Raw genomic sequence first — 57,671 nt, forward strand, 5'->3', positions numbered from 1 at the left:
TGGGGCCTTCCCGGGGGAGCACTCCACGCTGGTGAGGCCGCCGTCGACGGCGCATTGCGGGAAGCGTGGGAAGAAGCTGGCGTGCCGCGCGAAAACATGGAGCTGCTGTTCACCTCGGTCTACGACGTGGGCTACTGGAGTTACACCACAGTGGTGGTGTCCGCCGTCGAACCCTTTGAAGCTGTCATCAGCGACCCCGAAAGCCTGGCACTGGAGTGGGTGCCGCTGGATGAGGTCGCTGAGCTGCCACTGCACCCGGGCTTCAAGGCGGCGTGGCCGGAGCTGCGCGGGCGGCTCGAAGGTAGTAACTAACGGCAACCGCGCGTGGCGGCGTGCCAAACTGGCCACGGCCCATGAAATTTCATGCGCCCTCGCAAGTTTGGCACGCCGTCGGCGAGAAGCCGGCAGGCTCGGTCGCTAGAGCCCCAGCAGCTCCACAGTGGTTGCCCGCATGTCCATCTTGCGCACCTTGCCGGTGACAGTCATGGGGAAGTCGTCCACAACGAGCACGTAGCGCGGGATCTTGTGCCGGGACAGGTGGCCCTCGCAATAGGCTGCCACGGCAGCCTGATCCAGCGGCTCGACACCCGGCTTCATCATGATCCAGGCACACAACTCCTCACCGTAGCGCTCGTCAGGAACGCCGATGACCTGCACGTCGGCAATATCCGGGTGCTGGTACAGGAACTCCTCGATCTCGCGCGGGTACAGGTTCTCCCCGCCCCGAATTACCATGTCCTTGATGCGGCCCACGATGTTCACGTAACCGTCGCTAAACATGACAGCCAGGTCCCCGGTATGCATCCAGCGCTCGGCATCAATGGCGTCGGCAGTCTTCTCCGGATCATTCCAGTACCCCAACATGACCGAGTAGCCGCGTGTGCATAACTCGCCCGGCTCCCCGCGCGGCACGGTGTCACCCGTAGCGGGATCCACAATCTTGACCTCTAGGTGGGGGTGAACCCGGCCCACGGTTTCGGTCCGGTGTGCCACGTCGTCATCCATCTGGGTCTGCATCGACACCGGCGAGGTCTCCGTCATGCCGTAAGCAATCGAAACGCCCTGCATGTGCATTTGGGTCATGCAGCGCTTCATGACCTCAACGGGGCAGGGTGAGCCCGCCATGATCCCGGTGCGCAGGCTGGACAAATCGTAGTCGCCAAAGTCGGGCAGATTCTGCTCGGCAATGAACATGGTGGGAACGCCGTACAGCGCCGTGCAACGTTCCTCCTGGACGGCGCGCAACGTGGCGGCGGCATCGAAGGAAGGCGCGGGGATGACGAGGGCGGCACCATGAGTTGTGGCGCCCAAATTTCCCATGACCATGCCGAAGCAATGATAGAACGGGACCGGTACGCACAATCTGTCCTGTTCCGTGAAGCCGATCGTCTCCGTGACAAAGTAGCCGTTGTTCAGGATGTTGCGGTGGCTGAGCGTGGCACCCTTGGGGTAGCCGGTGGTGCCCGAGGTGTACTGGATGTTGATGGGATCATTGGGATCCAGCGCGGCCATGGCCAGTTCGACGGCGTTGGCTGGCAATGCTTCGCCGCCCGCCACGAGCTCGTCCCAGGATGACGTGCCGATGTAGCTGGCCGCCGTCAGGGCCGGGCATTCGGGCCGGATTTGCTTGATCATCCCTCGGTAGTCCGAGCCCTTGAATTCTTCAAGCGCCACCAGCAATGACATGCCAGATTGCTGCGCCGCATACCTGAGCTCGTGCACCCGGTAGGACGGGTTGACGTTGACAAGGATGGCGCCAATCTTGGCCGTCGCGTACTGCAGCAGCACCCACTCCGGCACGTTGGGCGCCCAAATGCCCACCCGATCTCCCTTGGCAATCCCGGCGGCGAGAAGCCCGCGGGCCAGGGCATCGACGTCGTGGTTTAGCTGAGTGTAGGTCCAGCGACGGCCGGACGGCATGTCGACAAGGGCATCCGAGTCCGGGAACCGGGCAACTGTCATCTGGAAATTGGCGCCAATGGTGGAGTCCAAAAGCTGTGTTGTGGATGTGCCGGACGCGTAGGAAGCATGAACATCGGTGGTCATGTGCCGATGCTAGTACGCAAATCAGTTAATAGGAGCTAACTCACACCAAAAAGTTTGGGAGTGTCTTTCGGGCGTTTTTGTCCGGCGGTCATCCCGGGGAAATTAGGGTTACCTCGCTTCCTTCGATACGATAAGAACTGGCAAATAGACTATGAAACTCTTGCCATATTATTGTCTTTCCTCTGGGGGTAGCCCGCACATCATGGACGCCATTGTCTCGCTACCCTTCGTCTGGGCCTTCCTGATCTTGTTCGTGATCGTCATGCTGCGCTCCAACGCCACCTACTGGGCCGGGCGCGGACTGTCCGCCGGTGGACGAAAGACCAAGCTGCAGAAGCACCTGGACTCTCCGGCCTTCCAGCGTGCAGAGAAGATTATTGCCCGCTGGGGCGCGCCGGCCGTCAGTGTGAGCTTCTTGACCATTGGTGTGCAAACCGCCGTCAATATGGCGGCAGGCCTGGGCCGGATGCCACTTCGACGCTACATTCCGGCGACCGTTGTGGGTTCCATTGCGTGGGCCTGCATTTATGCCACCATTGGGCTGGCCGCTTTCGACGCCGCCCTTGCCGCCGCAGCGGGATCGCCCTGGGCGTTGATTGCGCTGGTCCTGGTGATCATCGCGGTCATCGTGGGAGTCCGCCGATTGCGCGCCTCACGCAATCGCAAACTCGATCAGCAGGCGATGGCGGGTAGCTCCGCGCCCGGCCAGGATCCTGTCGTGAAGGCCACCCCAGCGCGTTGAAGCGTGTTTGTGGCGGTGAACTGCGTTTGCTGCTCGGGGCATCGCTGACGGTAAAGTCGTAGCCATGCCGGAGACCACAACACGCGCAGCCGCCAATGACGTCGCTGCCGAAATCCCAAGTTCGTACTACCTTCATCTCGGTGAGAACCGCTACGAATCGACCATTCATTCCCAGGGTGCCTGGAATGATCACGAACAGCACATGGCTCCCGTAACGGGCATTATGATCCATGCCCTGGAACAGTATCAGCCACGCGCCGACATGCGCCTCGCCCGGTTCAGCTTCGATATTCTGGGGCTCATTCCCGCCGGCGAATTCACGATTGAAACCATGATGCTCCGTCCCGGACGCACCATCGAACTATTGCAAGCCGAACTCATCGCCGATGGGCGCGTGGCCGTCCGAGCCACCGCCTGGCGCCTGCAAAAAGGCGACACCGCCGCCGTCGAGGCTTACGAGGACGAACCCATGGGGAGCCTTGCTGCTGCGGTTCCTTGGGATGGGATGTCCATGTGGCCTGGAGGCTTCATCAGAAGCATCGAGGCTCGCATCAACCCTGGGCACCGCCCCGGACGCGGCCGGGCATGGCTGCGCAGCCCCTACACAATGCTCGACGGCGGGGCGCCCACCTCCGCTTTGGTGAGACTGCTGGGGCTTGCAGATAGTGCGAATGGTATTTCAGCCCGCGTGGAACCCATGCCAGGTGGCTGGATGTTCCCCAACGTTGACCTCTCGATCCATATTTACCGGGAGCCTGACGGGGAATGGCTGGGACTGGATACCCATGTGACCATGTCCGGGGATGGCGTGGGCCTGACCTCAACCGTGTTGAACGATCACAAGGGGCCCTTCGCACGGTCGGAACAGATCTTGACGATCCGTCCGATTCCGGCTGCCCGATGAGCGTGGAAATCGCGCCACTGATCCGGGTCCACAAGCAGCTGGTGAATCAAGGTGCCGAAGCCGATCTGAACCATGCCCTGGAGCTCCTGAACCAGGTCAAAACCGGGAACCAGGACGCTTTACTGCGCTTCTACCGTCCCGAACCCACCGTGGCGTTTGGCCAGCGTGACACCCGGTTGGCCGGGTTCGCGGCCGCCGAACAAGCCTCACGCGACAACGGTTATGTGCCGGCCGTTCGGCGGGCTGGTGGCAGGGCTGCCGCCTATCATCGAGGCACCCTGGTGGTTGATCACATCCAGCCTGCCGAAGATGCCATAGCAGGAGCCAAGGAGCGGTTTGGCTTCTTCGGCGAGCTGTTCGCTGACGCGCTCAGCTCGCTGGGTATGGACGCCGGTGTAGGGGAGATCCCGGGAGAATACTGCCCGGGCGAATTCAGTGTCTTTGGCCGCGGGGGCCATGCGAGTTCAAGCGTTCCGGACGGAGCCCGCATCAAGCTCATCGGCACGGCCCAACGTGTGGTTTCTGGGGCGTGGCTGTTCAGCTCGGTGATCGTCGTGGAAAATTCCGCGCCGATCCGTAGGGTTCTCACGGACACGTATGCGGCCCTGGGCCTGGAGTGGGATCCGCGCACGGCCGGTGCCGCCGAGGACCTGGTCCCCGGCGTCACAGTCGATGCAGTTGAGGCCGCCGTGCTTGCCGCTTATGCCCGGCACACCGAGCTGGTGCACTCTTAGCTGCTCCTACTCTCATCGACCCGTCAGATAACGCCGCTATGAAGATTCAAAGGGGCCTTATCTGACGGGTCGATGAGAAGGAGGCGGTGCTTTATTGCTGCGCGGCGGCAATCCCGGGAGCCTCGGCCCCGATGGTGGTTGCATCCCCGTGGCCGGTGTTCACCACGGTTTCGGCCGGCAGGGTCAGCAACCGCGCCGTGATGGAGGCGAGGATCGTGGGGAAGTCGCTGTATGAGCGGCCCGTGGCCCCGGGGCCGCCGTTGAACAGGGTGTCGCCGGTGAACACCGTGCCCAGGTCCGGGGCATGGAAGCACGTTGATCCGGGGGAGTGGCCGGGCGTGTGCATGGCCGTCAGGGTAGTGCCTGCAACCTTAAAGACGTCACCGTCAGCGATGGCAGCGTCCGGTGTGGTGCCGGGAAAAATGTCTTCCCACAGCATTTGGTCCGCCGAGTTCATCAGAACAGGTGCGTTGACTAGACCGGCAAAGTCCCGGGCGTAGCGGATGTGGTCGTCATGTCCGTGCGTCAGCAGGACCGCCTTCACAGCCCGTTCCCCCACAGCCTCCTTGATGGCGGCCGAGTTGTGGGCCGGGTCGATCACATAAACCTCGGAGTCATCGCCCACGATCCACACGTTGTTGTCCACATCCCAGGTGCCTCCGTCGAGCGAAAACGTGCCCGAGGTGATGAGCCGTTCAATGCGTGCGCTCATGCGAACTCCACCACCGACCGCAGCACGGAACCCTCGCCCATCTTGGCGAAGGCGGCCTCGATGTCGTTGATCGTGATGCGTTCGCTGACAAACGCGTCCAGATCCAGCTTGCCCTGCTTGTACAGCTCCACCAGCATGGGGAAGTCGCGGGACGGCAGGCAGTCGCCGTACCAGGACGACTTCAGTGAGCCGCCACGACCAAACACGTCCAACAGCGGCAGCTCCAACATCATCTCGGGAGTTGGTACGCCCACCAGAACCACGGTGCCGGCCAAGTCGCGGGCGTAGAAGGCCTGCTTGTATGTTTCGGGACGTCCGACGGCGTCAATCACCACATCTGCCCCGAAGCCTCCCGTGAGATCTTGGATAGCGACGACGGCATCAGCGGAGGAGGAGTCCACCGTGTGGGTGGCTCCGAGCGCCAGTGCAGCCACGAGCTTCTTGGGGTCGCGGTCCACGGCGATGATGGTGGTGGCGCCAGCCAAGGCTGCACCGGCGATGGCGGCCGAGCCTACGCCGCCGCAGCCGATGACGGCCACGGAATCGCCACGCTTCACGCCACCGGTGTTGATGGCGGCCCCGATGCCAGCCATGACGCCGCAGCCCAACAAGCCCACGGCCGCCGGATCTACGTCCGGATCAACCTTGGTGCACTGGCCTGCGGCCACCAAGGTCTTTTCAATGAACGCGCCAATGCCCAGGGCGGGGGAGAGCTCCGTGCCGTCCTCGAGGGTCATCTTCTGCGTGGCGTTGGCGGTGTTAAAGCAGTACTGGGCCTGGCCCTTGTTACAAGCACGGCAGTTGCCGCAAACGGCACGCCAGTTCAGGATGACCCGGTCGCCGGGGGCAACATTGGTGACACCGGCACCCACGGCGCTGACCACACCGGTGGCCTCGTGGCCCAACAAGAACGGGAAATCATCGCTAATCCCACCCTGCTTGTAGTGCAGGTCCGTGTGGCACACGCCGCTGGACAGGATGTCCACCAGAGCCTCACCCGGACCCGGATCCGGGACCAGAATCGTCTCGAGTGTGACGGGGGCGTCCTTGCTGAGCACAACTGCGCCCTTGACCTTGTGAACCATGAAGAATGCTCCTTAGCAGCCGTGTTCCATGACGGAACAACAAATGGGGTTGCTGACAGGGTACACGGCCTGCATGGCTTAACTGGCAGGCCCGTCCAGGCTGCGGCGGTAGTTAGACGCCGAGCTTGAGCTGCACGTCCTTGAGCGACGGATTGGTTGCTGCCGAACCGTCCGGGAAGAGCACCGTGGGGACGGTCTGGTTGCCGCCGTTGAGGCTTTCAACCAGTTCAGCCGTTCCGGCAACGTCCTCGATGTTGATCTCGGTGTAGCCAATTCCTGAGGCATCCAGCTGCTTCTTCAGGCGCTTGCAGTAGCCACACCAAGTGGTGGAGAACATGGTGATGGTGCCGGCGTCAGGGGTGAAGTTCACGAAAAGTGCTCCTTGGGAGAAAAGAATTTGTTCTTGCTACAAGAGACAACGCTACCGGGCCGGATACATATTCCTCATTTTGTGCCACGATGGACTGCATGTGTGGACGCTACGTCATGGCCAGGGCAGTTGGAGATTTAGTCGCGGAGCTGGAAGCCGAGGCTGAGGCCTCCTTGGAATTGCGCGCCTCCTACAACGTTGCCCCCACCACGGATGTGCCCATTGTTCTGGAACGGATCATCGACGGTGAGCTGCACCGCCAGATACACGTCGCCAAATGGGGGCTGGTGCCGGGCTGGGCCAAGGATGCGGCGGTGGGTGTGCGTGCCTTCAATGCGCGCAGTGAAACGGTGGCGGCAAAGCCCACCTTCCGTGCAGCCATCAAGGCCAGACGTTGTGGTGTGCCCGTGCAGGGTTATTACGAATGGAAAAAATCGCCGGACGGAAAGACCAAGCAGCCGTACTTTGTGCATTCCGCCGATGGCGCGTTGATCACCTTCGCCGGGCTCTACGAATGGTGGAAGGATCCGGCCAAGGAGGACGGGGCTCCGGACCAGTGGCTCTTGTCCTGCACCATCTTGACCATGGCCTCGCCGCCGGAGGGTGAGCTGGCAACCCTGCATGACCGCCTTCCCGTTCCCTTGAGCCATGATGGGCTAGCCGAGTGGCTGGACCCGGAGAACAAGGAGGCCGAGCCGCTCTTGGAAGCCGCATTGGCGCAGGGGTGGGACTTGGCAGGTGCCTGGGAGCTGGAGGCAGTGTCCGCCGCCGTGGGAAATGTGCGCAATGACACACCCGAATTGATCGTTCCCGTCACACTGTGACGTGGCCGGCTTCGTCAACTAGCCAGCTCGGGTTGTAGGCGACCTCCCAGCGGAAGCCATCCGGATCGGCAAAATAGCCGCTGTACCCGCCCCAAGACTGCGTCCGGGGAGGATGGGCGACGGCGGCTCCGGCCTTTTGCGCGTCCCTCACCACGGCGTCGACCTCTTGGGGGCTGCCAACATTGTGACTGAGGGTAATGGGCGGAACGCCGCCGGGGGATTGGAAGCTTTCGGACTCTACCCCAAGCTCCTTGGCCATGGCGCTGCGGTTCCAGAGGGAGAGGATCAGGCCGTGGTTCACCTGAATGAAGATGACCTCCCCGGGAACCTCGAAATGTGCCTTCCAGCCGAGGCCGGAGATGTAAAAGTCACGGGAGCGCAAAACGTCGCGGACCCCCAGTGAAATAAAGTTCAGCTGTTGATCCACGAGGGGTCCTTTGCGGCTAGGTGTTCTTAGTCGTCGGCTTCTTCTGGTGACCAGCGGTGGAAGTCAAGGGAGAGGTAGAGCGCCAGGGCGGCCGAGTTGGTCGATTCCACGCGCAGGGCCACATCGGTCTTGCCTTCGTTGAAAAGCGTGTCCATGGTGGCAAGCACCAGGTCTTCGGCCAGGCCGCGTCGGCGGTGCTGGCGGTCGGTGATCAATTCGATGATGAAGGGTGCATCGGGGGTGTCATCACCCACGGCATGTTCCACAACGAGCACAGCGGCGACGATCTTGCCGGCGTCGTCCAAGGCAACGTGTGAGGCTTGGGGGAGAAGCGCGCCGTACTTGCCGGCCAATGATTCCTTCATGTCGGCCAGGGCCACGTCCAGGGAATCGCCCACAACGCTGGCGTCGTACGCGGTGAAGTAGAGCTCGCCGAGGCGTGCGGCATCGGATTCTTGCACGGTTCGGGAAGCAATGGTGAGTTCCCGTTCCAGCGGAGTGGTCTTAGCGATGAGGGTGACCATGTCAGTCATGGAACGCTCCTTAAAAAATCGTTGTGGCGCCATTAGTACGGCTGAATCGAAGGCCATAAGGCCATGGTAGACGTCAGTTGCTTTGTCAGCTATCTACATAACGTCTTCTGTGCAGAACTAATGCCCGCACATGCTTTTTCACCATGGGCGGTTACCTGCCGTGTGGCTTTGAGCGTACACTTAAATTTATTAGAATATATGTACTAATACAAAAGATGCGCCCGGAACGTAGTGAATTGTTTGTTCAGCCGGGCTGGGATGGAGGGCGCATGTGGGCATCTTCAGTGAAGCCGTAGAGATGGAGCGTTCGCCTTCGGGTGAACTGCTGCGATTGACATGGCGCGGCGTCAGCTACTCCATAGGCCCACATCCTTTGTGCTGGTATGAACGGCGCCCTTGGTGGGAGAGCGAAACCCGCATACCGCCAGGGGAAGGAGTGGGCATTGTTGACACTCAGATGTGGCGGCTTCAGCTTCATCGGGAAGGGCAAGCGGAAGCCCTGACTCTTGACGTGGTGCGGTACCGCCCAGCCGAGCGTTGGCGCGTCATAAAGATTCATGAAGCCGTTGACGATGTTTTCAAGGAGGAGCTGGGAGGTGCGTAACTTTGTCCATTTGCATAGTTCTTCGGCCTTCAGCGCGCACTTTGGTGTTTCCTGGCCGGAGGATCTGGCCACAGCTGGATCGGTGGATGGTGACGCACTCGCCATCACAGATAGGGACGGCCTGTACGGAGCCGTCAAGCACGTCAAAGCGTGCCTGGCGGCCAAGATCGATCCGATTATTGGAGTTGACTTGGCTGTCCTTGAAGACGGGCCGGACGGCTTGGAAACGGCGGGCCGGGTTGTTGTGCTGGCCCACGGCGGAACCTTCTTAACTCCGGGTACGGGCTATGCGGCGCTTTGCCGCCTCATCTCCGCAGCCCATGCGCAGAGCAAAAAGGTGGGGGTGACCATGGAGCAATTGGCCACTGCTGTGTTGGATCCTTTGACCGGAAAACCTGCACTGACAGTGTTGCTCGGTCCGCTGTCACCTGTAGGGAGGGCCATGGGTGGGCGTAGGTATTTGCTGCCCCGCACAAAGTTTTTGGCATGGCGCAACGCCATGCCTGCCGGTTCCCTGGTGGTGGAGATTGTCAGCCACCTGAGCGCCCCGGGTGCGGCGATGAGTACGGCCCACGCCGTACGAATGCTCAAGCTCGCACAGGAATTCGATGTTCCTGCGGTGCTGAGCAACGCCGCACGCTATGGCAGGGAGGAGGATGCGCCCACAGCCGATGTCCTTGACGCGGCGCGGAACATCGCCCCTTTGGATCAGCTCAACGATCTGCAGCCCACGGCGCAGGCCTGGCTAAAAAGCGCCGCCGGGATGTATGCCGTTGCACAAGAAATTGTGTACCAGGCCGGCTACGGCAGCGCGGAGCTGGGCCAGCTGTGGGCCAACACTGCCCAGCTGGCAGACAAATGCAGGCTTGATCCGGCCGATGATCTGGGGTGGAAAAAACCGACCACCCCTGAATCGGAGGTGTTGGGGCTGGCCCAACCGGCAGGACTGGAACTGCGACAGCGCAGCGAAGCCGGGTTGAACCAGCGTTTTGGCGGACTCTCACACGGAAAACTTCGTGACGTACGTGTCCGGCTGGAAACAGAGCTGGAGACCATTGGCGAGTTGGGTTTTGAATCATACTTCCTAACGGTGGCGGAAGTGTCTGAAATGATCCGGACCATGGGGGTGCGCCGGGCCGCACGAGGTTCCGGGGCGTCGTCGTTGGTCAATTACTTATTGGGCATCAGCGCCGTGGATCCCATTGCCAATGATCTTCTCTTTGAGCGCTTCCTCTCCCATGACAGGGCCACGCTGCCAGATATTGACATCGATGTAGAGAGCGCCGAACGCCACAATGTCTATAGGCGCATCTTTGACCGTTTTGGTTCACAGCGGGTCACCTTGATGAGCATGCAAAACAGTTATCGTGCCCGTGGCGCCGTCAGGGATGCCGGGCTGGCGTTGGGCATCAACAAAGGAGAGATCGATCAGATCGCCAAGCAGTTGTGGCGATTTTCGGCCGGTTCCTTCAGGGAAGCGTTGGAGGAAAAGCCGGAGTTGCGGGATTTTGCCGCCCAGGTTCGGCAGTCTCGCGAAGAGTATGAAGGCCACGAAGAGTATGGAGAGCAGCCACAGCGCGGCGGTGCCCAGTTGGATCTGCTGGTGGACTTGACCGAGCGGCTGGACAGCTTGCCCCGGCATATTTCCATGCACCCGTGTGGTGTGATTCTGGGGGATTCGTCCTTGCTGAACCGCACCCCGGTCCAACCCAGCGGCATGGGGCTGCCCATGAGCCAATTCGACAAACACGACATGGACGCCATGGGCATGCTCAAACTCGACGTCCTGGGTGTGCGCATGCAAAGCGCCATGGCCTATGCGGTGCGGGAAATTATCCGCCTGCACCCCTCCAAGGAGGCTGTGGTTGCCGAAGGAGGCCATGTCACAGATGCGCCGTTTATTAGCGACGACGGCGGGATCGACCTTGACGCGCTCCCGCTCGACGACGAACCCACCTTTGAACTGATCCGCAGCACCCACACACTGGGCTGTTTTCAAATTGAATCACCAGGACAGCGCGAACTTGTGGGGAAGATGGCACCCACGGAGTTCAGCGACCTTGTTATTGACATCTCTTTGTTCCGTCCGGGGCCCATGAAATCCAATATGGTCAAACCGTATTTGGAGAGTCGTGCGGGTTTTGCGAAGCCGCATTACGCCCACCCCGATCTCATCCCGGTTCTGCAAGAGACCCATGGCGTGACGGTCTTTCACGAGCAGGTGTTGCGTACTTTCAGCAAAATGACCGGGTGCACCTTGTCTCGTGCTGACGAGTTCAGGCGCGGACTGGGCAACCCGAAGGTGGAGCCCGCGGTCGAGAAATATTATCGGGACCATGCAGCGGAGAACGATTACACACAAGCCGTGATTGATGAGGTGTGGGAGACGCTGAAGGCTTTTGGCAGCTTCGGGTTTTGCAAGGCGCACGGGGCGGCCTTTGCCGTCCCCACCTACCAATCGGCGTGGTTGAAGGCTCACCATCCGGCCGAGTTTTTGACCGGCCTGTGGGAGCACGATCCTGGCATGTATCCGCGCCGACTACTGGTGGCCGAGGCGAGGAGGTTGGGAATTCCCATCCTGCCATTGGACATCAACGCCAGCGGTGGGCAGTACCGGGCCGAGCGGATTGCGCGGGGGTCCGGAGCCGGCGTGTTGACGGAAGGCGCTCAGGAATATGGTCCCGTGACGGGGATTCGTTTGAGCCTGGCCGGGGTGTACGGGCTTTCCGGAACAGAGCTTAAACGGATTCTGGCCGGTCAGCCCTATGATTCCCTGGCCGATCTGCGCGACAGGGCCAAACTCAGCAGGCCAACCCTCAAGCGGTTGGCACAATTGGGGGCGCTGGATTCACTGCACCGACAAGCGCAACGCGCCACCGGGAACACGGCCAACCGTGCCGATCTGGTGGCTCACGTGAACAGCCTCCCGGCGCGCAAGTCCAGCAGACGCAACGAACCCATCGAGGGGCAGCTCGCCTTTCCCATGGAAGATGTGGAATTGGGCACATTGGCCGCGGAACATCCTGCCGCCAGTCCAGCCGAAACCGTGCGCACCGAGCTGGATCTGTTGTCTCTAGATGTTAGTGACCACCTCATGGGAAGCTACGCGCCACTGTTGGGCGCACTCGGTGTGCGGAAGGCGGAGGAACTTCTGGGATTGCGAAACAACACCGAGGTTCTGGTGGCTGGGGTCCGGGTGGCCACCCAAACTCCGCCAATGCGAGGGGGAAAGCGGGTGGTATTCATCAGTATCGACGACGGCACGGGCTGTGTTGACACCGTCTTCTTTAGCGAGGCGCAGGAAAAGTCGGGGCCGCTGCTTTTTGGCACCCGCATGCTGCTGATTCGAGGGTTGACCCGGCGCACGGGTCCGCGGGGAATCTCAGTGCAGGCGTTGCAGGCCTGGGACCTGCACGACACCGCGAAGCTGCCGGCGCCTGACGTGTTGGAAGGCGTCCCACCAAACCGATACCATCAAAGAGGCTCACAGCAACCACCGTATGTTGCTTAAACATGGAGCCATACATGACAAAACAAGGAGTTACCAGTGCCAGTGGATACACAGATCACCCTCACAGTCGATGGCGAGACGACGACGGTGGCCACAGGCACCACCGGAGCGGAACTGTTCTTTGAACGCCGCGAGGTAGTCGTCATGCGCGTAGAGGGAGTGTTGAAGGACCTTTCAGCCGAGCTCGAGGCAGACGCTTCCGTGGAAGCCGTCACGATTGATTCCCCCGACGGCCTGGACGTGCTGCGCCACTCCACCGCCCACGTCATGGCCCAGGCCGTGCAGCAGCTGCGCCCCGACGCCAAGCTTGGCATTGGCCCGTACATCACCGACGGTTTCTACTTCGACTTTGATGTGGCTGAGCCCTTCACACCCGAAGACCTGAAGACGCTTGAGAAGATGATGCTCAAGATCGTCAACCAGAACCAGAAGTTCGCCCGCCGCGTTGTCTCCGAGGACGAGGCCCGCGTTGCCATGGCCAACGAGCCGTACAAGCTGGAACTGTTGGGCAAGAAGAACGATGCCGCCGCCGACTCCGCCGAAGGCGTCAATGTTGAGGTTGGTGCCGGTGACATCACCATCTACTCCAACATCGACCGCAAGAGCGGTGAAGAAGTATGGTGCGATCTGTGCCGCGGCCCGCACCTGCCCAACACGAAGCTGATCTCCAACGCCTTCGCCCTGACCCGCACCTCCGCCGCCTACTGGCTGGGCAACCAGAACAACCAGCAGCTGCAGCGCATCTACGGCACGGCCTGGCCCACCAAGGAAGCTCTCAAGGCCTACCAGGAGCGCATCGCCGAGGCGGAACGTCGCGACCACCGCAAGCTCGGTGTGGAACTTGACCTCTTCTCCTTCCCCGACGAGCTGGGATCCGGCCTGCCCGTGTTCCACCCCAAGGGCGGAATCATCCGCAAGGAAATGGAAGACTACTCGCGCAAGCGCCACGTCGAGGCCGGCTACGACTTCGTCTACACACCGCACATCACCAAGGGCCACCTCTACGAGGTCTCCGGCCACCTTGACTGGTACCGCGATGGCATGTTCCCGCCCATGCACGTTGATGCTGAGCTGAATGAGGACGGCACGGTGCGCAAGCCCGGCCAGGACTACTTCCTCAAGCCCATGAACTGCCCCATGCACAACCTGATCTTCCGCTCCCGCGGCCGCTCCTACCGTGAACTGCCGCTGCGCCTGTTCGAATTCGGCTCGGTCTACCGATACGAGAAGTCCGGCGTGGTGCACGGCCTGACGCGCGTGCGCGGCATGACACAGGACGACGCCCACATCTACTGCACCAAGGAGCAGATGAAGGATGAGCTCACCGAAACGCTGAATTTTGTCCTCTCCCTGCTCAAGGATTACGGCCTGGAGGACTTCTACCTGGAGCTCTCAACGAAGAACGAGGAGAAGTTCGTCGGCGACGACGACGTCTGGGAAGAGGCCACGCGCACGCTGGCCGAGGTTGCCGAGGCCTCCGGCCTGGAACTCGTCGCCGACCCCGGTGGAGCCGCGTTCTACGGACCCAAGATCTCCGTGCAGGCCAAGGACGCCTTGGGCCGCACCTGGCAGATGTCCACCATCCAGCTGGACTTCAACCTGCCTGAGCGCTTTGAGCTTGAGTACCAGGCAGCCGATGGCACACGCCAGCGCCCCGTCATGATCCACCGGGCCCTGTTCGGTTCCGTGGAGCGCTTCATGGGCGTGCTGACCGAGCACTACGCCGGCGCCTTCCCGGCCTGGCTTTCACCGGTCCAGGTTGTGGCCATCCCCGTGGCCGAGGCGTTCAACGACTACATGTTCGACGTCGTTGCGCAGCTGAAGAAGGCCGGCATCCGTGCCGAGGTGGACATCTCCAGCGACCGCTTCCCGAAGAAGATCCGCACCGCCAGCAAGGACAAGATCCCGTTCGTGCTGATCGCCGGCGGGGACGACGCTGACGCCAACGCCGTGTCCTTCCGCTTCCGCGATGGCAGCCAAGACAACGGTGTGGCCGTAGATGAGGCAGTGCGGCGCATTGTCGAAGCTGTCCGCAACCGGACCGCATAAGCCCCTCCCTCGCGAAAAAAGGACGTATAAAGCGTGAACGAGCAAGGTGCGGTGGCCAACGCCGTTGAGGACGATTTTGAGCTCCCTGGAGTTCCTGATGCCTTTCAGCGGCTCTGGACACCGCACCGGCTCGCCTACGTCAAAAAGGGTGAGCAGGTTTCCGGCGTCCATGACTGCCCGTTCTGTGCAGCCCCTGGACGCAGCGATGAGGAATCCCTGATTGTCCATCGCGGCGAGCTGGCTTATGTGGTCCTGAACTTGTTCCCTTACAACCCCGGACACCTACTGGTGTGCCCCTACCGCCATGTTCCGGACTACACGGACCTGACGGTGGAGGAAACAGCAGAATTCGCCGCGTTGACCCAGCACGCCATGCGGGTGCTGCGGACGGTCTCCAAGCCATCCGGATTCAATTTGGGCATGAACCAAGGCGTTACCGGTGGGGCAGGCATTGCCGCTCACCTGCATCAACACATCGTGCCCAGGTGGGGTGGCGACGGAAATTTCCTGCCCATCATCGCCGGGACCAAAGCCATCACCCAGACGTTGGCAGACGTGCGCGAGCAGGTTGCCAATGGCTGGAACACACTCGAATAGGTTCTTGATGCTGAACAAGTATGCCCGAGCGCTCTTTGCCGCCATCTTCACGCCTATGGCTGCGCTGCTGGTGCGGTTGAAGGTTTCCCCCGATGCCGTCACAATCGTGGGAACCCTCGGCGTGGCCGCAGGCGCACTCATCGGCTACCCGCTCGGGGAACTCTTTTGGGGCACGGTGGTCATCACGGTCTTCGTCTTCTCTGACATTCTCGATGGGCTCATGGCCCGCATGATTGGCCGAAAGGGCAACTGGGGCGCCTTTCTTGACTCCACCCTTGACCGGGTGGGCGACGGTGCCGTGTTTGCCGGCATTGTGATCTGGTTCTACACCGGCGGCGACAACCACTTCATCGCAGCCCTGGCCTTGACCTGCCTGGTGCTCGGTTCAATCGTCTCGTACGCCAAGGCACGGGCCGAAGGCTTAGGCATGACGGCCAACGTTGGCATCGCCGAACGCTCCGACCGCCTGGTCGTGGTGCTCGTGGCAACCGGGCTGGTAGGCCTGGGAGTCCCGGAAGCCGTCCTCGCCGTCGTACTTGTTTTGCTCGCCATTGCCAGCCTTGTCACCGTCTTCCAAAGGATCGGCACCGTGCGTCGCCAAGCCATGGCCGCTGCCGCAGAATTGGGACAGTAACACTCATTTTTAGCCGCGTATCTGGCAGGAATAGACTTTCGGTACCCGTGCGATGAATCACGTCGACGGGGTTAATCTAATCGTTCCTTTCCAGAGGGGTTTTTGTGTCTACACCCGATGTAACACCGGTGACCGGCAGCAGCCGAGTCAAGCGCGGCATGGCGGATATGCTCAAGGGCGGCGTCATCATGGACGTTGTCAACGTTGAGCAGGCAAAGATTGCCGAAGATGCCGGCGCCGTGGCCGTCATGGCCTTGGAGCGCGTGCCCGCAGACATCCGTGCGCAGGGCGGCGTGTCCCGCGCTAGCGACCCGGACATGATCGACGCCATCATTGCTGCCGTCTCCATCCCCGTGATGGCAAAGGCCCGCATTGGTCACTTCGTCGAGGCCCAGGTTCTGGAATCCCTCGGTGTTGACTACGTTGACGAGTCCGAGGTCCTGACCCCTGCCGATTACGAGCACCACATCGACAAGTGGAACTTCAAGGTTCCCTTCGTCTGCGGCGCCACCAACCTCGGTGAGGCGCTGCGCCGCATCAACGAAGGTGCTGCCATGATCCGCTCCAAGGGCGAGGCCGGCACCGGCGACGTCTCCAACGCCACAGGCCACATGCGCAAGATTCGCACGCAGATCGCCCAGCTGGCAGCCCTGCCCAAGGACGAGCTCTACGTGGCCGCCAAGGAACTTCAGGCACCGTATGAACTCGTCAAGGAAGTTGCCGAAGCAGGCAAACTCCCCGTTGTGCTCTTCACCGCTGGCGGCATCGCCACCCCGGCCGACGCCGCCATGATGATGCAGCTCGGCGCCGACGGCGTATTTGTTGGCTCGGGCATCTTCAAGTCCGGAAACCCGGCACAGCGCGCCGCTGCCGTCGTCAAGGCCACCACGTTCTTCGACGACGCCAAGGTCATCGCCGATGTTTCGCGCGGACTGGGCGAGGCCATGGTTGGCATCAACGTCGCCGACATCCCCGAGCCGCACCGCCTGGCCGAGCGCGGCTGGTAACACTCCGAGTGCCGGTGCTGCAGGGAGGAAAATCTCTGCAGCACCGCCTCATCCCGACGCTCGCTCACTTGTGGGGCATTTTTCCCCAACGCTCCTGCAGCCATGGGGCATTTTTCCCCAACGCTCCTGCAGCCATGGGGCTTTTTTGCTGACGCTCCTGCAGCCAGTGCTTGGAACTCCCGACGTTCCCAAAGGATTTCACACCATGACGCACCCGTTCACCGGCCTCGTGGCCTATCCCATCACGCCCTTGATGGACGACGGCGAGCTGGACTTGGGTGCCTTGTCTCACCTTGTGCGCAACGCTGTTGCGGCGGGGGTGTCCGGCGTGACTGTCCTTGCCACCTCGGGTGCCGGGGCTACCTTCGACCGGGCCGAGCGGCATGCGGTGGTTGAGTCAGCCATAGAGGCTGCACAGGAGCGGGTAGTGCCCGGGGCGCCTTACGTTCCTGTCTATGCTGCCATCAGCGCGCCCTCCACACGGGAAGTGGTCCGCTTGGCGCAAGATGCCGAGCGCGCAGGAGCCGCCGGAGTGCTGCTGGCACCGTTCTCCTACCTGCCGCTCTCTGACACGGAAGTTCGAGCACTGTTCATGGATGTCGCCGAAGCAACTGCCCTGCCGATCTGCTTTTACAACAAACCCGTGCAGACCCAATTTGATGTCAGCCCCACAACCTTGGCCTACTTGGCAGCAAATGCCCACGTGGCAGCTGTCAAGGACACCATGCGGCGTGACGATGTTGCGGGCCGCATCAACGCGCTCAGGGACGCCGTCGGGCCGGAATTTTCAATCGGGCTAAGTGCCGACGTCCAGTTACTGGCGGAACGCCCCGATGTTGATGCCTGGCACAGTGGACTTGCCGGGCTGCTGCCGGGCGAGTACATCAATGTGTGGCGCCTGGCCCGGGCAGGTGGGCAGCAGGGTGCTAGCCTGGCGCGGTTGCAGACCATCGCGCAATCGCTGGCCGGCGTGCCTCACGCCATTGGCGCCCTGCACTCCCTGTCCAATCTCATTGGCGTTCCGACGGCTGGACCCCGGGGACCCTATGCCGCTGCCAGCCAGGAGGAAACCTGGCAGCTGGGCAGCGCAATCGACAGTTAAGCCAGGCTGCACGAGCGTTTGGGAGAAACGCCCCATATCTGAGCGAGCGTCAGGGAAAAGTGCCCCGTATCTGAGCGAGGATCGTTGTGGGCGGGAGGGATTAGGCCGGCTCGGGCGGGTGGAACCACCACGTTTGACCCTTGCCGATGAGCTCAAAACCGCGTTGGCGGTACAGCCGCTGTCCATCGGGTGTGGCATTCAGAAGCAGGTGCTCGGCCCCGGCATTGAAGGCGGCCTCGGACAAGGCGTTGAGCAGGGCCGTGCCCAGTCCTGTGCGGCGGTGTTCAGGTGCCACCACCATGTCAAAAATTCCGGCCAGATGCTTCTTGCCCTGATCCGGCGGCAGATACGCGTAGGACCGTCCGGCCCATTCATCCTCACTGCGCCCCGTGGCCAGCCACACCTGATGCGGAACCAGGGACGTCAACGTCACCCGGTCGTCCGGCTCATCGCTGTCAGCCACAACCGACTCAATGTCCAAGGGACGCGTCATCCACCACGGCTGCCATCCGCGCTCAAAACGGTACGCCGGCAAGATGCCCTCCCGCACGGCCGCGTTCATCCACACACCCACTGCGGTGGCGCCGCGGCGCTCGGCCTCGGCCAAGGCAGGCTGGAGGCCTGCTTCGGTAATTTCGGTGGGAAACATGCACAGCATTTGTCGGGTCTCTGGAAGCCACACCCAGTCCATGCGGTGCGTTGAAAAGGCCCGCCCGCCCGTGGCCTCGGCCAGGGCGCGGAACCATGCGTGTTGGGTTCGTTGGCAGTCTGAGAGTGTCACCACGAGACTAGACCAGCCCCCGCCGTGCCAGCAGCGGCGCCGTGTCGGCATCACGGCCGGCAAAGTCATGGAATGCACGCAGCGGGTCCAGGGCGAACCCGCGGCGCAGCAGCGTCTCACGGAAGTGGTCGCCATTGCTGCGGGTCAAGCCGCCGTGGGCTTTGAACCAGGCCACGGTGTCGGCATCGAGCACCTCGCTCCAAATGTAGGAGTAGTAGCCTGCCGCGTAGCCCCCGGCAAAGATGTGGTTGAAGTAGCCCGTGCGGTAGCGCGGCGGTACGGCGGGGAGATCAATTCCTGCGGCGGCAAGTGCCGCAGCTTCGAAAGCCAGTGGATCTTCCACAGGTGCGCCCGGAGCAAGCTCGTGCCAGGCCAGATCCAGCAGTGTTGCACCGAGGTATTCCGTGGTGGCGAATCCTTGGCCCCACAGTGAAGCGGCCGTGAGCTTTTCCGCGGTACCAACGGGGAGCGGTTCACCCGTTCGGTAGTGCTTTGCATAGTTGGCCAGCACTTCCGGCCACAGGATCCACATCTCGTTCACCTGCGAGGGGTACTCAACAAAGTCTCGGGGGACGTTGGTGCCGGAAAACTTTGGGTAGGTGACAGAGGAGAACAAGCCGTGCAGGGCATGGCCGAACTCGTGGAAGCAGGTCACCACCTCGTCGAAGGTCAGCAGTGTTGGCTCGCCGGCCGGTGGCTTGGGGATATTCAGATTGTTCACCACAACGGCGTCAGCACCCAGAAGATGGGACTGCTCGACGAAGGAGTTCATCCACGCGCCGCCCCGCTTGGTTTCGCGAGTGTAGAAATCGCCCACGAACAAGCCAAGGGTGGAACCGTCGGCATTGGAGATTTCCCAGACCCGAGCGTCCTCATGATAGGCGGCGAGGTCGTGGCGTTCGGCGAATGTTAAACCGTACATTTTCGAGGCGGCATAAAACACGCCGTTCTCCAGGACACTGCCCAACTCAAACCATGGACGCAACGCCGCTAGATCAACACCGTATTCGTCGCGGCGAACCTGCTCGGAGAAATAGGCCCAGTCCCAGGCTTCGATCGCGTGGCCTGCCGTGGCAGCCAGCTTCTCCGCCTCAGCACGGGCATTTCGAACTGCCGCCGCCGTGATGGGGGAGAGCATGGCGTGAACAGCCTCCAGCGATGGAGCTGTTTGAGGTTCGATCGAGCGTTCCGCCTCCGACGCGAAGCCCAGCAGGGACGCCTTCTCGGCCCGAAGAGAGGCCATGGTGGCGGCCAGGCCGAGCACATTGGAATCCCCGGGTGAGCTGCCACGGCTGACCGAGGCCAGGTGCAGCCTGCGGCGCGTCTCGCGATTGCTCAGCACTTCCAGCGCGGGTTGGGCGGTGGGCAGGATGAGCGTCAACAGGTAACCCTCGGCGTAACCGGCTGTACGGGCTGCGGCCGCGGCGGTTGCGAGGTCATCTGCGCCAAGGCCGTCGAGTTCGGCCGGGTCCAAAACATGCACGGCGGCCTCGTTGCCGGCCTGGGTGACCTTGTGTGAAAACTGTGTGCTGAGCGAGGAAAGCTGCCCATTGAGTTCGCGCAATCGAGCTTGGCCGACAGCATCAAGACCCACGCCTGCGCGGGTGAAAGACTTCCGGTATTCGGCGACCAGCCGCGTGGCCTCGGCGTCCAGACCCTGCAATGGGACCGCCAACATCCGCTCATGGAGGGCAGAATTGAGCAGCACGGTGTCAGCATGTTCGGAGAGCAGCGGGGCAAGCTGCGCCTCGAGTGCCAGAATGGCCGGGGTGCCATGGGAGCTGGCGATGTTGAAAAACACATTGGCCACGCGCGTCAGTACGGCTCCGCTGCGCTCCATGGCCAACACGGTGTTCTCAAAGGTGGCTGCCCCTGTCTCCGAGGTGATGGCAGCGATCTCCGCCAGCTGTTGCGCAATACCGGCCTCAAAAGCCGGCAGGTAATGCTCGTCCTTGATCGCGGCGAAATTGGGCAGCTGGCACGGCAGGGTGCTGGCCGCCAAGAACGGGTTGGCTGAAATTTCCTCGGTCATCTTCTGACTCTCTCATGGCTTAACCCAAGTACGACGGCGAAACGAGAGTTTCGCCGTCGTACTTGCGTGTCCGACGCTGGGATTGGCGCCGCCTAGCTTGCGTTTCTGGTGACTACTTCTGTGTGAACACGAGTGACATGGGGGTGGTTTCCGTGGTTTGCCCCTGCGGGTTGTCACGGAAGATGTCCTCGAGAACCGTCTTGGACAACCCGGTGTCATGGCCAAGTGCCACAACGCCCAGATCGTTCGCGTCCATGATGGCAGTGCCGGCGAACGTCGCGGCGTATTCGGCCGGGACGCTGGCGCGGACTAGCGCGCTCAGGCGGGTTGCAACGCCGTCGGGATCAACGGGCGCGTACTTGACCGAGTGCGTGGAGGTACCCACCTGGTAGCCGGCGGCGCCGTCGATCGCGTTGATGTTGTGGCCAACCACTTCATAGAACACACCGGACTTGCCCTGGAGTTTACCGATGACCGAACGAGCGGAGGCATACATGATCTTGGGCAGCCCTACCTCGTCGATGGCAAGCTGCATGGACCAGGGGCTGGCCAAGCCGATGCCGCCCGGGTTGCGGGTGACGAACTTGCTAAAGAATCGTGCAGAGTTGCTGACCTTGATGTCCCATACCGGGATGGACCGGCCCTGGGTCATGGCAACAATCTTTTCCGAAAGGAACAGGTACCACGGGGCATCCGAGGTTGCCGTTGCATGTTCCGCGCCAGCGGCAGGCAGTCCGTCAAAGAAACGCTTGACGTACGTCATGACGGTGGGGTCGAAGTCGGTTTCCTTGTAGAAGACCTCGGTGCGCAGCGGGTAGCGGCGGAACGTTCCGGAGTTGTTGGGCACCGTGATGTCCAGCTGCTTGTCGGCGTTGGGGATGTAGTCGCTCTTGCCCTCGATGCCGGCTTTTACCTCCGGCTCGTCAAAGAACTCGCGCAGCCACAGCTCGGTGTTGATGAGACGCCAGAACACCATGGTGGAACCGGAGGCCTTGCCGCTGAGGTGCTCCTCGAACGCGTAGATGACCGCGTCCTGGTTCCAGTACGGGCGTGAGCCAAAGGAGCTGGAGAGGAAGATCTCGTAGATCTTTTCCTTCATGTGCCCGAACCACTCTGCCTCGGGGGTGGTGAAACCGATCTTGTTGCGGCGGTTGCTAATCATCTCCGGCAGCAGCTCGCGGGTGGCGTCACGCAGGATGCGCTTGTTCCAGCCGCCCTTGATGATGGACTCATCGTCCAGGCTGAACAGGAACTTGACCACTTCCTTGTCCAGGAACGGCACGCGGCCCTCCAGGGAGAAGCGCATGGTGTTCTTGTCTTCGTAGCGCAGCACTGCGGGCAGGGACTTGTGGAACAGGTCGTCAATGAGACGCAGCTTCAAGTTATCCGGGATGTTGGCGAACTTCTCGGACTTGTACTTGGCCGTGAACGTCTTGTTCAGCAGCTGCCCAATGCCAATTTCCTTCTTCAGCGTCAGCTTGGACTGAATGCGGAAGCGGGCCAGGCGGAACAAAATATCCGAGCTGGAGAGCATTTCCTTGGCCAACTTGGAGGTCTGGCCATTCTTCTTGAGCTGGCGCAGGTACGCGAAGTAATACGGGATGTAGCCGGCCATCATCTCGTCGGCACCCTGGCCGTCGAGGAGCACAGTGACGTGCTTGGAGGCCTCACGCATGACCTGGTACTGGGCGTAGGGGCCCGAGGAGATGATGGGCTCCTCCATGGTGCGTACAAAATCTTCGAGGTCTTCGACGAACTCGCCCGGCTGGGGCAGGATCTTGTGGCTGATGACATTGCCCTCGCAACGAGCCAGCACGGCGTCCGCGTAGGCTTCCTCATCATTGATCGAGTTCGGGAAAACAGCCGAGAACGTCTGCTGCTTGGCGCCCAGGGAATCGGTGGCGTCAGCTTTTTCCTGCATGAGCTTGTTGATGGTCGCGACGACAGCGGATGAGTCCAGGCCGCCGGACAGTGCGGTTCCCACGGGAACCTCGGACTGCAAGCGCAGGCGCACGCCTTCTGTGAAACGTTCGCGGTATTCATCGATGACGGCCTGGGAGTACGGGGTCTCCACCTTGGCCAGCTCGGCGAGTTCTTCCTTGAAACGTGTATAGGAGCTGATCGTGACAGTTCCGGCAGGACCGGACTCGCTGTCCACGGTGTTGACCACGAGCTTCTCGCCGGGCATCAACTTCTGCACACCGGCAAAGAAGGTGTTCGGCTCGTCGTCGTGGATGCGGAACTGAAGGTAGCGGTAGAGGATGCGCTCATCCACGCCGCGCTCGATCTTGTTGGCAGCCAGGAGCGGCTTGATTTCCGAACCGAAAAGCAATGTGGGCGCCTCGGTGGTGCCGGCTGTGGCGAAGTACAGCGGCTTGATGCCGAAGTGGTCACGGGCCAAAACGAGGCGGTTGTTCTTGGTGTCGTGGATGGCAAAGCCAAACATGCCATTGAAGCGGTCAAAGGCGGCGTCGCCCCACTCTTCGTAGGACTGCAGCACTACTTCGGTGTCCGATTTGGTGGAGAAGGTACGGCCCAATGCTTCCAGCTCGGCGCGCAGCTCCAGGTAGTTGTAGACCTCGCCGTTATAGACCAAAACAGTCTGGCCATCAGCGCTGTACATGGGCTCCTGGCCGTGGGCCACATCGATGATGGAAAGGCGACGGTGCGCCAGCCCCACGTTGCCCTGCGTGTGGATGCCCTCACCATCGGGGCCCCTGTGTTCTATACACGCATTCATCTGCTGCAACAGGGCTTTATCGTCCCCATAACCGTAGTAACCGGCGATTCCGCACATACTTACTTACCTCATCTTTAGTACGTCAGTCCTGCCGACAATGCTACTTGCTTGAGCGCCCATCATGGCCCACCGTGCCCGGCGCGTAGGGGAACTTCCGCACAGTTTGGCCTGTTGTGCGGCGGGCGAAGCTAGTTATCTGTGTGAGATGGCGCCCATCTATGATGGGGATGTGACTTTTGACTCTACTGAATCGACTTACGCCGGACCTACCGTGGGCATTTTGGCCCTGCAAGGTGACGTCCGGGAACATGCAAAGGCTATTGAGAGGTGTGGAGCGCGTGCCGTTTCTGTGCGCCGCCCGAGTGAACTCGCCGCCGTCGACGGCCTCATCATTCCCGGTGGCGAATCAACCACCATTGACAAGCTCAGCCGCATCTTCGGCATGCGGGAGCCGCTGATGGACGCAATAGCGGCAGGATTGCCTGTCTACGGCAGTTGCGCCGGCATGATCATGTTGGCCAATGACATTGCCGATCCGGCCAAGGATTTGAATGGTGAACCACAGCAGACCCTCGGCGGTCTGGACATCACAGTGCGCCGCAATGCGTTTGGGCGGCAAGTGGATTCCTTTGAAACCGAGCTCGATTTTCAGGGTCTGGCCCCGGCCGGTCAAGCAGAAACGCCTCTGCATGCGGTCTTCATCCGGGCGCCCTGGGTGGAGCGCGTGGGGGAAGGCGTAGAGGTTCTTGCCGCGGTGAAACCGCCCGAAGCCGCGCAAAACGCTAGGATTGATTCAGAAGTTCGTGCAGTTGCAGTTCGCTCGCAGCACCTGCTGGCCACCTCCTTCCATCCGGAAGTGACTGGGGAACGCCGCATTCACGAACTGTTTATTCGGATGATTAGAGGAGACGCGTAACCATGTCAGGCCACTCCAAATGGGCAACTACCAAGCACAAAAAGGCCATTCTTGACAGCCGCCGCGCAAAGTCATTTGCCAAGCTGATCAAGACCATTGAGGTCGCTGCCCGTGGCGGCGGAGCTGACCTTCAAGGCAACCCGGCATTGGAATTGGCCGTCTCGAAGGCGAAGAAGACCTCGGTTCCGGCGGACAACATTGATCGGGCCATCAAGCGTGGAGCAGGCCTGCTTGGCGATGCCGTTGACTACCAAACCATCATGTATGAGGGTTACGGTCCGCAGGGCACCGCCATCTTGATCGAATGCTTGACCGACAACAAGAACCGCGCCGCCTCCGAGGTGCGACTGGCCGTGAGCCGCAACGGCGGCAACATGGGTGATCCCGGTTCAGTTGCCTACATGTTCACTCGCAAGGGTGTTGTGTCATTGCCCAAGAATGGTCTGAGCGAAGATGACGTGCTCATGGCGGTTCTTGAAGCCGGCGCCGAAGAGGTCAAGGATCAGGGCGAGAACTTCGAAATCATTTCCGATCCGCAGGACCTCCCCGCCATCCGCACGGCCCTGAACGATGCCGGCATTGAGTACGAAAGCGATGAGGCTGCCTTTGTGCCGTCCATGCAGGTTGAACTCGATGTTGAAAATGCCCGTAAATTCATGAAGCTCTACGATGCCCTGGAAGATCTTGATGACGTCCAGAACATCTACTCCAGCGCTGACATGAGCGCCGAGGTTCTCGCCGCACTTGACGAGGACTAGGCACTGCGTGTTCTAGGTGTTGACCCGGGCCTGACCCGGTGCGGACTCGGCGTGGTTGACGTCGCGCCCAACCGCACGGCAACCCTTGTGGGGGTTGGTGTGGTGGGCAGTTCGCATGAACTTACCCTTGACGCCCGGCTGCTGGTCATTGCGGAAGCGATTGACCAGTGGCTGGACGCGTTTAAGCCGGAGGTTCTGGCTATTGAACGCGTCTTTGCTCAAACAAACTTGAGCACCGTCATGGGTGTGGCGCAGGTTTCCGGCGTTGTCATGGTCGCGGCCGCCCGGCGCGGAATTCCCGTGGCCATGCACACGCCGTCGGAAGTCAAGGCTGCCGTGACGGGCAATGGCCGGGCGGACAAGGAACTTGTCACGGCCATGGTGACTCGATTGTTGCGTCTGGCCGAGCCGCCCCGTCCGGCCGATGCAGCTGACGCCTTGGCGTTGGCGATTGCCCATGCTTGGCGCAGCGGAAATTCCTTTTCCAAGGATCCGGACGGCCCCACGGCGGCCCAGCGGCTCTGGCGCGAAGCCGAGACAAAGTCGAAGGTCAAGAAGAACAAGGAAAAGCCGGGCCCGAAGTGGAACTAGTTGCTCGTAAGTATGTTCGATACACTTAAGAGTCATTGAGTGGCCCATCAGTCCGGAATTTGTCAGGAGCAGTTGTAATGATCAGTTTTGTCCGTGGCCCCGTAGCCGCCCTTTCCCTTGCCCAGGCTGTCATTGACGTCAATGGTGTGGGGATGCTGGTTCATGCCACACCCAAGACGCTGGGCAACTTGCGGCTGGGGGAGGAGGCCACCCTGACAACAGCCATGATTGTGCGCGAAGATTCCATGACGCTCTTTGGCTTTGCCGATGATTCGGAGCGTGAAGTTTTTGACATCCTTCTCACAGTCAGCGGAATCGGACCCCGGCTGGCCCTGGCCATCTTGTCAGTGCTGGAACCGGAAAGTATCCGCGTTGGTGTTGACAGCGGTGATGGGAAGATCTTCACCAAGGTTCCCGGCGTTGGTCCCAAAGTGGCCGGGCGGATCGTGCTGGAACTCAAGGGCAAACTCAAGCCCACAGGTGTTGTGACCGCTGCCGCCCCTGCCACCGCCGATGCGATGGAGTGGAAGGATCAGGTCGTAGCAGCCATGACCAGCCTGGGGTGGAACGAACGTGATGCCCTGAAGGCCATCGATGCCGCCGTGAGCGCCGAACCTGAACTGGCAGAAGGTGGAAATGTGGCAGCCGTGCTGCGCGCCACCCTCCGTGGGCTCGGCCAGGACAACTCCCGTGCCAAGGCCGGGCGCTAAGTCATGCCCGGATTGGATGATTCAATTCCGCTCTTGCCAGGTCAGATCAGCATCGCCGGTGACGTTGCGTCGCGTTCCGGGGCCGCAGAGATTGTTGCCCCCATCGCTGAGCCCGAAGAACGTGAGCTCGAGGCCGCGCTGCGTCCTAAAAACCTTGATGACTTTGTTGGCCAGGAGCGTGTTCGCAAACAGCTCGCACTGGTGCTCGCGGCATCGAAGATTCGTGGCCGCAGTGCCGACCACGTACTCATGTCAGGTCCTCCCGGCCTGGGCAAGACCACGCTGGCCATGATTGTTGCCGCGGAAATGAACGCTCCCTTGCGCATTAGCTCTGGCCCCGCCATTCAGCACGCCGGAGACCTCGCCGCCATTCTGTCCTCCCTGACCGAGGGGGAGGTGCTGTTTCTGGACGAAATTCACCGCATGTCTCGGCCGGCCGAGGAAATGCTGTATATGGCCATGGAAGATTTCCGCGTTGACATTATTGTTGGCAAGGGTGCCGGGGCTACCGCCATCCCCTTGGAATTGCCCTCGTTCACCCTGGTCGGGGCAACCACCAGGGCCGGTCTGCTCCCCGGGCCACTTCGGGACCGCTTTGGCTTTACCGGGCACCTTGAATTTTATTCGGTGGCCGAGCTGGAACTGGTGCTGCGCCGTTCGGCTGGCATGCTGGACCTGAAACTCACGAGTGCCGGATTCTCAGAAATTGCCGGACGTTCACGGGGCACACCCCGAATTGCCAACAGGTTGTTGCGGCGCGTTCGCGACTGGGCGCTGGTGCATGGCATCGAAACCATCGACGTCGGCTCCGCCTCAGCGGCCCTGGACATGTACGAGGTCGACGCCAAGGGACTGGACCGCCTGGACCGCTCCGTCCTGGAGGCGCTGGTCAATAAGTTCAACGGCGGCCCCGTGGGACTTTCAACCTTGGCTATCGCGGTGGGGGAGGAAACCGAAACCGTAGAAACGGTTGCTGAACCTTTCCTTGTTAGGGAGGGGATGTTGGGACGGACCCCCAGGGGACGCATTGCCCTGCCTGCCGCCTGGGAACACCTCGGCATAAAGATGCCAGGCAATGCAGTGGCCGCGGCGATGCTGCCTATCGACGAGGACCTCTAGCGAGGAAAAGGAAGCACATTTCTGCCCTCCTGTGGGTCTATCTGTGTATTTATGGGCGGTTGTGGGCGGGTTCCCACCCTCTCCCCAGCTTTACCCTCTAGACTGGTATGACGTCCGGCACGTTTGCTCCGTGTCAGGCTCCACTTTCTCCTCAACGAATGGATTTTCCGCTGTGTTCTCCAGCAGTATCTTGGCCGCAGACCCCGCCGCACAGGCCGGTCTTTTGAGCCCCATGAACCTTGTCTTGTTCGCCATGTTTGCACTCCTGATCTTCATGATGGTCCGCAAGCAGAAGAAGACCAAGGCCGCAGCAGAGGAGCAGCGTTCAAAATTGGCTCCCGGCGTGGAGATGATGACCAACTTTGGCCTGTTCGGCAAGGTCATCTCCATCGACGAGGATGAAAACAAGATTCTCCTGGAGATCTCTCCCGGAACCACCGCCACGGTTCACCGCCAAACAGTGGCAAAGATTATTGCTCCCGTTGAAGCCGAAACCGTTGTACCCGACGATGCTTCCTCGCTGACCTTGGGCAAGCTTGGGGAAACCGGGGAAACCGCCGAGGAATCCATCGAGCGCCTGAAGAACGAAAACAACAAAGACAACTAGCCTTATCCGGGTTGGCCGCTGCTGTGCCTTGGTATCTTCCAAGGCCCGGCAGCATTGCCATGTTCTCACTGCCCGTGACCAATAGAAGGATCCCTTGATGGCACGAACCGGTCCGACGTCCACAGCTCGCAGAACTCTTCTGTGGCTTGCGGCGATCATCATTGCATGCACCTTGGCGGTAGGCGGTGGCGTCCTCTCCGGCGCTGCCACGTGGGCACCAAAACTTGGCCTCGATCTCGAGGGCGGCACGCAGATGATTCTGGCGCCGAAGGTTGAGGGCACTGGCAACATCACTTCCGAGCAGCTCGATCAGGCTGTCTCAATCATCCGCCAGCGAGTTGATGGTTCAGGTGTTTCCGAAGCCCAGATCGCCACCGAAGGTGGCCGCAACGTGGTTGTCAGCATGCCTGGCAAGCCCACCGACGAAGAGCGCGACCTCATCAAGGCTTCGGCCAACATGAGCTTCCGCCCCGTCATTGCAACCTCCGGAACACCGGCTGGTGCCGTTGCCGAAGCTGACCGCACGGCCGAGGCCGACCTGCCCAAGCCCACTGCGGCTCCGGTGGATGCCAGCGATACCAACTGGGTTGATGCCGCACTTTTCAAAGAGTACGAGGCCACCAGTTGCATCGCCCCGCTCACTGACCGCCCCACCACCTCGGATGCCACGAAGCCCATTGTGAGCTGTGAGCCAGAAACCGGTGTCAAATACATCCTCGGGCCGGTGGAAATCCCCGGAAAGTGGATCAAGGACGCGAGCTATGGTCTGGCCGCCGGCGCCAATGGTGCCACGACCAACCAGTGGTCGGTCAACCTGACCCTGACAAAGCCCGAGGGTGCTGAGGCTTTCAAGGCTGTCACACAGCGCATGAACGCCAAGTACCTGGTCAACCCGAATGACCCGCAGGCACGGTTCGCCATCGTCCTGGACGACAGCGTCATCTCTGCTCCCTCATCCATGGCCGTCATCACGGACGGCCAGTCCTCCATCACCGGTCAGTTCACCGAGGCCGGCGCCAAGTCCCTCTCGGACAAGCTGAAGTTTGGTTCCCTGCCCATTAGCTTTGAAATTCAGAGCGAAGTCCAGATTTCTGCCACCCTTGGTTTGCAGCAACTGGAAATGGGTCTGATGGCCGGACTGATCGGCCTGCTGCTGGTCGTCATCTACTCGCTGTTCCAGTACAGGGCACTTGGCTTCGTCACGATCATCTCGCTGGTTATTGCCGGTGTGCTGACTTACCTGGCAATTATCTTGCTGGGCTGGGCCGAAAACTACCGCCTCTCCCTGGCCGGTGTGGCAGGTATCATCGTGGCCATCGGCCAGACCGCAGACTCCTTCATTGTGTACTTTGAACGAGTCAGGGATGAATTGCGAGACGGCAGGGGCCTGGTGGCCGCTGTCGAGAACGGCTGGGGACGTGCCAAGCGCACCATCCTGGCCTCCAAGGCCGTGAACATTCTCGCCTCCCTGGTGCTCTACTTTGTCTCCGTGGGTAGCGTCAAGGGCTTCGCCTTCACCTTGGGTCTGACGGCCGTTGCTGACCTTATTGTTGTCTTCATGTTCACGCACCCCACCCTGCAGCTCTTGGCCAGGACAAAGTTCTTTGGCGAGGGGCACGCGTTCTCCGGGCTGGATCCCAAGCAACTTGGCGCCATTCCGTTGTACCGCGGTGCCGGACGCCTGCGCACACCCGCGCAGACACTTGAGGTTGCCAAGGGCAAGAACGCACGTGCCGCAGGTGAAGCCGAGCGTCGCCAGACAATCGCCGAACGGCGTCTGGCAGCGAAGGAAAGCCAAATGGTGGGCAGCAACGCCGCGGGGGCTGCAAAGCCAGAGTCCAGTGACGACTCCAAGGAGAATAAATAATGAAGAGTTTCGCCACTTTCGGCAATGAACTGTACACCGGGGAACGGTCCTACGAGTTTATTGCAAAACGCAAAATCTGGTTTGGCATCGCGGGCGTTCTGATGGTTCTCTCCATCCTGATCCCTCTCCTTGGCGGCGGGTTCAACTTTGGTATTGACTTCCGGGGCGGCTCGCAGTTCACCATTTCCGAGGTTGCGCACACCGATGCTGCCATTGGTGAAAAGGCTGTCTCCGAGGCAGCTCCGGGAACGGCCGCCGTCGTCACCAACGTTGCCGGGAAGACCATGCAGGTCCAGACGGACAGGCTCAGCGACGATGACACCCTGAAGGTCAAGGATGCGCTGAAGGAAGCCTACGGCGTGAGTGAGGACCACATCACCTCGACCTTCGTTGGCCCCAGCTGGGGCCAGGACGTTTCGCGTCAGGCCGTCATAGGCTTTTTCGTGTTCGTTCTGTTGGCAACAATCCTGATGGCGTTCTACTTCCGGACGTGGCGTATGTCCATCGCCGCCGTGGTGGGTCTTCTAGTTGTCATGGTGGTGACAGCGGGCGTCTACGGTGCCTCCAACTTTGAGGTCACGCCGTCGGCCATTATCGGATTCCTGACCATCTTGAGTTACTCCCTGTATGACACGGTGGTGGTCTTCGACAAGATTCGAGAGAACACGGCAGATATCACCAAGTCCACCCGGCGCACCTTTGCCGAAGAGGTCAACCTGGCCGTGAACCAGACTCTGGTGCGTTCAATCAACACCATGATGGTGGCGGTGCTTCCGGTGGGCTCGATCCTGTTCATTGGTGCCCTGTTGCTCGGTGCAGGCACCTTGCGTGACTTGTCCTTGGCCTTGTTCATCGGCATTATCGTCAGCACCTTCTCCACGATCTTCGTTGCCGCCCCACTGTATTCCTGGCTGCGCGAACGTGAGCCGGAACTTGCAAAACAGGCGAAGAAAGTGCAGCAGCTCCGCGCCTCACAGGCTGCGGTTGCAAAGGTCGACGCCGTCTAGGCAGTCAGTGCCAACCTCGCCTGAGTGCGTGGGAAGCCGGGTTCGAAAGCAAAGCTTTCGAACCCGGCTTTCTTTTGGTCAAAATTGGCCGCTTCGCACCTTAGACTTGATTAATCCCCGCAGCGGGGGAGCACGGTGTGCAAATGCGTGAGGGAGGCAATGCGTTGAATGGTGAATCACCCTCGCATGAGATTTTGACTCAGAACAATGGCACGCCAACGTCCGGTGCTGGTGCACCGCGCCCGGTCGAGCCACGCCCCACATTTCCTGGGCGTCGGGAGCGGACTCGGTCGAGGTTGGCGCGGTTGACGGGCTGGTCCACGGAAAGCTATTCGCCCATCCTGGAACCCCTGTTGCGCATAGTCCGCGCCAGAAACCCAAAAGAAGATTTCGAGCTAATTCAGCGCGCTTTTTCTGTTGCGGAAAAATACCACGAGGGCCAAAAACGCAAGAGCGGTGATCCCTACATCACGCACCCGGTTGCTGTGGCAACCATTCTGGCCGAAATGGGCATGACCGGCAGCACCTTGGCGGCCGCGCTGCTCCATGACACGGTGGAGGACACCTCTTATACGCTGGCTGAGCTGGAACGTGATTTTGGTTCCGAGATCAAGGTCCTCGTTGATGGTGTAACCAAGCTGGACAAGGTGGAGTTCGGCGACGCCGCCCAGGCCGAAACCGTGCGAAAAATGGTCATCGCGATGGCGAAGGACATCCGTGTCCTGGTCATCAAACTGGCCGACCGTTTGCACAACGCCCGGACGTGGCGTTTTGTCTCGGCAGCTTCCTCTGGCAAGAAGGCCAGGGAAACCCTGGATATCTTTGCCCCGCTAGCCCACCGCCTTGGTATGAACGCCGTCAAATGGGAGCTCGAGGAGCTCTCCTTCGCCGCACTGTATCCGAAGGTTTATGAAGAGATCGTCCGGATGGTCCAGGACCGATCCCCGGAACGAGAAAAGCAATTAAGCCTCATCCGGCGCGAAATCGTCGAGGTCATGCGCGTCTCCAAGCTCAAGGCAGATGTCACCGGCAGGCCCAAGCACTACTACTCCATCTACCAAAAGATGGTGGTCCGCAACAAAGACTTCGACGACATCAACGATCTTCTGGGTGTTCGCGTCATTGTGGACACCGTGGGCGACTGTTATGCCGCGCTCGGGCAAATCCATGCACTGTGGAGCCCCTTGGTGGGCCGGTTCAAGGACTACATCGCCCTGCCCAAGTTCAACATGTACCAGTCACTGCACACCACGGTTGTTGGCCCCGGCGGCAAGCTCGTGGAGATCCAGATCCGGACCCTGGAAATGCATCAGCGGGCCGAGTACGGTGTTGCCGCGCACTGGAAGTACAAATCAGGCAACAAGGCGCCCGTCAGTGTCCAAGAGGACATGAACTGGTTGCGTTCCTTGTTGGATTGGCAGCAGGAAACCAGTGACTCCAACGAGTTTCTGGAATCATTGCGCTATGAAATGAACTCCAAGGAAGTGTATGTCTACACTCCCAAGGGCAAAATCATCGCACTCCCGGAGGGTGCTACACCGGTGGACTTTGCCTACTCCGTGCACACGGAGGTAGGCAACCGGACCATTGGCGCCCGCGTCAATGGCAAGCTTGTGCCGTTGAATAGTGAGCTCTCGCATGGCGACACTGTGGAGGTGTTCACCAACAAGGCGGAGGGCGCCGGCCCCAGCCAGGACTGGCAAAACTTTGTCAAGAGTGCCCGGGCCCGGAACAAGATCCGTCAGTGGTTCACCAAGGAACGCCGTGACGAGTCCATTGAAAAGGGCAAGGATCAGCTGACCAAGGCCATGCGGAAGGCCAATCTGCCCCTGCAAAAGATGTTGACTCATGATGGCTTGCTTGCCGTCACCGAACATTTTCACTATGTAGATATTGCCGGCCTTTACGCGGCCGTGGGGGATGGGCACACCTCCGCCCAGTCCGTCGTCGAACGTTTGCGCGACATGCTTGGCGTCAGCGACTTCGTCGAAGATGCTCCGGCACCTCCGATCAGCCACCAGTCAACCGCCCGCTCACGAATCTCGGAATCCGGCGTCATCGTCCATGGCATGGGCGATGTCTTGGTCAAGTTGGCCAGATGTTGCACACCGGTCCCACCCGATCCCATCGCCGGATTCGTCACAAAGGGCTCCGGGATCTCGGTGCACCGGCAGGACTGCCCCAACCTGTTGCACATGAAAAAAGAACCCGACAGGCTCGTCGATGTGGAATGGGCACCTACCCAGTCCGGCGTATTCCTTGTGGAAATTCAGGTTGAAGCCCTGGACCGCAAGAGCCTGCTGGCTGATGTGACCCGGGTGCTGGCCGAGAGCCATGTCAATATTCTTGCCGCGGGGGTCAGCACCACGCGTGACCGTGTTGCGATGTCCAAGTTTGCATTTGAGATGGGTGACCCTCAATACCTGGACCACGTGCTTAATTCGGTACGCCGCATTGACGGGGTATTCGACGTCTATCGCGCAACGGGAACCCAACGCCGGGCCTAGCCCGGCCAGTGGCGTCAGCCAATGAGCTCCTCCAGCAGTGCCTGCCCCCGCTTCTTGCCGGGTACATGCGTCGCCAAGCCCAGTGCCTGACGGATGCGCCCCAACGGGCACTGCAAGGACGGTAGGGCGCCCATGCGCACCACAACGTCCCTGGCAAGGCCGTAGGGCGCCGTACGGGCAACATCCATGGCTGTCCGCAGGGGACTCGTGACGAGGGCTTGGCCAATGTGGTGGATGTCAGTTGTGGCCAGATGCACCTGCCGCAGGGTACAACCGCTAAACGGTGGCAGGCTGGCGCTCTTACCGGTGTGGTTTTGCGCCAGCGAGATCACCTCCGGCGGGGGAGCACAGCCGTAAACCCACGCCGCTGACAGCTGACTCAGGGCCGCCCGCCGAACCAGGGAGGCCGGTATTTGGTGCGTCAGCGCCGCAGCTCGCAACTCCGGGGATTCCGCAACGCCAACAGGGCGGAAGGCGTCGGCAAAGATCGGCCAGAGGACGCCGTCGAGCTTCATGGCGTGCAGTTCGGCCAGGCTCAGAAGCATGCCCGGGACCAAGAAGGAATCCGTGCCGGAGGCGGATAAATCAGTCATGATCCAAGCCTGCACCCTGACAGGGGCAAGCAAAAGGCCTCTGTGCCGGATTGTGGACAACCCGGCACAGAGGCCTCACTCAATCGTTTTGCTGCGACTACGAGAAGTCGGCTGCTGCCTTCTGGATCTGCTCCAGCCACAGCTCGCGGGCCGCGAGGGCTTCCTCAGCCTTGGCGACCTTGCGGGCGTCTCCGGCCTTCTGAGCCTTCTCGAGGTCTTCCTTCAGGCCTGCAATGGTGGCTTCGAGCTGGCTCAGGGCGCTGCTGGTGCGGGCCTTGGCCTCGGGATCGCTGCGGCGCCAGTTGTCCTCGTCAGCTGAACGAACTGCGTCCTCAACCTTGCGGAGTCCGGCCTCAACACGCTGCATGTCGTTGCGGGGAACCTTGCCGGCTTCCTCCCAGCGATCGCGAATGTTCTGCAACGTCTTCTTCGTGGCGTTCAGGTCCTTGATGGGAAGCAGAGCTTCGGCTTCAGCAATCAGGGCCTCCTTGACAATCAGGTTGGCCCCAAATTCCTCATCGAGGGCATTGTTGGCTTCCTGGCGTGCCGCGAAGAACTTGTCCTGGGCTCCGCGGAAGCGGGCCCACAATGCGTCATCATCCTTGCGGCTGGCGCGTGGGGACGCCTTCCACTGATCCATGAGGCGGCGGTACTCGCCAGCCGCAAAGCCCCAGTCGGTGGAAGCAGCCAAAGCCTCGGCAGCCTCGATCAAGGACTCCTTGGCCGTCTTGGCAGCGGCGTTGTTGTTATCCAGCTGAGAGAAGTACGCGCGGCGGTGACGATCGAAGACCGTGCGGGCGCTGCGGAATCGCTTCCAGAGGCCTTCCTCGGTGGCGCGGCCCAGGCGCATGCCTGACTTCTGGGCCAGTTTCCAGGCCTCGAAGAGCTCGTTCATGCGGGCGCTGCTGACTTTCCACTGAATCGCGGTGGGATCTTCGGCAGCAATGCCTTCGGCCTCGGCAACGATGGCTTCACGGGATGCCAGCTCCACGGCGCGAGCAGCATCGTGCGATGCGCGCTCTGCCAGGCCCAAGGCCTTGATGCTGTCCTCGAGCGCAGTCAGACGAGCCAGCGCGGCGTTGACGTCGCCAACGCTGGTCCGCTCACCCAACTGCTCGCGCAGGTGAGTCACGGTCTTGTTCATATCCGTGGTGGGAGCCTTGGCCTCAACACGCTGCTCCAGCAAGGCCACCTGGGCGATGATGTCATCAAACTTGCGGACAAAGTACGTCAGCGCTTCTTCCTTGCTGGCGCCCGGGTACTGGCCCACAGGGAATTCTTCGCCATCAAGGAGCAGGAAGACATGCCCGTCATCCTCTGCACGGCCAAACTTGGCGGCCTCGGCAAGGTCTACCGCCGGGGCAACAGCGGCCGGCGCAACAGGAGATGGGGTCGCGGCCGCTGCAGGAGCCTTGGGGCGGGCCGCGAAGGCGGCCGGCGACGGCGAGCGTGCCGGGGTGGGAGCGGGCGCTTCGGCCGCCGTGGTCGAGTCAACCTCTACAGCAGTAGCCTGCTCGGGGGTTGATTCCTGCTCTGTGGCAGAGGCAAGTGTTTCGTCGGATTCTTGACTGTGTGTCACCGCTAAAAGTCTTTCGCTTGATGGATGCTGACGGGTGCTGCAAAGCGGTATGGCCGGGACCGCGTGATTCATTTTCGTAGGTGGTCACAAGGATGCGCCACATGAATTGGCCTGTAATAACTACTTGAGCTGGAACGAGTCTATCGTCACCTTGGTCGACGGTGCACCGTCGGTGGCGCCATCTGCGATCCCTGCCTTGGCAATGTCGGTGACAACGTCCAGCCCGCTAGTGACCTTTCCAACAATCGTGTAGCCGCCGGTGTCCTGTGGCAGAACGGTGTCCTTGAAGGCGATAAAGAACTGTGTTCCATTGGAATAGGTGGTGTTGGCGCGGGCTACCGCGATGGTGCCCGCAGGGTATTTACCATCGGCCGGCGTGTTTTCCACGGGACCCCACTGGTATTTGGGATCGCCCTGGCCGTCGCCCGTGAGCGAGCCGCACTGGAGAACACCAAAGTCGGTGGAGTCAGCCAAACGGTGGCACGTCTTGCCCGTCATGAAGTTCGAATCGGCAAGCGACTTGAATACGGCTGCGGCTTGGGGTGCGGCCGTGCCGTCGAGACTTACGCCCAGCGGCTTGCCGTTGAGCGAGAGTGTTCCCGTGAAGGTCTTACCCGCTGCCGTTTCGGCCAGGGGAACCTCGGGGCTGTTGGTTTGTGCCGCCGCCGTGGCAGGAGCCGACGCTGAGGACGTGCTGTCGGCACTATCCCTGGCCGAGAAAACAGTGAGTGCCAAGACAACGGCAACCGCCAGCGCGACGACCATGGCAATCAGGGCCAAGAGATTATCGCGCTTGCGACGGCGCAGCTGCTGGGTATGTAGCGCCTGATTGGCTTCCATGCGTGCCACGCGGGCCTTGGCTTCGCGGCTGGACTTATTGCTCGTGACCAACTGTGCCTCTTCTTCAATGTGAGCGGTATGTTCGCCACGCACAGCCGAGGCTGAACGTGCGGGTTAGGGGTGGGCCGCCAAACCTTATAAAATGGCTGCCGGTGTCAGTTTACCCACGGATATGCCGCCCAGCGGCGTATATGAGCGCTCACATCGCAACACACGAATACCCGCCCCGCCGCTTCCTTGGACATAAGTCCCGGATTCGGTGCATGTTAGGAGAGCAACACCCATGGCACGCAACGCCTCCTTGTCAGGTTTCCCCGAATGGCTACCCGAGGAGCGGTTGGTGGAACAGCACGTACTTGACACGCTGCGACGCACCTTCGAGCTGCACGGGTTTAGCTCCATTGAAACCCGAGCGGTGGAAACGGTGGGACAGCTGCTGCGCAAGGGCGAAATTGACAAGGAAGTCTATGGTCTTTCGCGCCTGCAGGACGACGACGGAAATGCTGCCGCCGCTAAGGACGATCCCAATGCGCTGGCCCTCCACTTCGACCTGACGGTGCCCTTTGCCCGCTACGTCGTGGAGAACGCCGGCTACCTTTCATTCCCCTTCCGCCGCTACCAGATCCAAAAGGTGTGGCGTGGCGAGCGTCCGCAGGAAGGGCGCGCCCGCGAGTTCACCCAGGCGGACATCGATGTGGTCGCCGACGGCGTACTGCCCTTCCGCTATGACGTGGAACTTGCGCTCGTCATCGCCGAGGCGCTCTCCGCCCTTCCGATCCCTGCCTTTAAGCTCCGGATTAACAACCGCAAACTAGCCGAGGGTTTCTATCGCGGCATTGGCCTCACCGACACCGCAGGCGTGTTGCGCAGCATTGACAAGCTGGAGAAGATCGGGGCCGAAAGGGTCGCCGAATTGCTCAAGAACGAGCTCGGCGCAACGGACGAGCAGGCGGCCAAAGCATTGGCGCTGGCCTCCATCCGCACAGAAGACACCTCATTCGTGGAAGCTGTACGCGCGCTTGGTGTGACCGATGAGCTCATGGAAGAAGGCCTGAACGAACTGGAACAGGTCATTGCCGCCGCGGTCAAGAGTGCCCCCGGTTCAGTTGTGGCCGACCTCTCCATTGCCCGTGGCCTTGATTACTACACGGGCACCGTCTACGAGACGGTCCTCGTAGGCCACGAGCAGCTCGGTTCCATCTGCTCCGGCGGTCGCTACGACGCGCTGGCTTCCAAGGGCAACCGCAAGTTCCCCGGCGTGGGCCTGTCCATCGGCGTGACCCGCCTCGTGGCACGCATCCTGAGCCAGGAATTCGCCAAGGCTTCCCGCAGTGTTCCCACGGCCGTCCTGGTCACCCTGGCTGACGAGAACAGCTGGTCCGAGGCACAAGAAGTGGCCACCGCCCTGCGTGCCCGCGGCATCTCCACCGAAGTTGCCGCCAAGGCTGACAAGTTCGGCAAGCAGATCAAGTACGCCGACAAACGCGGCATCCCTTACGTCTGGTTCACGGATGAAGACGGCACCCACCAGGTCAAGGACATCCGCAGCGGCTATCAAGTCGCAGCTGACCCGACCACCTGGATGCCCCCGGCCGAGGACCTGGTCCCGCAAATCACCCTGGCGTAACGCTCGGGCCGTTGCCGTTGCCGTTGCCGTTGCCGTGGTTGCGTTGGGGACAGGCCCGCCATTTTCCCGGCGACTATCCCCCGAGCGCTCCCACTGCTCGCAAGCTCGCAGCGGGTCCCTCGCGCCCGTGGGCCCAGACACCACGGCCGTGGGCGGCCTTTGGCGTCTCCTGCCCCTGGCACGTAGGTCACCGGGAGAGGCGGGCCTGATGTGCGTGTTGATCAAGTGGAGCAGCCAGCCACAGGGGTAGGTGAGGTGCGCACGGGCGGGGAATCTTACTGCCCGCGAGAGTGTCGCGGATTCCGCCGGACCCGGCCGCGGCTCCAGCGGCTCGACCAGCGGCGGATTGATTCACGGTAAACTTCTAGACAAACCCTTATTTTGCGACCCGGATAGGGCCGTTCATTTCCATTGAAAGGAATGCTGTGCTGCGCACACATGACCTAGGCTCCCTGCGGGCTGAACATATTGGCCAAACCGTCACTCTCTCGGGGTGGGTTGCCCGCCGTCGAGATCATGGTGGAGTGGCCTTCCTGGACCTGCGTGACGCATCGGGCGTGGCACAGATTGTTGTTCGTGAGGAAGAAGTCTTCCACGCACTGCGCAACGAGTTTGTCTTGCAGATCACCGGTACGGTGTCACTCCGTCCCGAGGGTAACGAAAACTCGGCACTCGCCACGGGTGAGATCGAGGTCATGGCCGAAGACGTCGTCGTTCTGAACGAGGCCGCTCCGTTGCCGTTCCAGGTTGACGAGCACGTTGAGGTGGGCGAGGAAGCACGCCTGAAGCACCGCTACCTCGACCTGCGCCGCCCCAGCATGCAGCGCAACATGCGCCTGCGTTCCGAGGCGAACCGTGTGGCCCGCAACCTCTTGCACGATCAGGGTTACATCGAAATTGAAACCCCCACATTGACCCGCTCCACCCCTGAGGGTGCCCGCGACTTCGTGGTTCCGGCACGCCTGGCTCCCGGATCCTGGTACGCGTTGCCGCAGTCCCCGCAGCTGTTCAAGCAGCTCCTGCAGGTGGGTGGCTTCGAGAAGTACTACCAGATCGCCCGGTGCTACCGTGACGAGGATTTCCGTGCGGATCGCCAGCCGGAGTTCACGCAGCTGGACATCGAGGCAAGCTTCGTTGACCAGGATGACATCATCGCCCTGGGCGAGAAGATCGTCTCCGAGCTGTGGAAGCTGATCGACGTCGAAATCCCGATGCCCATCCAGCGCATGACTTACCGCGATGCCATGGCCCGCTTCGGATCCGACAAGCCGGACCTGCGGTTCGGCCTGGAATTGACCGAGATGACGGAGTTCTTCAAGGACACCGAATTCGGCGTCTTCAAGGCTCCCTACGTTGGTGCTGTTGTCATGCCCGGTGGTGCGTCACAGCCCCGCCGCCAGCTCGACGCCTGGCAGGAATGGGCCAAGCAGCGTGGAGCCAAGGGGCTCGCGTACGTTTTGGTCAAGGACGAAGGTGAGCTCACGGGCCCCGTTGCCAAGAACCTGACGGACACCGAGCGTGCCGGCCTGGCCGACGCCGTTGGCGCCAAGCCCGGCGACTGCATCTTCTTCGCCGCCGGTGAAGTTTCCACTTCACGCGCCCTGCTGGGTGCCGCTCGCGTTGAAATCGGTCACCGCACCGGCCTGATCGACCCGAAGGATTGGGCCTTCGTGTGGGTTGTTGACGCACCCATGTTCGAACCCACCAGCGTTGCTGTTGGTTCCGGCGACGTGGCCCTGGGGCACAGCGCCTGGACGGCCGTGCACCACGCGTTCACCTCTCCCAAGCCCGAGTTCATGGACAACTTCGACACAGATCCGGGCGAGGCCTTGGCTTACGCCTACGACATTGTCTGCAACGGTAACGAAATCGGTGGCGGTTCCATCCGCATCCACCGCCGCGACATCCAGGAGCGCGTATTCGGCGTCATGGGCATCTCCGAGGCCGAGGCCGACGAGAAGTTCGGATTCCTGCTTGACGGTTTCAAGTTCGGCGCCCCGCCGCATGGCGGCATCGCCATTGGCTGGGACCGTGCCGTGTCCCTGCTGGCCGGTGTTGACTCCATCCGCGACGTCATCGCCTTCCCGAAGTCCGGCGGCGGCTACGACCCGATGACCGAGGCTCCCGCCCCGATCACGGCGCAGCAACGCAAGGAAGCCGGTGTTGACTTCAAGCCGGAAGTCAAGCCTGAGGCTGGCGAGAAGTAGCACCTGCTCCACATGCAAATGCCGGTCTCCCGATACGGGGAGGCCGGCATTTTTGTGCCGCGTGTGCAGCTGATGCGAGTTTCGGTGTCGGAGGTTGCATCAACTGCGCACTTACCAGGGCTGGGTCTTGCCTTGCGGGGTGATCGAGCCGAGCGCGCCGTCAGCGCGGCCCGGCTACGATGAAACGTGTGAAGGATTTTGACGCGCAAGACTGTACCGTGGACGCACTTGAAGTGTTGATGAATGAGGCCTGGCCTGCTCCGGAGACGATGGAGCGCGATGGGTGGGTGCTCAGATCGGCCAGCTCCGTGACCCAGAGGGCCAACTCGGTGTGGCCTCGGCAGGCACCGACTGATCTTGACGTGGCACTTCGAGACATCGTGCGCTGGTACGCCATGCGCCGCCAGCCCGTCATCTTCCAAATCACGCAGCGTCCGGAAAATAGCGCTTTGGAACAGCAGCTTGATCTTCAGGGATACTCCCGGCAGTCGGAGACGCTGATCATGACCGCCGGTGGCAACGTCGATGAGGCCCCTCCCACGCCGGCCGGCATTGCACTGACGTTCAGTGATGCGCCGTCGGAGGCGTGGATCCAGATGTGGTGGCGCATCGACGGCAGGGGAGGGGCTGCCGAACGCGAGGTGGCCCGGGGGATCCTCACGGGTGTCCCCTCGCTTTACGCGTCGGCCGTGAATGACGACGGCATGGTGGTGGGAACTGGGCGGGTAACACTGGTCAACGGGTGGGCCGGGATCTACTGCATGAGTGTTCATCCGGACTTTCGCAGGCGGGGCATTGCAGCGTCCATTCTTCGCCAGCTCCTTGACGCGGCCCGCGATCGGGGTTCCGTCCAGGCGTGGTTGCTGGTGACTGCCGCGAATGCCGGCGCCCAAGCACTCTATGAACGGGGTGGATTTAGGGAAGTTGGCAGGTATCACTACCGCCAGGCACCACGGCGCCGCGCGCCCATGGCCTGCTGACCGGCCACTGCTGCTGTCCAGCCAACCGCTCACCCCTGGCCTTCTTCGTCACTTCCCCGCGGGCAGACTTTCGTCCTCCCGCACATCCCTCCCGCACACCAAAGCAGGGGAACATACGCCAGAGGTTTCGAGAGACTTCTCAAAAGAGGCACTCGCCCCATTTTGCGAGTGTCTACGAGACTCGAAGGCTTCCTTGACCCAGGAAACGGGCAGGCGTATCCTGCGGTTAGTCGTCGTTCCAAGGGGTGTGCTCGCCAGCTTCGCCTTCCGGGCTCGACGGAAAGCGCATATTCGAGAATCACGCCGATAACTGCGTGCCAAGAAGCACGCGGCACAGGCGCATCCGGTCTCCGCCGCGGGAGCAGGCCCGTCTGGCTCGCCTCCTGCCCGTAGTGGCTGCATCATGAATGTCCCGCACGGCCGGGAGGGTGGCTGTGCCAAGTCCCTGATCATGAAGGCGTGGTCAGGGGAATGGGAGCCACCATGGACAACAACAGATTTCAGGCCCTGCAGGAAAAAGTGCGCGGCCAGGTCATCACCTCCGACCACCCCCTCTACGACGCCTCACGGGCCGTCTATAACGGCATGATTGACAAACATCCGGCAGCCATATTGCGTGTTTCGCAAGTCGCGGACGTCATCGCGGGAGTCAACTTTGCGCGGGATGAGGGCTTGGACCTTGCACTGAGAGGTGGTGGGCACAGTGCACCCGGATTCGGGACGTGTGACGGAGGCCTTGTGCTTGACTTCGGAGACCGCAGGGGCGTCCGGGTAGATCCCGCTGCCGTAACGGCCAGGGCCGAGGCAGGCACCACCTGGGCCGACTTCAACCACGCAACAAACGCCTTTGGGCTCGCAACAACCGGCGGAATCATCGGATCCACGGGTGTTGCTGGGCTGACACTCGGCGGCGGCATCGGCTACCTCGCCCGTAAGTACGGCCTGTCCTGTGACAACCTCAAATCTGCGGATGTGGTTACTGCAGAGGGGAAGTTCCTCACAGCCAGCGCAACCGAGAATGACGACCTCTTCTGGGCGTTACGTGGAGGCACAGGAAACTTCGGCGTCGTCACGTCCCTGGAATTCGACCTGCATCCCGTCGACGTCGTCTACGGCGGTGTAGTCATCTATCTGCTCGAGCACGCAGAGGCCGTTGCACAACTGTTCCGGGACTACATTGCCACGGCGCCCGAAGACATGGGCATATTCCTCGGGTACCACCAGGGCCCGCCTGTCCCCTTCCTGCCGGAGGAGCACCACGGCAAGCCCGTGGTGGTGGTGGTGGGTGGCTGGACCGGTCCCCACGATGAAGGCGAGCGGCAGTGGCAGAAATTCCTTGACGTCGCCCCAGTTGCTGGGTCGTTTCTGGGCCCGCTCCCGTATCCGATGCTCAACACCCTGTTCGACCCGCTTTTGCCGAAAGGCCTCCAAGCATATTGGAAGGCGGAGTTCCTCCCAGAGCTAAGTGACGAAGTGATCGGCGTTGCCCAGAAATTCGGAGCAGGCGTGCCCAGCCCCCAAACCGCCAATCATTTCTATCCCATTAATGGCGCAGCCCAACGCGTAGGAGAGGATGAGACTGCCTTTCCCTACCGGGACGTCAACTTCTCGGTTGCCATCGCCGGAATGTGGGAATCCCCGGCGGACAACGACGCCAACTGCAAGTGGGTCAGAGACTACTACCAGGCCCTGCATCCCCACGGGGCTGGCGCGGGCTACATTAATTTCCTCGACGCCGACGACCAGTCCCGCATCGAGGACAACTACGGGGACAACTACGCCCGGTTGGCCAAGATCAAGGCGAAGTACGATCCCGGCAACCTGTTCCATATCAACCAGAACATCAAACCGATGGCCTGAAACGCGGAAAAGTATTCACTAGGCTTGATACTTCTCCCGTGGCTGGCGGCATTCGGCGGCTACGTGTCGGTCACACCGCCAGTGGCAGGCGCTCTTTCAACGGTCGGAAAACCAATTGAAATCCGTCATCAAGCTCAACACGACGGACCTCGATCTGGTATACAGCTTCGATGTTCTCCTTGGTCAGGACCTCTGACGGTGTACCTTCGGCAACTACACGCCCTTGGTGAAGCAACAAAAGGCGATCGCAGTACGTCGCAGCAAGATTTAGATCGTGGAGGATCACGGCCACTGCGTGGTTGCTGCTGCGGGTAAGATCGCGCACCAGTTCCAGCACCTCGTGCTGGTAGCGCACGTCGAGGTGGTTGGTGGGCTCATCCAGGAGCAGATGCGTGGTTTGTTGCGCCAAGGCCCGGGCAATGAGCACCCTTTGCCGTTCCCCGCCGGAGAGTTCATTGAAGCTTTGGCCAGCCAAGGCCAGCATGCCAACGCGCTCGAGGGCCGCAGCGGCGATCTTCTCGTCGACGTCGGTAACACGGCTGAACACTCCCTGGTGGGGAGTGCGGCCCAACAAGACCATGTCCGAGACCAACAGTGGCTGATCTCCAGGATTTTCCTGCACCACCACGGACAGGGTGCGTGCAATTTCCCTGGCACTGAGCCGGTGCAATTCGGAATGGTCCAGGGACACGCTGCCCGCATTTGGCGTCAACGAACCGTAAAGCGTGCGCAGGAGCGTGGTCTTCCCGCTCCCATTGGGGCCCACCAGCCCCAGGACCTCGCCATGACTGGCCCGCAGATCGACGTCGCTAAGGACTTCCCGGGAGCCAAAGGCAAAAGAAATCCCCGAACCGGAGATCACTGCCAGAACCGTTCAATGATGTGCTCCAAGCCATCGATTGCCAGCGGGGAGCCCGGTTCAGTGAAATTGAACAGCTGTGTCATCACGTCATTCTTGGCAATGGCCGTGATTGACTCGGCGCCCTTCATTGAGGTGATGGCGTGGGAAATCTCATCCGGGTTGTCAGCCGTGTGGAGAAGGATCAGCACATCGGGGTTCCGCCCAATTAGTTCCTCCCGGCCAATCTCGAAGACCCTCTGGTCAACATCGGCGAAAACGTTGGTGAACCCGGCGGCCTCCAATTGGGGGTGTGCCATTGACTTGGTGCCGTAGGCGTACGTGGCACCGCCCCCAAGGGTGGGATAGAGCACGGCAGCGGTACGTTTTTCTGCAGCGGCACTTGGCCTGGAGATTCTCTTCACACGTTCCTCGAGTGCCAGCGCAGCACTCGCCCCACGGTCCGAAATCCCGAAGGCCCGCGCGTAAGTCTTCATCTGCTCACCAATGTCCTGAAACGTTGGATTGTCCGGGGGCTGTGGGCAGAAGGAGGGCTCCTCCAGCAAAGGAATGCCGGAGGCGGCAAGGGTTTCCCGATTCAATCCTTGGGCCGTGCCCAACACCATGTCGGGCCTCTGGGCCATGATGACTTCTTGAGAGATCTGCAGGTGGCCCGAGGTGTCCAACTTGTCCGTCAGCAAGGGAATCCGGTCAAGTTCCTGCTGAGTCGGGGCATCAAAATACGTGGTGGGGTAGCTGCCGGCCCGAGCCACCACTTTGTCCATGACGCCCAATGAGTGCAGGTAACTGACAGGTGAGCTTTCCAGCAGCACCACCCGTTCGGGCGCCTTTTCAAGGGTGACAGCCGTGCCGCAATTCATGATGGTCAGGGGGAAGTCAGTGGATGTCAGTGCATTGTTGTTGGCTCCGGCTGGGCTCCCGCAGGCGGTCAGCATGAGTGAGAGCATGGTTGCCGCGGCAAGCGGCATTACACGGGGTTTCATCAGGTACTCCAAATTAGTGGTTCAGTGGTGGCTGTATTCATCACTGTGTTGTCAGCTTCCGGGGTGCATGCGTCGCAGGAGGTGCAGCAGAAAAGGGGCGCCGACAAGGGCAGTGATGATTCCGATCGGCAGTTCCTGGGGCTGCATCAGGGTGCGGGCCAACAAGTCTGCCCACACCAGGAAAATGGCGCCTAGCAGCGCTGACACCGGAACCACCCAAACATGGGCCGCACCGACAATTCGGCGGGCAAGATGCGGAATCACCAAACCAACAAATCCAATGCTGCCTGAGGCGGCCACCACCACGCCGATGCACAATGAAACCACCACCAGCAACTGGGTGCGGAACCGGGCTGGGGAGATGCCCAGGACAAGAGCCGTTTCGTCCCCGATCGCCATGGCGTCGAGCCGCCGACCCCACAGTGTCAGCACCATGCCGGTGGCGAACACAACCATGGCAACGACAGCCAGTGGACTGCCCCAGGCGGCCAGCGACAGGGATCCTAGGAGCCAGAACATCATGGATCTGGCCCCTTCGGCGGACCCGGAGGCGAAGATGAGGAAACTCGTGACAGCAGTCAGGGCATAGCCAATGGCCACGCCGGACAGCAACAGTCTCAGGGAGGTTACGCGGCCTGCGGATCGGGCGACCAAGAGCACCATGAGGGACGCGGCCAGCGCACCAGCAAAGGCGCTGACAGAGAGCGCGTGTTCACCCAGGCCCAGTCCAACGCCGAAAAGCATCATGGCAGCGGCTCCGGTGGAAGCTCCCGAATTGATTCCCAACAGGTACGGGTCCGCAAGCATATTGCGCACCATCGCTTGGAGTGCCACCCCACACATTGCCAGCCCGGATCCGACAGCGGCGCCCAGGAGAATACGCGGAAAACGGACACCCCAGACGATGGCGTCAGCCGTCGCATCCGGATGCGGTCCCGGGCTGATCTGCGCCAAGTGGAATCCCAAGATCCTTGCCACGGTTCCCGGAGCAATTGTTACAGGGCCCATGGCGACTGCCATGACCGTGGAAACAACGAACGCAATGCACAAAGAAACGAGCCACGTCGTGTTTCTGCGCCGACGCCGGGAACGCCCGAGCGGGTCTGACGCTGCCAAATTTCGGGTGGCAAGGGACTTGTTTTTGCGCGCGGCAAGGCCGGGCTTGGAATAGAAAATGGTTGCCTCCGAGGGGATGTTCTCAGCATAACTACTTGGTCTCAGATGGCAAATGGGATTGAGCGGCCCCTGTGGTGCCGCTCAATTCCCTGTCAAGTCAATAGCCGGAGCAAGCTGCACTCGGCGCGGAATCGGTCATGCGGTTGCGCCATGGGCAGCACCTGTGGGCCGACTCCGTGGGGAATGCCGCCAGCTGCGTGGCAAAGAGAACAATCGACCCCGCCACGCCGCTTAGCTGGGCCGACGGCGGAAGACCCGCCAGGCCCGGCTTGCACCAATGAATGCAAGGGCCGCCAGTCCTAGGGGGATCCACAGTGCGGCGTCTCCGCTCCACCCAATTCCGATGCCCTCAGGGGTGGAGAATGCCAAGACGTCCACGGAGAAGAAGTGTGAGTTGAATTCCCCGCCTGCCTGGTGGGCCACTGACAGCATGCCCAGGGTATAGGTGAGCCCGAGAATCCAATACACCATCAGTGCCGCCATTCCGGCCGCCACTCCTGCAGTCCACAAAACGCGTTTCTTGGACGTGCCCTCGGCATAGCTGGCGGCCAATGCGCTGGGCTGGCCGAGTCCTGAAATAACCTCCTGCAGAGTGTTAATGTCAGATTCGGCGTCAATGATGTTGCGCAGATCGTTGAGAATCTCCTTGCGGCGGCGGCCGGGGACGCGCCCGTCAAGGAACAGGTCCACCTTGAGCAGGTACCATTCCCGCCGTGCGGTGTGGCCCAGTCCGCGCGGGTGGTCCACGCCCAACTCCTGGTGGCTTGAATTCATGGCTTGCTCCGATCTGTTGGCTGCTCTGAAGTATGGATGGCGGGGGAGAGGCCGCGCTCGGCCACATCGGCAATGTCCCGCCATCTCCGCGCCGCATCGGCCCGGGCCAACTGGCCTTGCTCGGTCAACAAGTAGTATTTTCTGGCCGGTCCTGACTGGGATTTCTGTGTGTAGCTGCTGAGCAGGCCATCGCGTTCGAACCGGCTGAGCACGGGGTAGACGGCGCCCGTTGCCAGATCGGCCAGGCCCAGGTCCCGCAGGCGTTCCACCAAGTCGTAGCCGTACGATTCCCGCTCACCCAACAACGCGAGAATCAGCATGGGCAACACGCCGCGCAGAAGCTGGGGGTCGTGCGGTTCGGATGGTTTGTCCATCCTGGTAGTCTGCCACAACTATTAGTCAGTGACTAGTAGTTCTCAGGCCATGGAAAGCAAGCTGATCGAGAGTGTGGTCGCCTCAAGGGGAAGTGGCTCGGAAGGCGTGGCTGCGTTCCGGCTGAGCTGGTCAGGCCACAGCGTCGGTGATCGTGATGCGAATGGAGCAAAAATCCGCAGCTGCCCGCGTCAGCACATCCATCTTCGGGTCCACCACAGCCAGGGGTGCCAGCCGGGAGTGTCCTGCATACCGGCGCAGGGCCGGGGCAGCCAGGGTGGACTCCACCAGCAGCTTGTCGCCGCCCGTGGCCAGGTATTCAAAGTTCGCTGTGCTAAAGATCCGGGCAGCTTCCTGCGCGGCGCGTTCGGCCACGGCAGCACCGGCATCCCCGCCGCGGGACCGTGCCGAGGCACTGCCCACCTTGTGCGCCACGAGTTTCCCGCCGACGGCCACACCCACGGCAAAGCCGCCGCGGCGCACCAGCAGGAGCCCCAACTGGCGCTCCTGCGCTGCCAAGGCCGCCAGGCGCTCAATGAGTCCGGCGCCGCGGCCTGGCCTTCCGTCGGCCGGCCAAGGCGGAGTAAGCAGCGCGGTGGCGCCGTCGCGCATGGCCAGCAAAACGCCGTCGTCCGTGTCCTCGATGGCACTCAGGCCCCCATGGGCGGCGGAGAAGCGGTCCGCCCAACCGGTCAGTCGATCGGCGGGGACAAATGCGGTGCGGCGGGCTAGGTTCACGCTGCCAGACTACCGGGGATAGCCTAGAGGGGTGAGTGACCTTTTTAGCAGTGCCCTTGACGGCGATGACACGGACGACGACGGATCCCTCACCTTTGGCGGTGGGCAGGCGCAGCCGTCCTCGCGTCCTCGCAGCCCGTTGGCCGTGCGCATGCGTCCGCGCAGCCTGGATGAAGTTGTGGGCCAGCAACATCTCCTTGGGGCCGGGTCGCCGCTGCAAATGTTGGCTGCCGGTGGCAACGCCGGGGGAGCCGCGGGCCCGGCTTCGGTCATGCTGTGGGGTCCTCCGGGAACCGGAAAGACCACCTTGGCGCATGTGATCGCCCGCGGGCCGGGACGAAAGTTTGTCGAACTGTCCGCGATTACCGCCGGCGTCAAGGATGTTCGACGGGTCATGGACCAGGCATTGACGGACCGGGATCTGCACGGCCGGACAACTGTCTTGTTCCTCGATGAGATCCACCGCTTCAACAAGGCCCAGCAGGACGCGCTGCTGCCCGGGGTGGAAAACCGCTGGGTGGTGCTGATCGCCGCGACCACCGAAAACCCCTCCTTTTCCGTGGTGGCGCCGCTGCTTTCCCGATCGATTCTGCTGACCCTGCAACCCTTGACGAACACCGATATTCAGGGGCTCCTTGAGCGGGCCGTCACGGACCAGCGCGGCCTGGACGGATTGGTCACCGTAACCGAGGACGCCATGGACCACCTGGTCAGGCTTGCCAGTGGTGACGCTCGCCGCGCCCTCACCACGCTTGAGGCCGCCGCCGGTGTTGCGCTTTCCGAACTGGAAGGCACTGTCCTTGAAGCCGCCGACGGGCCCGTGACTGTTGACCTAGCCGTGGCCGAACGGGCCATCGACGCCGCGGCCGTTCGGTATGACCGCGCCGGAGACCAGCACTATGACATCATCAGTGCCTTCATTAAATCGGTGCGTGGCTCCGATGTTGACGCCGCACTGCACTACCTGGCGCGCATGCTGGAAGCGGGTGAGGACCCGCGCTTTATCAGCCGCCGGATCATGATCTCAGCCTCTGAGGACGTTGGCATGGCCGACCCCACCGCACTGCAGGTAGCCGTCGCCGCGGCTCAGGCCGTGGCCCTGATTGGCATGCCGGAGGCTCGGATTATCCTTGCCCAAGCCGTGGTCCATGTGGCCACGGCGCCAAAATCAAACGCTTCCTACAACGGCATCAACTCGGCCATTGCCGATGTCCGGGCAGGCAGGGGAACCACAGTTCCAGCCCCGTTGCGCGATGCCCACTATGCGGGCTCCGCGGGGCTGGGCCATGGCAAGGGATACATTTACGCCCACGACGCCCCGCATTCCATTGCCGTCCAGCAGTATCCGCCGGATGACCTGGTGGGAAAAAACTACTACACGCCCACGGCCAACGGGCATGAACGCGACCTCGGCCCGAGGCTCACCCGCCTGCGGGAGATCATCCGCGGCGCAGGCACCGGCAAATAGCGTCCAAGCCGCTGAAAACGGGGCCAAGCCGCGAGAACGGTTTATCTCTACACCGTTCTCACGGCTTGGCCCCGGTTTCGGTGAATCCATGCAGCGCGGCCCCACCCATGCCTACCTCACGGCTGGTGCTCGCGCGATGGTGGCCGTTGCGGTGATAGACTGGGTGGCGCACTGGCAAGCTCTGGCTCCATGCACAACCTCACTTGGATTGGAAGCGGGTATTCCCGCGCTTTTGAGTGAGTTGTTGTTCATGCCCAGGTGCTGTAGCAATGGGCGGCAATAGCCCCAACTCTCCATAATGGAGGCCAGCCAAACACATATTGCAAATATTGGAAGGACACAAGTGGCTAACAACACACGTGCCCGCCGTCAGGCTCGCCTTTCGCGAGCCCTCGGCATTGCTTTGACCCCGAAGGCAGCCAAGTACCTCGAGCGCCGCCCGTACGGCCCCGGTGAGCATGGTCGCGCCCGCAAGAAGCAGGACAGCGACTACGCGGTACGCTTGCGCGAAAAGCAGCGTCTGCGCGCCCAGTACGGCATCCGCGAAGCGCAGCTGACGCGTGCATTCGAAGAAGCCAAGCGCACCAAGGGCATGACCGGTGAAAACCTGGTTGAGCTGTTGGAAACCCGTTTGGACGCCCTGGTTCTGCGTGCAGGCTTCGCCCGCACCACCGCCCAGGCACGCCAGCTGGTTGTTCACCGCCACATCATGGTTGACGGCGCCCGCGTGGACCGCCCGTCGTTCCGCGTTGCCGAGGGTCAGCTGATCCACGTGCACCCGCGCAGCGAGACCATGGCTCCGTTGCAGCTTGCTGCAGCCGGCGCACACCGCGACGTGCTCCCCGCCGTCCCGGCTTACTTGGACGTGAAGCTGGAGAGCCTGCAGGCTCGCCTGGTTCGCAAGCCCAAGCGCGTTGAGGTTCCCGTAACCTGTGAAGAGCAGCTCGTCGTGGAATTCTACTCACGCTAATAATCATTGGCGAAGTAGAGCTGCGATCTTTTCGAAGCTTGAAACACAAAACAGCCCGTGGCAACCGCCGCGGGCTGTTTTGTAGCCAAAATACCCTCATATGTGGACTAAGGTGTCTTGGGGAAAGAAGTTGCCTGCAGGAAGTTAATTCGACGGCAGCGTCCAACGATCAAGGAATTAAGGCGGCGCACACATGAGTGGTGGCGACATTGCAGGATTGATTGCGGCTGGGGTCTTTGCCATCCTCGTCGCATTGTTGGCTGTCCCGATTCTCAAGCTGGGCCGGGTCTTCGATGAAATCCGGACCACCATCAAGCAGATTGGCGACGGCACCACGCCGCTCATTGACGAGGTCACCGCCACAGTCGCAACAACCAACACCCAATTGGGCAAGGTAGATGGCATCTCCAACAATGTCTCCGATGCCACCGCTAACATCTCCGCTCTTTCGGCGCTCATCGCGGCTACGATCGGCTCTCCGCTGATCAAGGTTGCAGCCTTTTCCTACGGCGTGCGTCAAGCATTTGAGAACCGTGGGAAAGCCGCACGCCCCAAGCGCAGCCGCTAACGGATATCCACCGGTTGTATAGGACGCACGAATTCAGCAAGGGACGTAGCTCATGAAGAAGATTTTTTGGCTAGGAGTAGGTATCACCATTGGTGTGATCGCCGCCCGAAAGATTGCCGCAGCTCAAGGGGCGATCGGTCCGGAAGGCCTCAACCGCGCCGTTGGCCGTGTCAGCGATGCCGTCCATGACTTTGCCGATGCCTTGCGTGAGAACATGGATGAGCGGGAAAGCGACCTGCGTCTTGCCCTCGGGATTGACCAGGCGCCGGAACAAGCACGTCAGGTGCAGCACGCACAGCACCTGAAATAAAAAAGTTTTGCAAGAGAAGAACATTTAATCGTTTTGCCAGCTAGAACTATTGAAGGAGCCACCAGGCTAATGAAATCGCACGACATTGCACGCCGCTGGGTAGATTTTTTTGCCAGCAAGTCACACACCCCCGTGCCCTCGGCCTCCCTGGTGTCCTCCGACCCGTCGCTGTTGTTCACGGTGGCCGGCATGGTTCCCTTCATCCCGTACCTGACCGCGCGCGAGGTTCCGCCCTTCAAGCGCGCCACGAGCGTGCAAAAGTGCATCCGTACCGGTGACATTGACGAGGTTGGCAAGACCGTCCGCCACGGCACCTTCTTCCAGATGTGCGGCAACTTCTCCTTCGGTGACTACTTCAAGGAAACGGCCATCCCGTACGCCTGGGAGCTGCTGACAAGTTCCGTGGAAGACGGCGGTTTTGGCCTGCCCGTCGAGAGGCTCTGGGTCACGGTCTACGAAGAGGACGACGAGGCGCTGGAGATCTGGCGCGACAAGGTTGGCGTTGCCCCCGACCGTATTCAGCGCATTGGCAAGGAAGATAACTACTGGTCCACCGGCCAGCCCGGCCCGGCCGGCCCGTGTTCGGAAATTTTCTACGACCGCGGCGCCCAATACGGCATCGATGGCGGCCCCGTCGCAGATGAAACTCGCTACATTGAGATCTGGAACCTCGTGTTCATGCAGTACCAGATTGACAATGTCCGCTCCAAGGTTGACTTTGACGTGGTTGGCGAACTGCCCAACAAGAACATCGACACGGGCCTTGGCTTGGAACGATTGGCCATGATTCTCCAGGGCGTGGAGAACATGTACGAAACCGATCAGGTTCGTCCCGTCCTGGACAAGGCTGCAGAGCTTTCCGGCAAGACTTACACCTCCACCGAGGATCCGGCAGACCCGCACCACACAGACGACGTGCGCATGCGCGTGGTGGCCGACCACATTCGTTCCTCGCTCATGCTCATTTCCGACGGCGTGACCCCCTCCAACGAGGGCCGCGGCTACGTACTGCGCCGCCTGATCCGCCGTGCCGTGCGCGCCATGCGCCTGCTCGGCGTGGAAACAGCCGTGCTGCCCGAGCTGCTGCCTGTCTCTCGCGACGCCATGAAGGGCGCCTACCCGGCCGTCGCCGATGACTTCGCCCGGATCTCGCGCATTGCCTACGCAGAAGAGCGATCCTTCCTGCGCACCATCGCCAGCGGAACCGCTCGCCTGGAAGAAGCCGTCAAGGAATCCAAGGCAGCCAACAACCCGCTCTCGGGTGAAGAGGCCTTCGCCTTGCATGACACTTACGGCTTCCCGATCGACCTGACCCTGGAAATGGCCGGCGAAGCCGGTTTGGCCGTTGACGAGGCGGGCTTCCGGGCCCTCATGCTCGAGCAGCGCCAGCGTGCCCAGAAGGACGCCAAGGCCAAGAAGAGCGGTCACGCAGACCTCTCGATCTTCCACGAGATCCTGGCGCAGGGCGAGACGGTCTTTACCGGCTACAAGGAGTTGGAAGGTGAAGGGCGCGTGCGTTCCATCCTTTCCAATGGTGCGCACGTGCAGCACGCCTCCACAGGAGATGAGATCTCGCTGGTTCTGGACGCCACCCCCTTCTACGCCGAAGCCGGTGGCCAGGCTGCCGATACCGGCCTCATCACCGGTGATGGTTTCGTCGTCGAGGTTTTGGATGTGCAAAAGCCCATCAAGGGCCTGAGCGTCCACAAGGCGATCGTGCGCGAAGGCGAACTTCCGGCTGACGCATTGGTACGGGCCGCCGTCGACCGTGAACGCCGTCATGCCGCTGAGCAGGCGCACACCGGCACACACATTGTGCACGCGGCACTGCACCAGATCCTCGGCCCGGAGGCCACCCAGCGTGGTTCGTTCAACAAGGCCGGTTACCTGCGCTTTGACTTCGCCTGGGGCGAGGGCCTGAGCACGGCCACCCGTTCGGAAATTGAAGAGGTGGCCAACATCGCCATCCGCAACAACTTCCGCGTTGACACCAAGGTCATGGACCTGGACGCAGCCAAGGCCCTCGGCGCCATGGCGCTGTTCGGTGAAAACTACGGCAGCGAAGTACGCGTCGTTGAGATCGACGGCGCCTGGTCCCGCGAGCTGTGTGGTGGCACGCATGTGGACAGCACCTCCCGCATCGGGTCCCTGACCCTGTTGGGTGAGCAATCCGTAGGCTCGGGAAACCGCCGTGTTGAGGCGTTTGTGGGCATGGATGCCTTCCGCCACCTGGCCGCCGAGCGTGCCCTCGTGACGGAGCTGACTGACATGCTCAAGGTCCCTTCCAGCCTCCTGCAGGAGCGTGTGGCGGCGACCTTGGCCAAGCTCAAGACGGCCGAGAAGGAACTTGACCGCATGCGCAAGGAGCAGCTCACCGCCGCAGCGGCCAACCTTGTGGGTTCCGCCGTGGATGCCAACGGCGTGCGTGTCATTGCGCACGACGCCGGTGAGGTCGGCAGCGCCGATGACCTCCGTGGTCTGGCGCTCGATTTGCGTGACCGCCTGGGCTCGGCTCCGGCAACTGTCGCCATCGCCGGTGCCAGCAACGGCCGTCCGATCATCCTCGTTGTCACCAACGATGGGGCCCGCCAGGCAGGTATCAAGGCCGGCAACCTCGTCAAGACCGCTTCCGGCATCCTTGGCGGTGGCGGTGGCGGCAAGCCCGACATGGCTCAGGGTGGAGGCTCGGATGTCGGCGCGATTGGCGCGGCACTGACGGCCATCAGCGACGCCGTGAAGAACCGACCGTAGGGCCGGCGTGTCGGAGCTGAAATTCCCGCAGGGGGTCAAGCTGGGCGTGGACGTTGGAATGGTCCGCGTTGGCTTGGCCGCCTGTGACCCTGATGGTATTCTGGCCACCCCGGTCAAGACTCTGAGCCGGGATATGAAGAAAAACAGCGACGTCAAGGTTGTTGTCAAGGAGGCCGCCGCCCGCGGAGCCGTCCAGATCTTCGTTGGCCTGCCACGGACCATGAAGGGTGAGGAAAAAGCCTCCGCAGAAATGGCGCGCAGCTACGCAGCCGTTCTGGTTGCGCAGCTGCAGACCGCCGAGCTGAACGTTCCCGTGCACCTGATCGACGAGCGGCTGACAACTGTTAGCGCGCACCAGGCATTGCACAAAGCTGGAGTGAACAGCCGCGAACACCGTAAAGTAGTAGACCAAGTGGCCGCTGTTGAGATCTTGCAGCACGCCATCGACATGCAAAAGGCGCGCAATGCCAATGTTGGCCAGGCCGTGCGCAAATCTGCTCCGGGTGTTGTGGGGACTGCCGGGACATCTGAACACGAAGAGGAATCCACCATTTCCACGCAAATTGGCGTGCCTGAAGAAACGATCCAGGCACCATGAGTGAGCCGTACCGCGGCCGAGCAGACGCGCCCCACGAAGGTGACCAAGGCGCCGCGGAGTACCACGAGGGCCGCCATGCCGGAGCTTACGCCGAGTACTACGAAGCGGAGCAACAGGAGGCCTCGTTCCACGACGCCCCGTACGATGAAGCTGCGTACGATGACTCTGCGTACCATGAGGCTGAGGTTCACGACCCGGAATTTCACGAGTCTGACTACCACGCTGAAGTCCACCATGACGAGCCGTACGCACCGCTGCCCTCACGGCGCAGCAGCCGTGTGTCCAAGCGTGTCCAAAAGCGTCGCCGCAGTCTGGCGTTCTTTGTTGTTGTGGTCTTGTTTATCGGTGTTGTGTTGTTCGCGGTACAGGCCATCAAGCCCATGCTCGGCGGAATGAAGGCAGCCGATTATCCGGGGCCCGGAACCGGCGCTGTGGAGTTTGTGATTCCCGATGGTGCCACGGGCCGCACGGTGGCCACGGATCTTAAGGCCAAGGACGTTGTGGCCAGCGAGCAGGCGTTCCTTGACGCCTTGACGGCCGCCGACGGTACTGCAGCTCTGCAACCGGGCACGTTCAACCTGAAGACACAGATGAAGGCCTCCGACGCCGTCACGGTTCTGTTGGCTGTCAGCAATGAAAAGGTCCACTATGCCGCCGTGGCGCAGAACTTGCGCATTGGCGATACCCTGGCCGTCTTGGCGGAGGGCACCGGCATTCCGGAAACCGAATTTGAAAAGTTGGCGAACCAGCCGGCCCTCTTTGGGCTGCCTGCGCAGGCCAAGAATCTGGAAGGCTACCTTTCGCCGGGCGAGTACCGTTTCCCAATTGAGCTTGATGCCAAGGGAATCCTGACTCAAATGGTGGAGGCCACCAAGAAGTCTTTGACGGACACCGGCATCAAAGATCCGGCTGACCAGTACCGGGTGTTGACCATTGCCAGCATCATTGAATTTGAAGGAAACAAGGCCAACTACGCCAAGATTTCCGGCGCCATTGAAAACCGTATCAACAACGCCAATGGCGAAACCGGTGGACGTCTGGAATCAGACGCCACGGTTGCCTATGGTTTGGGTTTGAAGACGTACAACATTACGGCTGAGCAAAAGGCCGACAAGTCCAATCTGTACAACACCTTCGCCAATCCTGGCCTTCCGGTCGGGCCCATCGGTTCACCAGGGATCGAGGCCATCGTGGCCGCGGCGCATCCCGAGACCAACCCGTACTACTTCTGGGTGACGGTTGATCTCAAGACAGGCGAGACGCTGTATGCCGCCACGTTTGCCGAGCACCTGGTAAACGTTGCCAAGTACACGGCGTGGTGCGAGGCCAACGCGGGGGAGTGCAAGTAAGTGCTCACCTCCCGCCAAGGAGCGGTTCTGGGTCACCCGATTGGGCACTCGAAATCGCCCGCTCTCCACAACGCCGCCTACCAGGAACTCGGCGTCAACTTCAGTTACCGTGCCATTGACGTTGAGGTTGACGGACTCGCAGCACTCATGGCTCAGGTGCGAGCAGAGGGCAATTGGTACGGCCTGTCCGTCACCATGCCCTTGAAGAATGCGGCCGTAGACCTGGTCGATGAGCTGACTGACGTTGCCCGAACCTTGGGTGCTGTGAACACCATCATCGCCACCAACGACGACGACGGGGCCACCCGCCTGCGCGGCGACAACACCGATGTGGCAGGGATTGTGAACGCGCTCCGCCATTCAGGCGTTGGGGAGCGCCCGCGTGCCGCCATCCTAGGCGGCGGCGGCACGGCCGTCTCGGCCATTGCGGCGCTCGTTGATCTGGACGCCACCGAAGTTGTGGTGTTTGTTCGCAACCTGCCCAAAGCCGCAGAGACCATGGAAGTGGCGGTGGCACTGGGTGCGCCGGCCACCCTTGAGACCTTTGACCGCGCGGCAGCAACACTGGGCCGGTTCGACGTCGTTATTTCGACCCTGCCGCCGCGCGCAGCGGACGGCCTTGCCTCAGGGTTCGCCGCCACGGGGGATCAAGCGGACGGTGTGCTCCTGGACGTGGCCTACGATCCCTGGCCCAGCGCGCTGGCACAGGCGTGGGAATCCCGCGGTGGCACTGTTGTGGCCGGAATTGAGATGCTGCTTTATCAAGGTGTTGAACAAGTCAAGCTGTTCGCGGAGGCCGGAGGATACGGCACGCTCGCAACAGACAAACAAGGGGACGTCATCAATGTGATGTGCGACGCAATTGGCGTCCACAGGCGGAAACCCTATGAACAGAACATGGCAGGATAGAGAGTATGTTGCGTTGGTTGACCGCCGGAGAATCACATGGCCCGGCCCTTGTGGGAATTATTGAAGGCGTCCCTGCCGGTGTGGAGCTTACGAGCGCCCACATCCAGGACGCCCTGGCCCGCCGCCGCCTTGGCTATGGCCGCGGAGCCCGGATGAAGTTTGAGCAGGACGTCGTCACCATTCTCGGTGGCGTCCGGCACGGGCTGACTCAGGGTGGTCCCGTTGCGATCCAGATTGCCAACTCGGAATGGCCCAAGTGGGAGCAGATCATGTCTGCTGACCCCGTGGATGCCACAGAGCTGGAGGGACAGGCCCGCAACGCACCCCTGACGCGTCCGCGCCCCGGACATGCAGACTTTACAGGCATGCAAAAGTACGGCTTCAGCGAGGCCCGCCCCGTCCTGGAACGCGCCAGCGCCCGTGAGACCGCCACCCGTGTGGCCCTCGGTGTGGTTGCCGCCCAGATCCTGGCTGCCGTTGGCGTTGAGCTCGTGAGCCACACAGTACAGATTGCCGGCGTTGCCTCTCCTGAGAGCGCCGTACTGCCCGTCTTTGCCGATGTCGCTGCACTGGATGCCGATCCGCTGCGGTGCTTTGATGCCGCAACCTCCGCCGCCATGGTGGAAGAGGTGGACACCGCCCAG

General features: G+C 61.5%; 52 protein-coding genes (2 of these 52 running past the window's edge). 34 read left to right on the forward strand and 18 right to left on the reverse strand.

Annotated features, from left to right (window positions below):
- Positions 1-312 carry the 3' portion of an NUDIX domain-containing protein gene (locus BLV41_RS03410; RefSeq protein WP_083360579.1) on the forward strand. Its footprint begins 240 nt before the window's first position, so only the last 312 of its 552 coding nucleotides appear in the window; its start codon lies off the left edge, out of view; it ends in the stop codon at positions 310-312.
- Between the two features lie 105 nt (positions 313-417).
- Here the strand turns inward: BLV41_RS03410 and BLV41_RS03415 are convergent, their stop codons facing one another.
- On the reverse strand, positions 418-2,046 hold the full coding sequence (locus BLV41_RS03415; RefSeq protein WP_074710489.1) for an AMP-binding protein: 1,629 nt from the start codon (positions 2,044-2,046) through the stop codon (positions 418-420).
- Between the two features lie 202 nt (positions 2,047-2,248).
- Between BLV41_RS03415 and BLV41_RS03420 the strand changes: the two genes are divergently transcribed.
- The 3 genes from BLV41_RS03420 to BLV41_RS03430 all read left to right on the forward strand — a co-directional run bounded on the left by BLV41_RS03420 (position 2,249) and on the right by BLV41_RS03430 (position 4,426).
- Positions 2,249-2,788, forward strand: a complete 540-nt coding sequence (locus BLV41_RS03420; RefSeq protein ID WP_074710491.1) for a DedA family protein — start codon at positions 2,249-2,251, stop codon at positions 2,786-2,788.
- Positions 2,789-2,852: 64 nt separating this feature from the next.
- Entirely contained in the window at positions 2,853-3,692 is an 840-nt protein-coding gene (locus BLV41_RS03425) for a thioesterase family protein (RefSeq protein WP_074710493.1), read from the forward strand.
- The gene (locus tag BLV41_RS03430; RefSeq protein ID WP_074710495.1) at positions 3,689-4,426 is read left to right on the forward strand and encodes a lipoate--protein ligase family protein; all 738 of its coding nucleotides are present in this window, start codon (positions 3,689-3,691) and stop codon (positions 4,424-4,426) included. Before BLV41_RS03425 ends, BLV41_RS03430 begins: the two co-directional genes overlap by 4 nt.
- A gap of 91 nt (positions 4,427-4,517) precedes the next feature.
- Here BLV41_RS03430 and BLV41_RS03435 read toward each other — a convergent pair whose 3' ends face one another.
- From BLV41_RS03435 to BLV41_RS03445, 3 genes are all read right to left on the reverse strand, one after another.
- On the reverse strand, positions 4,518-5,138 hold the full coding sequence (locus tag BLV41_RS03435) for an MBL fold metallo-hydrolase (protein WP_074710497.1): 621 nt from the start codon (positions 5,136-5,138) through the stop codon (positions 4,518-4,520).
- Positions 5,135-6,223, reverse strand: coding sequence for an S-(hydroxymethyl)mycothiol dehydrogenase (locus BLV41_RS03440; protein ID WP_074710499.1), 1,089 nt, complete (start codon positions 6,221-6,223; stop codon positions 5,135-5,137). Before BLV41_RS03440 ends, BLV41_RS03435 begins: the two co-directional genes overlap by 4 nt.
- 112 nt (positions 6,224-6,335) lie before the next feature.
- A complete protein-coding gene (locus BLV41_RS03445) occupies positions 6,336-6,593 on the reverse strand; it encodes a mycoredoxin (RefSeq protein WP_074710501.1) in 258 nt (85 codons plus the stop codon).
- Positions 6,594-6,691: 98 nt separating this feature from the next.
- Between BLV41_RS03445 and BLV41_RS03450 the strand changes: the two genes are divergently transcribed.
- Positions 6,692-7,417 carry an SOS response-associated peptidase gene (locus BLV41_RS03450; protein ID WP_074710503.1) on the forward strand — a complete coding sequence of 242 codons (726 nt, stop codon included), beginning with the start codon at positions 6,692-6,694 and terminating at the stop codon, positions 7,415-7,417.
- On the opposite strand, the gene BLV41_RS03455 is transcribed toward BLV41_RS03450, so the two are convergent.
- Together BLV41_RS03455 and BLV41_RS03460 are read right to left on the reverse strand one after the other, a co-directional pair.
- Positions 7,407-7,844, reverse strand: a complete 438-nt coding sequence (locus tag BLV41_RS03455) for a VOC family protein (RefSeq protein ID WP_074710505.1) — start codon at positions 7,842-7,844, stop codon at positions 7,407-7,409. The two genes, BLV41_RS03450 and BLV41_RS03455, sit on opposite strands and share 11 nt — an antisense overlap.
- Before the next feature lie 26 nt (positions 7,845-7,870).
- A complete protein-coding gene (locus BLV41_RS03460) occupies positions 7,871-8,377 on the reverse strand; it encodes a GNAT family N-acetyltransferase (RefSeq protein ID WP_044573759.1) in 507 nt (168 codons plus the stop codon).
- A gap of 271 nt (positions 8,378-8,648) precedes the next feature.
- On the opposite strand from BLV41_RS03460, the gene BLV41_RS03465 reads away from it, so the two are divergent.
- From BLV41_RS03465 to BLV41_RS03495, 7 genes are all read left to right on the forward strand, one after another.
- A complete protein-coding gene (locus BLV41_RS03465; protein WP_074710507.1) occupies positions 8,649-8,981 on the forward strand; it encodes a hypothetical protein in 333 nt (110 codons plus the stop codon).
- Positions 8,974-12,492: a DNA polymerase III subunit alpha gene (locus tag BLV41_RS03470; protein WP_244516721.1), complete on the forward strand. Its 3,519-nt coding sequence runs from the start codon at positions 8,974-8,976 to the stop codon at positions 12,490-12,492. Before BLV41_RS03465 ends, BLV41_RS03470 begins: the two co-directional genes overlap by 8 nt.
- 36 nt (positions 12,493-12,528) lie before the next feature.
- Positions 12,529-14,541: a threonine--tRNA ligase gene (gene thrS, locus BLV41_RS03475; RefSeq protein WP_074710511.1), complete on the forward strand. Its 2,013-nt coding sequence runs from the start codon at positions 12,529-12,531 to the stop codon at positions 14,539-14,541.
- A gap of 33 nt (positions 14,542-14,574) precedes the next feature.
- A complete protein-coding gene (locus BLV41_RS03480) occupies positions 14,575-15,138 on the forward strand; it encodes an HIT family protein (RefSeq protein ID WP_074710513.1) in 564 nt (187 codons plus the stop codon).
- 7 nt (positions 15,139-15,145) lie between these two features.
- On the forward strand, positions 15,146-15,772 hold the full coding sequence (gene pgsA, locus BLV41_RS03485; protein WP_044575522.1) for a phosphatidylinositol phosphate synthase: 627 nt from the start codon (positions 15,146-15,148) through the stop codon (positions 15,770-15,772).
- 104 nt (positions 15,773-15,876) lie between these two features.
- The gene (pdxS, locus tag BLV41_RS03490; protein ID WP_074710515.1) at positions 15,877-16,779 is read left to right on the forward strand and encodes a pyridoxal 5'-phosphate synthase lyase subunit PdxS; all 903 of its coding nucleotides are present in this window, start codon (positions 15,877-15,879) and stop codon (positions 16,777-16,779) included.
- A gap of 205 nt (positions 16,780-16,984) precedes the next feature.
- Positions 16,985-17,881 carry a dihydrodipicolinate synthase family protein gene (locus BLV41_RS03495; RefSeq protein ID WP_170835411.1) on the forward strand — a complete coding sequence of 299 codons (897 nt, stop codon included), beginning with the start codon at positions 16,985-16,987 and terminating at the stop codon, positions 17,879-17,881.
- A gap of 100 nt (positions 17,882-17,981) precedes the next feature.
- Here the strand turns inward: BLV41_RS03495 and BLV41_RS03500 are convergent, their stop codons facing one another.
- From BLV41_RS03500 to asnB, 3 genes are all read right to left on the reverse strand, one after another.
- The gene (locus BLV41_RS03500; protein ID WP_170835412.1) at positions 17,982-18,662 is read right to left on the reverse strand and encodes a GNAT family N-acetyltransferase; all 681 of its coding nucleotides are present in this window, start codon (positions 18,660-18,662) and stop codon (positions 17,982-17,984) included.
- Between the two features lie 7 nt (positions 18,663-18,669).
- The gene (locus BLV41_RS03505; RefSeq protein WP_074710521.1) at positions 18,670-20,694 is read right to left on the reverse strand and encodes a M3 family metallopeptidase; all 2,025 of its coding nucleotides are present in this window, start codon (positions 20,692-20,694) and stop codon (positions 18,670-18,672) included.
- 112 nt (positions 20,695-20,806) lie between these two features.
- Positions 20,807-23,491: an asparagine synthase (glutamine-hydrolyzing) gene (gene asnB / locus BLV41_RS03510; RefSeq protein ID WP_074710523.1), complete on the reverse strand. Its 2,685-nt coding sequence runs from the start codon at positions 23,489-23,491 to the stop codon at positions 20,807-20,809.
- Between the two features lie 148 nt (positions 23,492-23,639).
- On the opposite strand from asnB, the gene pdxT reads away from it, so the two are divergent.
- The 9 genes from pdxT to BLV41_RS03555 all read left to right on the forward strand — a co-directional run bounded on the left by pdxT (position 23,640) and on the right by BLV41_RS03555 (position 33,516).
- The gene (gene pdxT / locus BLV41_RS03515; protein WP_074710525.1) at positions 23,640-24,350 is read left to right on the forward strand and encodes a pyridoxal 5'-phosphate synthase glutaminase subunit PdxT; all 711 of its coding nucleotides are present in this window, start codon (positions 23,640-23,642) and stop codon (positions 24,348-24,350) included.
- 2 nt (positions 24,351-24,352) lie between these two features.
- Positions 24,353-25,108, forward strand: a complete 756-nt coding sequence (locus BLV41_RS03520; RefSeq protein WP_074710527.1) for a YebC/PmpR family DNA-binding transcriptional regulator — start codon at positions 24,353-24,355, stop codon at positions 25,106-25,108.
- 3 nt (positions 25,109-25,111) lie between these two features.
- Positions 25,112-25,699 carry a crossover junction endodeoxyribonuclease RuvC gene (gene ruvC / locus BLV41_RS03525; protein WP_044575498.1) on the forward strand — a complete coding sequence of 196 codons (588 nt, stop codon included), beginning with the start codon at positions 25,112-25,114 and terminating at the stop codon, positions 25,697-25,699.
- 77 nt (positions 25,700-25,776) lie between these two features.
- Positions 25,777-26,409 (forward strand): Holliday junction branch migration protein RuvA, encoded by a 633-nt coding sequence (gene ruvA / locus BLV41_RS03530; RefSeq protein ID WP_074710529.1) that lies wholly within the window; start codon positions 25,777-25,779, stop codon positions 26,407-26,409.
- Between the two features lie 3 nt (positions 26,410-26,412).
- Positions 26,413-27,528 (forward strand): Holliday junction branch migration DNA helicase RuvB, encoded by a 1,116-nt coding sequence (gene ruvB / locus BLV41_RS03535; protein ID WP_083360582.1) that lies wholly within the window; start codon positions 26,413-26,415, stop codon positions 27,526-27,528.
- A 130-nt stretch (positions 27,529-27,658) separates the two neighbouring features.
- A complete protein-coding gene (yajC, locus tag BLV41_RS03540) occupies positions 27,659-28,135 on the forward strand; it encodes a preprotein translocase subunit YajC (protein ID WP_342028165.1) in 477 nt (158 codons plus the stop codon).
- A gap of 97 nt (positions 28,136-28,232) precedes the next feature.
- A complete protein-coding gene (gene secD, locus BLV41_RS03545; RefSeq protein ID WP_074710531.1) occupies positions 28,233-30,002 on the forward strand; it encodes a protein translocase subunit SecD in 1,770 nt (589 codons plus the stop codon).
- A complete protein-coding gene (secF, locus tag BLV41_RS03550; protein ID WP_074710533.1) occupies positions 30,002-31,009 on the forward strand; it encodes a protein translocase subunit SecF in 1,008 nt (335 codons plus the stop codon). Before secD ends, secF begins: the two co-directional genes overlap by 1 nt.
- 143 nt (positions 31,010-31,152) lie before the next feature.
- Positions 31,153-33,516: a RelA/SpoT family protein gene (locus tag BLV41_RS03555; protein ID WP_083360583.1), complete on the forward strand. Its 2,364-nt coding sequence runs from the start codon at positions 31,153-31,155 to the stop codon at positions 33,514-33,516.
- A gap of 14 nt (positions 33,517-33,530) precedes the next feature.
- On the opposite strand, the gene BLV41_RS03560 is transcribed toward BLV41_RS03555, so the two are convergent.
- The 3 genes from BLV41_RS03560 to BLV41_RS03570 form a co-directional block, all read right to left on the reverse strand.
- Positions 33,531-34,109 carry a hypothetical protein gene (locus BLV41_RS03560; protein ID WP_074710535.1) on the reverse strand — a complete coding sequence of 193 codons (579 nt, stop codon included), beginning with the start codon at positions 34,107-34,109 and terminating at the stop codon, positions 33,531-33,533.
- A gap of 97 nt (positions 34,110-34,206) precedes the next feature.
- Complete coding sequence (locus BLV41_RS03565; RefSeq protein ID WP_074710537.1) at positions 34,207-35,688, reverse strand: DUF349 domain-containing protein; 1,482 nt, start codon at positions 35,686-35,688, stop codon at positions 34,207-34,209.
- Between the two features lie 120 nt (positions 35,689-35,808).
- Positions 35,809-36,579: a peptidylprolyl isomerase gene (locus BLV41_RS03570; RefSeq protein ID WP_139244421.1), complete on the reverse strand. Its 771-nt coding sequence runs from the start codon at positions 36,577-36,579 to the stop codon at positions 35,809-35,811.
- Between the two features lie 232 nt (positions 36,580-36,811).
- On the opposite strand from BLV41_RS03570, the gene hisS reads away from it, so the two are divergent.
- From hisS to BLV41_RS03590, 4 genes are all read left to right on the forward strand, one after another.
- Positions 36,812-38,155 (forward strand): histidine--tRNA ligase, encoded by a 1,344-nt coding sequence (hisS, locus tag BLV41_RS03575; RefSeq protein WP_074710539.1) that lies wholly within the window; start codon positions 36,812-36,814, stop codon positions 38,153-38,155.
- 425 nt (positions 38,156-38,580) lie between these two features.
- Entirely contained in the window at positions 38,581-40,362 is a 1,782-nt protein-coding gene (gene aspS / locus BLV41_RS03580; RefSeq protein WP_074710541.1) for an aspartate--tRNA ligase, read from the forward strand.
- Between the two features lie 218 nt (positions 40,363-40,580).
- Entirely contained in the window at positions 40,581-41,342 is a 762-nt protein-coding gene (locus tag BLV41_RS03585; protein WP_244516725.1) for a GNAT family N-acetyltransferase, read from the forward strand.
- A gap of 483 nt (positions 41,343-41,825) precedes the next feature.
- A complete protein-coding gene (locus BLV41_RS03590; protein WP_083360906.1) occupies positions 41,826-43,202 on the forward strand; it encodes an FAD-binding oxidoreductase in 1,377 nt (458 codons plus the stop codon).
- Between the two features lie 70 nt (positions 43,203-43,272).
- On the opposite strand, the gene BLV41_RS03595 is transcribed toward BLV41_RS03590, so the two are convergent.
- The 6 genes from BLV41_RS03595 to BLV41_RS03620 all read right to left on the reverse strand — a co-directional run bounded on the left by BLV41_RS03595 (position 43,273) and on the right by BLV41_RS03620 (position 48,104).
- The gene (locus tag BLV41_RS03595) at positions 43,273-44,064 is read right to left on the reverse strand and encodes a heme ABC transporter ATP-binding protein (RefSeq protein ID WP_074710547.1); all 792 of its coding nucleotides are present in this window, start codon (positions 44,062-44,064) and stop codon (positions 43,273-43,275) included.
- Positions 44,061-45,044 (reverse strand): ABC transporter substrate-binding protein, encoded by a 984-nt coding sequence (locus tag BLV41_RS03600; protein WP_074710549.1) that lies wholly within the window; start codon positions 45,042-45,044, stop codon positions 44,061-44,063. Before BLV41_RS03600 ends, BLV41_RS03595 begins: the two co-directional genes overlap by 4 nt.
- A gap of 51 nt (positions 45,045-45,095) precedes the next feature.
- Positions 45,096-46,160 carry a FecCD family ABC transporter permease gene (locus BLV41_RS03605; protein WP_074710551.1) on the reverse strand — a complete coding sequence of 355 codons (1,065 nt, stop codon included), beginning with the start codon at positions 46,158-46,160 and terminating at the stop codon, positions 45,096-45,098.
- A gap of 291 nt (positions 46,161-46,451) precedes the next feature.
- Positions 46,452-46,994 (reverse strand): hypothetical protein, encoded by a 543-nt coding sequence (locus BLV41_RS03610; protein ID WP_074710553.1) that lies wholly within the window; start codon positions 46,992-46,994, stop codon positions 46,452-46,454.
- Positions 46,991-47,368, reverse strand: a complete 378-nt coding sequence (locus tag BLV41_RS03615; protein ID WP_074710555.1) for a PadR family transcriptional regulator — start codon at positions 47,366-47,368, stop codon at positions 46,991-46,993. The genes BLV41_RS03610 and BLV41_RS03615 overlap by 4 nt, the downstream gene beginning before the upstream one ends.
- Before the next feature lie 130 nt (positions 47,369-47,498).
- Positions 47,499-48,104, reverse strand: coding sequence for an acVLRF1 family peptidyl-tRNA hydrolase (locus BLV41_RS03620; protein WP_074710557.1), 606 nt, complete (start codon positions 48,102-48,104; stop codon positions 47,499-47,501).
- A gap of 31 nt (positions 48,105-48,135) precedes the next feature.
- Here BLV41_RS03620 and BLV41_RS03625 point away from each other — a divergent pair, with 31 nt between their 5' ends.
- From BLV41_RS03625 to aroC, 9 genes are all read left to right on the forward strand, one after another.
- Positions 48,136-49,572, forward strand: coding sequence for a replication-associated recombination protein A (locus BLV41_RS03625; RefSeq protein WP_074710559.1), 1,437 nt, complete (start codon positions 48,136-48,138; stop codon positions 49,570-49,572).
- Between the two features lie 343 nt (positions 49,573-49,915).
- Positions 49,916-50,542: a 30S ribosomal protein S4 gene (gene rpsD, locus BLV41_RS03630; RefSeq protein ID WP_044575438.1), complete on the forward strand. Its 627-nt coding sequence runs from the start codon at positions 49,916-49,918 to the stop codon at positions 50,540-50,542.
- Positions 50,543-50,735: 193 nt separating this feature from the next.
- Entirely contained in the window at positions 50,736-51,110 is a 375-nt protein-coding gene (locus BLV41_RS03635; protein WP_058945606.1) for a DUF948 domain-containing protein, read from the forward strand.
- A gap of 52 nt (positions 51,111-51,162) precedes the next feature.
- Positions 51,163-51,420 (forward strand): hypothetical protein, encoded by a 258-nt coding sequence (locus BLV41_RS03640; RefSeq protein ID WP_074710561.1) that lies wholly within the window; start codon positions 51,163-51,165, stop codon positions 51,418-51,420.
- A 69-nt stretch (positions 51,421-51,489) separates the two neighbouring features.
- Positions 51,490-54,171 (forward strand): alanine--tRNA ligase, encoded by a 2,682-nt coding sequence (gene alaS, locus BLV41_RS03645; RefSeq protein ID WP_074710563.1) that lies wholly within the window; start codon positions 51,490-51,492, stop codon positions 54,169-54,171.
- Between the two features lie 58 nt (positions 54,172-54,229).
- Entirely contained in the window at positions 54,230-54,769 is a 540-nt protein-coding gene (gene ruvX / locus BLV41_RS03650) for a Holliday junction resolvase RuvX (protein ID WP_083360908.1), read from the forward strand.
- The gene (gene mltG, locus BLV41_RS03655) at positions 54,766-56,118 is read left to right on the forward strand and encodes an endolytic transglycosylase MltG (RefSeq protein WP_074710567.1); all 1,353 of its coding nucleotides are present in this window, start codon (positions 54,766-54,768) and stop codon (positions 56,116-56,118) included. The genes ruvX and mltG overlap by 4 nt, the downstream gene beginning before the upstream one ends.
- Positions 56,119-57,027, forward strand: a complete 909-nt coding sequence (locus tag BLV41_RS03660) for a shikimate dehydrogenase (protein ID WP_074710569.1) — start codon at positions 56,119-56,121, stop codon at positions 57,025-57,027.
- A 5-nt stretch (positions 57,028-57,032) separates the two neighbouring features.
- Positions 57,033-57,671: the 5' portion of a chorismate synthase gene (aroC, locus tag BLV41_RS03665; RefSeq protein WP_044575425.1), read on the forward strand. Its footprint extends 561 nt past the window's final position; 639 of the gene's 1,200 nt are visible here — the first part of the coding sequence; its start codon is at positions 57,033-57,035; its stop codon lies off the right edge, out of view.

Source organism: Arthrobacter alpinus (genome assembly GCF_900105965.1).
Taxonomy (GTDB): domain Bacteria; phylum Actinomycetota; class Actinomycetes; order Actinomycetales; family Micrococcaceae; genus Specibacter; species Specibacter alpinus.

What these genes read in the sequence shown, in the direction of transcription:
- secF (WP_074710533.1), top strand. Translation starts at nt 30,002, where the DNA reads ATGAAGAGTTTCGCCACTTTCGGCAATGAACTGTACACCGGGGAACGG.
- BLV41_RS03460 (WP_044573759.1), bottom strand. Translation starts at nt 8,377, where the DNA reads ATGACTGACATGGTCACCCTCATCGCTAAGACCACTCCGCTGGAACGG.
- ruvA (WP_074710529.1), top strand. Translation starts at nt 25,777, where the DNA reads ATGATCAGTTTTGTCCGTGGCCCCGTAGCCGCCCTTTCCCTTGCCCAG.
- BLV41_RS03450 (WP_074710503.1), top strand. Translation starts at nt 6,692, where the DNA reads ATGTGTGGACGCTACGTCATGGCCAGGGCAGTTGGAGATTTAGTCGCG.
- BLV41_RS03440 (WP_074710499.1), bottom strand. Translation starts at nt 6,223, where the DNA reads ATGGTTCACAAGGTCAAGGGCGCAGTTGTGCTCAGCAAGGACGCCCCC.
- BLV41_RS03420 (WP_074710491.1), top strand. Translation starts at nt 2,249, where the DNA reads ATGGACGCCATTGTCTCGCTACCCTTCGTCTGGGCCTTCCTGATCTTG.
- BLV41_RS03495 (WP_170835411.1), top strand. Translation starts at nt 16,985, where the DNA reads ATGACGCACCCGTTCACCGGCCTCGTGGCCTATCCCATCACGCCCTTG.
- BLV41_RS03555 (WP_083360583.1), top strand. Translation starts at nt 31,153, where the DNA reads ATGCGTGAGGGAGGCAATGCGTTGAATGGTGAATCACCCTCGCATGAG.
- asnB (WP_074710523.1), bottom strand. Translation starts at nt 23,491, where the DNA reads ATGTGCGGAATCGCCGGTTACTACGGTTATGGGGACGATAAAGCCCTG.
- BLV41_RS03505 (WP_074710521.1), bottom strand. Translation starts at nt 20,694, where the DNA reads ATGACCGAGGAAATTTCAGCCAACCCGTTCTTGGCGGCCAGCACCCTG.
- mltG (WP_074710567.1), top strand. Translation starts at nt 54,766, where the DNA reads ATGAGTGAGCCGTACCGCGGCCGAGCAGACGCGCCCCACGAAGGTGAC.
- ruvX (WP_083360908.1), top strand. Translation starts at nt 54,230, where the DNA reads ATGGTCCGCGTTGGCTTGGCCGCCTGTGACCCTGATGGTATTCTGGCC.
- BLV41_RS03635 (WP_058945606.1), top strand. Translation starts at nt 50,736, where the DNA reads ATGAGTGGTGGCGACATTGCAGGATTGATTGCGGCTGGGGTCTTTGCC.
- BLV41_RS03560 (WP_074710535.1), bottom strand. Translation starts at nt 34,109, where the DNA reads ATGACTGATTTATCCGCCTCCGGCACGGATTCCTTCTTGGTCCCGGGC.
- alaS (WP_074710563.1), top strand. Translation starts at nt 51,490, where the DNA reads ATGAAATCGCACGACATTGCACGCCGCTGGGTAGATTTTTTTGCCAGC.
- BLV41_RS03615 (WP_074710555.1), bottom strand. Translation starts at nt 47,368, where the DNA reads ATGGACAAACCATCCGAACCGCACGACCCCCAGCTTCTGCGCGGCGTG.
- BLV41_RS03435 (WP_074710497.1), bottom strand. Translation starts at nt 5,138, where the DNA reads ATGAGCGCACGCATTGAACGGCTCATCACCTCGGGCACGTTTTCGCTC.
- BLV41_RS03425 (WP_074710493.1), top strand. Translation starts at nt 2,853, where the DNA reads ATGCCGGAGACCACAACACGCGCAGCCGCCAATGACGTCGCTGCCGAA.
- BLV41_RS03415 (WP_074710489.1), bottom strand. Translation starts at nt 2,046, where the DNA reads ATGACCACCGATGTTCATGCTTCCTACGCGTCCGGCACATCCACAACA.
- ruvB (WP_083360582.1), top strand. Translation starts at nt 26,413, where the DNA reads ATGCCCGGATTGGATGATTCAATTCCGCTCTTGCCAGGTCAGATCAGC.
- BLV41_RS03600 (WP_074710549.1), bottom strand. Translation starts at nt 45,044, where the DNA reads ATGAAACCCCGTGTAATGCCGCTTGCCGCGGCAACCATGCTCTCACTC.
- secD (WP_074710531.1), top strand. Translation starts at nt 28,233, where the DNA reads ATGGCACGAACCGGTCCGACGTCCACAGCTCGCAGAACTCTTCTGTGG.
- BLV41_RS03430 (WP_074710495.1), top strand. Translation starts at nt 3,689, where the DNA reads ATGAGCGTGGAAATCGCGCCACTGATCCGGGTCCACAAGCAGCTGGTG.
- pdxT (WP_074710525.1), top strand. Translation starts at nt 23,640, where the DNA reads ATGGCGCCCATCTATGATGGGGATGTGACTTTTGACTCTACTGAATCG.
- BLV41_RS03590 (WP_083360906.1), top strand. Translation starts at nt 41,826, where the DNA reads ATGGACAACAACAGATTTCAGGCCCTGCAGGAAAAAGTGCGCGGCCAG.
- pgsA (WP_044575522.1), top strand. Translation starts at nt 15,146, where the DNA reads ATGCTGAACAAGTATGCCCGAGCGCTCTTTGCCGCCATCTTCACGCCT.
- BLV41_RS03610 (WP_074710553.1), bottom strand. Translation starts at nt 46,994, where the DNA reads ATGAATTCAAGCCACCAGGAGTTGGGCGTGGACCACCCGCGCGGACTG.
- BLV41_RS03640 (WP_074710561.1), top strand. Translation starts at nt 51,163, where the DNA reads ATGAAGAAGATTTTTTGGCTAGGAGTAGGTATCACCATTGGTGTGATC.
- BLV41_RS03520 (WP_074710527.1), top strand. Translation starts at nt 24,353, where the DNA reads ATGTCAGGCCACTCCAAATGGGCAACTACCAAGCACAAAAAGGCCATT.
- hisS (WP_074710539.1), top strand. Translation starts at nt 36,812, where the DNA reads ATGGCACGCAACGCCTCCTTGTCAGGTTTCCCCGAATGGCTACCCGAG.